Genomic DNA, 57,671 nt, shown 5'->3' with positions numbered 1-57,671 from the left:
CGCGCGCCGAGGCAGAGGCCGCCGCGCTGGCGGCGCTGCTGCAGCGCGAGGCGGCCGGCGAGCAACTGGCCGGCTGGCTGGAACAGCATGGCCTGGCCGACGCGCCGCAACTGTGGCAGTCGCTGCAGATCGACGCGCGCTGGCAGCAGGCGCTGGAAGCGGCGCTGGGCGAACGCCTGTCCGCCCGCGCCGCCGCGCTGCCGGCCGGGCAGCCGCCCGCCGCGCTGGTTCTGGTGGACGGCAAGCGCGCGGCCGCCGCCGGATTGCCGGCGCGAAGCTGGCCGGCTCTATTGGCCGAGGTCAAGGCGCAAGCGCCGTTCGATGCCGCGCTGGGCGACTGGCTGGCCGGCGTGTACCTGGCCGACACGCTGGATGCCGCTTTGGCGCGCCGCGGCGAATTGGCGGCCGGCGAATGCTGGCTGACGCCGGAGGGCCATCGTGTCGATGCCGCCAGCGTGCGCTACCACGCCGAAGCCAGCGGCGACGGCCTGATGGCGCGCAAGCGGCAGCTGGACGAAGCCAGCGCCCGCGCCGAGGCCTGGCGGCCGGAAATCGAAGCGATGCAGAAGAAGCGCGACAGCCTCTTGAGCATGGGCAATATGCTGGCCGAGGCGGTGCGCGGCCAGAAGGGCTCGCTGACCCGGCTGGAGGCGGAGCTGAACGCCGCCACGCTGGAGCACGTCAAGCTGGACCAGGCGGCGCGCCAGGGCGCGGCGCGCTTGTCGGCGATCGAGGCCGAGCGCCAGCGCATCGCGGAAGAGCGCGCGCACGCCGACGACGGCATCGCCGAGGCCGAACTGATGGGCGAGGAAGCGGCGCTGACGCTGGAGGAACTGGCGCTGCAGCTGGAAGAGGTGAGGCTGGACCGGCTGAATGCCGAAACCGGCCTGCAACTGGCGCGCAACAAGGCGCGCGACGCCGAGCGCGTGCTGCACGAGATCAAGCTGGCGCTTCACAGCGCCGAGCAGAAGGTGGCCGAACTGTCGCGCCGCGGCCGCGAGCTGGCCGACCGCGACGAGCAGCTGCAGGAACGGCTGGAGACGCTGGCCGCCGAGTCGGAAACCGTCGACGAGGCGGTGCCGGAAGAGGCGCTGCAGCAGGCGCTGGCCGAGCGCGAGTCCCGCGAAGGCGGCCTCGCGGCCGCGCGCGACCGGCTCAACCAGCTGACCGAGCGGCTGCGCGAGCTGGGCCAGCGCCAGCAGGAAGCCAACGCCGCGCTGCCGGCGCTGCGCCAGGCGCGTTCAGACTGGCTGCTCAAGCACCAGGAGGCCAGGCTGGCGATGGAGCGCTTCGCCGAGGAGCTGGCCCAGGCCGAGGCCGACGAGGCGGCGTTGCTGGCCGATCTCAACGAAGGGGTGAAGCCGAACGCGCTGGCGGCGGAAATCGCCCGCCTGGCGCGGGCGCTGGAGGGGCTGGGGGCGGTCAACCTGGCTGCGCTGCAAGAGCTGGAAGAGGCGAAAAAGCGCGGCGAGTATCTGGCCAGCCAGTCCGACGACCTCAACCAGGCGATGGCGACGCTGGAGGAGGCCATCGCCAAGATCGACGGCGAAACCCGCGAGATGCTGCAAGCCACCTACGAGGCGGTCAACGCCAAGATGCGCGAATTCTTCCCCACGCTGTTCGGCGGCGGCCGCGCCGAGTTGGTGCTGACCGGCGAAGACTTGCTGGACGCCGGCGTGCAGATCATCGCCCAGCCGCCGGGCAAGAAGAACAGCACCATCCACCTGCTGTCAGGCGGCGAAAAGGCGCTGACCGCGATGAGCCTGGTGTTCTCGCTGTTTTCTCTGAACCCGGCGCCGTTCTGCCTGCTGGACGAGGTGGACGCGCCGCTGGACGACGCCAACACCAGCCGCTTCTGCGACCTGGTCAAGCAAATGTCGGAGCGCACCCAGTTCCTCTATATTTCCCATAACCGCCTGACCATGGAAATGGCCGAGCAACTGGTGGGGGTGACCATGCAGGAACAGGGCGTCAGCCGCATCGTCGCGGTGGACATCGTCGAAGCGCTGAAGATGCGCGAGACCGCCTGATTCCACTATTGACGCGGCGCAAAGGGCGCGAGGCGGACGGATGGCATACTGCGCCGCCTTGATAGGCCTGATCGAAACCATTCTGCGGATCCGAACGGAACGCGTCGTCGCTCGCCGCCGGCGCGTTCTCGCCATTGTGGAAGTGTAGCCATGACCGTAAGCATCAAACGCTGGGAGCCGGAAAACGTCATTTTCTGGCTGAGCCGCGGCCGCGGCATCGCCCGGCGCAATCTGTGGCTGTCCACCTTCTCGCTGCATCTGAATTTCAACATCTGGATGATGTGGAGCATGGTGGTGGTCAATCTGCCGGCGGTGGGCTTTCTCATTTCCGACCAACAGCAGTTCCTGCTGGTGTCCATCCCGCCACTGGTGGGGGCGCTGATGCGGCTGATCTATTCCTGGGCCTGGAGCTGGGTCGGCGGCGGATTGTGGCTGGGCCTGTCGACGCTGTTGCTGTTGCTGCCGGCCTGGGGCGTGGGCGCGGTGGTGCAGGACATCGCCGCGCCATTCTGGCAATTGCTGCTGGTGGCCGGCTTGTGCGGCGTCGGCGGCGGCGCCAGCGCTTCGCATTTGTCCAATACCAGCTTCTTTTTCCCCAAGTCGGAAAAGGGGCTGGCGATGGGCATCAACGCGGGGCTGGGCAATCTCGGCGTGTCGGTGGCGCAATTGCTGATTCCGCTGTGCATCCTCTATCCGCTGTTCGGCCTGCATGCCGGCGAGCCGCAGGTATGGGGCCGGGGCGGCGACGTGCATTACGTCTGGCTGCAGAACGCCGCCTATGTCTGGCTGCCGCTGGTGCTGCTGGCGGCGCTGGCCTGTCTGCTGTACGCGCACGATCTGCCCAAGCTGCGCATCACCCCGCGCGACCAGCTGGACGCGATGCGCGACGCCCACACCTGGTACATCTGTTTGCTGTACATGGGCAGCTACGGCACCTTCCTGGGGTTTTCCGCCGCTTTTCCGCTGCTGGCGCGCAGCATGTTTCCGCAAGTGGACGCCAGCCCCTATCTGTTCGTCGGCCCGATGGCCTGCGCGCTGGCGCGGCCGCTGGGCGGCTGGATGGGCGACCGGATCGGCGGCGGCATCGCCACCGTGGCCAGCAATCTCCTGATGGCGCTGGGCACCGTCGGGGTGTATCTCAGCCTGCCGTCGGCCGGCAGCGGCGGCTCGTTCTGGCTGTTTCTCGGCATGTTCCAGCTGATTTTCCTCGCGGCCGGCGTCGGCAACGGCTCGTCCTATCAATTGGCGCCCAAGGTGTTTCTGTTGCTGGCCGGGCGCGAGGCGCAGCGGCGCGGCGAAAGCCTGTTGCAGGCCTATGCCCGCGGCGGCAGGCGCGGCGCGTCGGCGATGAATGTCAGTTCGGTGATGGCGGCGTTCGGCGGTTTCGTCATTCCCAAGGCCTTCGGCTCGTCGCTGAGCTGGTTCGGCGGCTTTTTGCCGGCGTTCGCGATGTTTTTCCTGTTTTACCTGCTGTGCATGGCGCTGGCCTGGTGGCATTACAGCCGGCTGGGCGCTGCCATGCGCTGCTGAGCGCCGCGATGTTCACGTTGAGGCGAGCCTGCCTGTTGTCGCTGGGCCTGCATGCGCTGGCAGTCTGGATTTGGGCAAGCTGGCCGGCGCGCGATGCCGTGCCGGCGCAGCCCGAGCCGCCGCTGGCGGTTCGTCTGGCGGCGGGGAGCGCTGCGGCTGCGCATGCCGCGGGCGCGCTGCGCGGCGGAGGCGGTTTGGCTGGAAGCCGGCCGGCGATGCCAGCCCGGCAGTCGCAGAGGGCTGAACATGCCGGGGCCGGATCGCTTGCCGCCGGCGTCGCGGGGCCCCAGTCTGCGCCGGCTGGCCGTTTTGCAAATGCCGCGGCCGCCGCGACTGATGCGGCGGGAGGCGGGCAGATTTCGGCTACGGGCGGGATGGAGGCAAAGGACGAAGGCCAGAGCGATGGCGACCATGAGGCGCTTTACCGTCCAGCCTATCTGGAGAATCCGCAGCCCCCTTACCCGGAGCGGTCGCTGCAGCTGGGAGAAGAGGGCGAGGTCTTGCTCAGCGTCAGAGTCGGCGTCAATGGCCGGGCTCTGAAGGTGACGCTGGCGCGCAGCAGCGGCTTCCGGCGCCTGGACCAGGCGGCGATGGACGCCGTGGCGCGCTGGCGATTCGCGCCGGCCAGGCGCGGCGGAGCGGCCGCGGAATCGGTGCTGACCATCCCGGTGAGCTTCCGGCAGTGAGGCGGCGCGCCTGAGCGGGAGGAGGCTTGCTTAGGCTTAGGCCGGCTCGTTCTCCTGTTGCTCCAATGCCTGGCTGAAGCTGGCGCGCAGGCGGCCCAGTTCGTTGCAGAAGCCGGATAGGTCTTGCTCGCCGAAATGCAGGAAAGCGTTGTGCATGTAGTCGAGGTGGGCCGGAAAGGCTTGACTGAACAATTGCTGGCCGTGGGGTGTCAAAGCCACGAATACGCTGCGGCGGTCGTTGGGCTGCATGCTGCGGGTGACGATGCCCTTGTCTTCCAGGCGGTCGAGCACGCCGGTCAGGGTGCCTTTGGTGATCAGGGTGTGGTCGGACAGCTCCTTGCAATTCATGCCCTGGCTGTTGCCCAGGGTGGTAACCACGTCGAACTGTGGCGGTGTCAGTCCCAGCCGGCGGATGTTGAAGCTGGCGAACTGTTCAAAGGCCTGGTAAGTGCGCGACAATTCGCGTACGACAGGCAGGAAACTGGCTTGGTCGGATTTTTTCATCGTAAAGAGTCCCCGTGCTGTTCTAAGCAGTGTTGTACAGACTAGTACGGCCCTGTAACAGAGTTATCTCCAATTCTGGCACGCGATCCGGATAAATTCGCCTGTCTGAAATGTCATATTCATCCTGGCGAATTTTCCTGAGCGTTATACAGGGTTGCGGGGAAATGCGTAGCTGGTCTAATGGCTTGGCCCAGCCGTCTTGGCAATGGCATTTTCGCGTCGGGGGTTTGTCAAGCGTTTTTGCAATGCCAAATGGCGCGCTGCGGCGGGCTTTCGTTATAATGAGCCTGAAATGCCCGCTGCAGAACGGGCCGGCCGCCGAATGGCTGCGGCCGAGGCGGTGACAGGATCGAGGGAGGCTGACAGGCCGGATCGCCGACGGGCGCGGCTGGCAGCCTCGATTATTCGCCTTAATGCGGACTGGCTAATGAGCGAATTGCAGATTGGTGTTTTGATTTTGGGCGGCGGCGTGATCGCCCTGGTGCTGGGTTTCAACATGTTTCAGGAATGGCGCTTCCGCAAGCGGACGCACCAGGCCTTCGCGCGCCCGCATGGCGACGTGCTGCTGGATGTGCCGAAGAACAATGTCCGCGACGGCGTGAAAGCCGACCGGATGGAGCCGGTGCTGCTGGATGCGGAACTGGAGCCGGAGAGGGCGCCGGAAGAGGACGACGAGCCGTTGTTCGAGATTCCGCCGGCGGAAGCGCCGGTCCGCGAGCCGCCGCCGGCGCCGCGCCGCGAACCGGCGCTGCAGGAAGTGGAAGTGCCGGTGATGGACGAGGAGGACGAGGCCGAGCTGGCGATGGACTCCGCCGACCACCAGGCGCTGGTGGTGGCGATGCTGGACCCGTCGCTGGATTTCATCGCCGAGGTGATGTTCCATGAGCCGCACGAGCTGGCGGCGATGCCGCGCTTCAATGTCGGCAAGCGCACCCAGCTGATCGGCCGCACCGAGCGCGGCCTGTGGAAAGTGGCCGAGGCGCTGCCCGGCACCCGCTACAAGCAGATCAACGTCAGCATGCAGATGGTGGACCGCTCCGGCGCGGTGGGCGAGCAGGAACTGGCCGCCTTCTGCCAGCAGGTGTCGCGCTTCGCCGAGGACCACGACGCGGCGGTGAGCTTCCCGCAGCGCCAGCAAAAGCTGGTGGCGGCGCGGGAACTGGACCGCTTCTGCGCCGACGTCGACGTGCTGATCGGCATCAACATCGTGCCTCAGGCTTCGATCGAGGGCGCGCGCCTGCGCAGCTTCGCCGAAGCCGCCGGGCTGCAGCTGGAGCCGGACGGCGCCTTCCATTACCTGGCCGACTCCGGCAACACGCTGTATTCGCTGGTGGCGGCCGACCAGATGCCGTTCACTTTCCATACCTTGCTGGACAAGTCGTTCCCGGCGCTGACGCTGCTGTTCGACGTGCCGCGCGTGGCCGGCGGCGTAGACGTGTTCGACCGCGCCGTGCACTTCGCCAAGCACCTGGCCCAGGAATTCGACGCGCAGCTGGTGGACGACAACCGCCGGGTGCTGACCGAAACCGGCCTGGCCCGCATCCGCGACCAACTGCTGCACATTTACGGCAGCATGGACGACAGGGGCATCGCGCCGGGCAGCGTCGCCGCCCTGCGCCTGTTCGCCTGAGCGATGAATTTATGATGACGGGGCCGGCCTTGCCGGCCCTTTTGCCGTTCGAGAGCTTCCCATGACCGCAAACCAACTGCGCGCCGCCGAATTGCGCGAGCTGCTGAACCGCTACGGCCGCGAATACTACGTGCTGGACGCGCCGACCGTGCCGGACGCCGAATACGACCGCCTGTTCCGAGAACTGCAGGCGCTGGAGGAGGCCGATCCGGAACTGGCGCTCTCCGATTCCCCGACCCGCCGCGTCGGCGGCGCGCCGCTGGCCGAATTCGACAGCGTCGTGCACGCGGTGCCGATGCTGTCGCTGGCCAACGCCTTTTCCGACATGCAGCTGGCCGACCCGGCAGAGCGCCATGCCGAGCTGATCCAGTTCGACGAGCGGGTGCGCAAGGGCCTGGACGCGGCCGAGGTTGAGTACGCCACCGAGCCCAAGTTCGACGGTCTGGCCATTTCGCTGCTGTATGAAAACGGCGTGCTGACGCGCGCCGCCACCCGCGGCGACGGCGTGGCCGGAGAGCAGGTGACCGAGAACGTGCGCACGATACGCGCCATTCCCTTGAAGCTGGACGGCGCGGCTCCGCCGGCGCTGCTGGAGGTGCGCGGCGAGGTGCTGATGCTGAAGCGCGACTTCGAGCGCCTGAACGCCGATCAGATCGAGCGCGGCGACAAGACTTTCGCCAATCCGCGCAACGCCGCCGCCGGCAGCCTGCGCCAGCTCGACTCGCGCATCACCGCGCAGCGCCGGCTGTCGTTCTTCGCCTACGCCATCGCCCAGGTGGCGGGCGCGGACTGGCCGGACACCCACGCCGGCGAAATGGCCTGGCTGAAGCAGCTGGGCTTCCCGGTGGTGGAAGAAAGCTTGCGGCCGGTGGTCAAGGGCGTGGCGGGGCTGTCCGCTTACTACGAAGCGGTGCAGGCGCGCCGCGCCGGCCTGCCGTTCGAGATCGACGGGGTGGTGTACAAGGTGAACCGCCGCGACCAGCAGGACGCGCTGGGCTTCGTGTCGCGCGCGCCGCGCTGGGCCATCGCCCATAAATTCCCGGCCGAGGAGGCGCTGACGGTGGTCGAGGCCATCGAGGAGCAGGTGGGCCGCACCGGCGCCATCACCCCGGTGGCGCGGCTGCAGCCGGTCTTCGTCGGCGGCGTCACCGTCACCAACGCCACGCTGCACAATGAGGACGAAGTGCGGCGCAAGGACGTGCGCGTCGGCGACACGGTGATCGTGCGCCGCGCCGGCGACGTGATTCCCGAGGTGGTGTCGGTGGTGCTGGAGCGCCGGCCGATGCAGCCGGCCGAGGGCGGCGATCTGTTCAGCGCCGGCGAGGCGCCGCAATACCCGGCCTACCGTTTGCCGAGCGCCTGCCCGGTGTGCGGCAGCCACGTGGCGCGCGAAGAAGGCGAGGCGATCGCCCGCTGCTCCGGCGGCCTGTCCTGCCGCGCCCAGCGCAGCCAGGCGATCCAGCATTTCGCCGGCCGGCGCATGATGGACATCGACGGCCTGGGCGAGCGCTATATCGACAAGCTGGTCGAATACGATTACGTGAAAGGCGTGGCCGACCTGTACCGGCTGAAGCTGGAAGACTTGCTGGAGATGAAGCGCCGCGCCGACGAGGACGAGGGCGTCACGCCGGAAACGGTGAAGGCCGGCAAGGTGGCCAGCAAGTGGGCGGAAAACCTGATCGCGGCGATAGACGCCAGCCGCGCGCCGCCGCTGGCGCGGCTGCTGTTCGCGCTGGGCATCCGCCATGTCGGCGAATCCACCGCCAAGACGCTGGCGGACTGGCTGGGCGGCATGGCGTTGATCCGCCGCTGCCCGGCGGCGCTGTTCGCCGCCTTGCCCGACATCGGCGCGGTGGTGGCGGAATCGCTGGCGGACTTCTTCGCCGAAGACAACAATGAAAAGGCGCTGGACGCGCTGCTGGCCGAGGTGCGCCCGGCCGACGAGCATGCGCCGTCGCCCAGATTGCGCGAGCGGCTGGACGACGCGGCCTTGCTGGCGCGGCTGGGCATTCCGCGCTTGACCGAAGTGCGCAGCCAGCAACTGGCGGCGCAGCGCAGCCTGGCCTGGCTGGCCGCCAGCGAACGGCGCGCGCTGCTGGAGCTGGATCTGCCGGCCGAGGTGGTGAACGCGTTGGCCGACTGGCTGGACGAGCCGGGCCGGCGCGAGTCGCTGAGCCGTCTGGCCGGCTTGCGCGAAGCCATCCTGGCCGAACTGCCGCAGGCCGCCGAGGCGGCGGCGCTGCCGCTGGACGGCAAGACGCTGGTGCTGACCGGCACCTTGCCGACGCTGAGCCGCGACCAGGCCAAGGCCTTGATCGAGGCGGCCGGCGGCAAGGTGTCGGGCAGCGTATCGAAGAAAACGCATTACGTGGTGGCGGGAGAGGAGGCGGGCAGCAAGCTCGCCAAGGCGCAGGAACTGGGCGTCGCGGTAGTGGACGAAGCCGGCCTGCAGGCGTTGTTGTCGGGCAACTGAGAGAGGGCGGGATGACATCAAGCATGATGGCGACAGCGGATTTCGAGGTAGGCAATCAATGCGCCGCCCATGGCGACTGGGCCGGCGCCATCGCGGCGTTCGACCGCTGCCTGTCGCTGAACCCCCAGGATTGGCAGGCGCTGGCCAACCGCGGCAACGCCAGGCTGCAGCTGGAGGACACGCCCGGCGCGCTGGATGATTATCTGGCGGCCGCCGCGCTGAACCCGACGTCGTGCAACATCAAGAGCAATCTCGCGGTGCTGCTGAAGGAGCTGGGCGAGCTGGACATCTCGGCGGCCTTGCTGCAAGAGGTGCTGGCCGCGGAGCCGGGCCATCTCGACGCCTGGGTCAATCTCGGCATCGTCCGCCAGCACCAGCAGCGCTATCGCGACGCCATCGACTGCCAATTGCGCGCGCTGGTACTGGGCGGGCCGTCGGTGGCGCGCTACAGCAACCTGGGCAACGCCTACAGCTGCGCGCTGCTGCTGGACGAGGCGATCGCGGTGCAGCAAAAAGGGCTGGCGCTGGCGCCGGACGACGCCACCTTGCAGTTCAATCAGTCGATCACGCTGTTGACGGCCGGCCGATACGCCGAGGCCTGGCCCCTGTACGAAGCGCGCTGGCGCTGCGTGCTGCGGCCAAGGCTGACGGCAAGGCGCTGGCAGGGAGACGCGCTGGGCGCGCGCACCCTGCTGTTGTGGACCGAGCAAGGCCTGGGCGACACTTTGCAGATGGCGAGATTCCTGCCGCAGCTGCGGCGCGCCCATCCGCAGGCCAGGCTGCTGTTCGCTTGCCCGCGCTCGTTCCACCGCCTGTTCGCGCAGTTCGAGGGCCTGACCTTGCTGGAGGCGGACGCCGCGCCCGAGCACGATTGCCAGCTGCCGCTGATGTCATTGCCGGGTTTGCTGGGCGTCACGCTGGAGAATTTGCCGACCGCGCCGTACCTGCGTTTGCCGGACGGGGCGCCGCCGGTTTTGCCGGCCGGCAAGCGGCGCCGGGTGGGCGTGGTGTGGGAAAGCGGCCATTGGGGCGTCGGCGTGGCGGATCTCGGACGCCAGCATAAATCGATTCCGCCCGCGCAGTTCGCCGAAATCTGCCAAGCGCCGGATATCGATTTCATCGCCTTGCAGCCCGGCGCGGTGCCGGACGAGCTGCGTGGATGCGTCCGCGCCAGCCGCATCGACGATTTCGCCGATACCGCCGCGCTGCTGGCGCAGGTGGATCTGGTGGTTTGCGTGGATACCGCCATCCTGCATCTGGCCGGCGCGATGGGCAAGCCGGTGTGGGCGCTGCTGCGCGCCGAAAGCGCGCCATTCTTCCTGGCGGAAGCGCCGGTCGCGCCGTGGTATCCCTCGGTGCGCCTATGGCGGCAGGCTCAGCCCGGAAACTGGCAGCCGCTGGTCCGCGAACTGAGCGAGGCCTTGTCGAAGCAATGGGCATTTTGACCTGAAGCCAAGTCGAGCTAGAATGCGGCGCTGTCGTTGTTGAAATCGTCACTGCGTTACGGAATCGAGATGAAAAAGATCACCAAAGCCGTGTTTCCGGTTGCCGGTCTAGGCACCCGCTTCTTGCCGGCCACCAAGGCCAGTCCGAAAGAGATGCTCCCCATCGTGGACAAGCCGCTGATCCAGTATGCGGTGGAGGAGGCGATCGCCGCCGGCATGACCGAGTTGATCTTCATCACCGGCCGCAACAAGCGCTCGATCGAAGATCACTTCGACAAGGCTTACGAGCTGGAAACCGAACTCGAATACAAGAACAAGCACAAGCTGCTGGAGCTGGTGCAGGAAATCATTCCGCCGTCGGTGTCGTGCATCTATATCCGCCAGACCGAGGCGCTGGGCCTGGGGCACGCGGTGCTGTGCGCCCGTCCGGTGGTGGGCGAAGAGCCGTTCGCGGTGATCCTGGCCGACGACCTGATCGAAGGCGCGCCGGGCGCGATGGAGCAGATGGTGCGGCTGTTCGACGAAACCCACTCCTCGGTGCTGGGGGTGGAGACGGTGGCGCCGCAGGACACCAGCTCCTACGGCATCGTCAAGGTCAAGACCGATGCGCATGGCCATCAGGCCGTCGAGCACATCGTCGAGAAGCCGCGTCCGGAAGACGCGCCGTCCAACCTGGCGGTGGTGGGGCGCTACATCCTGACGCCGCGCATTTTCGACAAGTTGGTCAACACCGGCGCCGGCGCCGGCGGCGAAATCCAGCTGACCGACGGCATCGCCGCGCTGCTGAAGAGCGAGCCGGTGCTGGCGCTGCCGTTCAAGGGCACCCGTTACGATTGCGGCTCCAAGCTGGGTTACCTGAAAGCCACCGTCAATTACGGCCTGAAGCACCACGAGGTGGCCGACGAGTTCGCCGCCTTCCTGGACGGCCTGAAGCGCAACTGATTGTTTTTCCATTCGCGCCGCCGCAGCCCGGCGGCGCCGCCTGTTCTGTCAAGGAGTCATCATGCCTAATATTTCCGAAGCCCGCGGGCTGATCAACAGCGCCGACGTGCTGTTCAGCGCCGAGGAAGTCAGCACCGCCGTCGACCGGATGGCGGTGGAAATCACCGAGAAGCTGGGCGAGGAATACCCGCTGGTGTTGTCGGTGATGGGCGGCGCGGTGGTGTTCACCGGCCAACTGCTGCCGCGTCTGGCCTTCCCGCTGGACTTCGACTACGTCCATGTTTCCCGCTACGGCGACAAGACCCACGGCGGCGAATTGGTATGGCGCCAGGCGCCGAAGGAAGACGTGCGCGACCGCGTGGTGCTGGTGCTGGACGACATCCTGGACGAAGGCCACACCATGGCCGCCATCCGCGACAAAGTGATGGAGATGGGCGCCAAGGCCTGCTTCAGCGCGGTGTTCGCCAACAAGCTGATCTCGAAGGAAAAGCCGATGCAGGCGGACTTCGTCGGCCTGGACGTGCCGGACCGCTACGTGTTCGGCTATGGCATGGACGTGCGCGGCGCCTGGCGCAACCTGCCGGCCATCTACGCGCTGAAGTAAGACGCGGGCTCGATGTCCGACAAAGCCGCGCCGGCATCCGGCGCGGCTTTTTTCATGGGCGCGCTCAGGCCGCTTGCGGCGGCGCGTGGTGGCGCAGCCGCACCGGCCAGCGGTACACCGCCAGCAGCCGCTCCGGCGTCAGCGCCTGGGACGGCGCGCCGGCGGCCACCAGCCGGCCGCCCTCCAGCAGCGCCACCCGGTCGGCGTAGTCGGCGGCCAGCGTCAGGTCGTGCAGCACCTGCACCACTGTCCGGCCTTGCCCCGCCAACTGGCGCAGCAGCTGTTGCAGCTGGTGTTGATGGCGCAGGTCCAGGTGGTTGGTCGGCTCGTCCAGCAGGATCACCGGCGCCTGCTGCGCCAGCGCGCGGGCGATGGCCGCCCTTTGCCTTTCTCCGCCGGACAGCTGCTCCAGCCGCTTGCCGGCGTATGGCTCCATTTCCACGGTGGCGAGCGCCGCCGCGACCGCCGCGCGGTCGTCCGCGCCCGGGCGGGCGAAGGCGCCGAGGTGGGGCATGCGCCCTAGCGCGACGAATTCGGCCACCGTCAGCGGAATGTCGGCCGGCAGTTGCTGCGGCACCCAGGCGATGCGGCGCGCGCGCTGTAGCGCGTCCATCCGGCACACGCACTGGCCGGCCAGCCGCACCGCGCCGCGGCTGGGCGCGGCCAGGCCGGCCAGCAGGCGCAGCAGGGTGGTCTTGCCGGCGCCGTTGGGCCCCAGCAGCGCGGATACCTGGCCGGCGGGAAGGTCCAGGCGGATGTCGCTCAGCAGCGCGCGTCCGCCTATCCGGTAATCCAGTTCGCGGACTTTCAGCGTGTAGGTGTCAGGCATCGGAGCGGCTCCCTTGTTGGCGGCGGAAAATCCAGATGAAGAAGGGCGGGCCGGCGAAGGCGGCCATCAGGCCCACCGGCAGGTCCAGCGGCCAGGCGAGGTTGCGCGCCAGGGTGTCCACCGCCAGCAAAAACAGCGCGCCGGCCCAGGCGGACAGCAGGATCAGCCGGCGGCGGCAGCCGCCCACCAGCAGCGCCAGCGCGTTGGGGATCATCATGCCGACGAAGCCGATCACGCCGGACAGCGCCACCGCGCCGCCTGTGGCCAGCGCGGCGCCGATGGCGGCCAGCCGGCGGGTGCGGCGGGTGTCGATGCCCAGCGAGCGGGCGCTTTCCTCGCCCAGCAGCAGGCAGTCTAGGTCGCGGCCTATCGCGCACAACAGCGCGATGCCCAACGCGGATACGGCCAGGCAGAGGCCGAGCCGGCCGGGCAGCGCCGAGCCCAGGTTGCCGGCCAGCCAGCTGCTGGCGGAGCGCAGGGTCAGGTCGTCGGACAGAAACAGGATCAAGCTGGAGAGCGCGCCGCAGAAGGCGCCCACCACCAGCCCCATCAGCAGCAGGCCGGCGATGCCTCCCTTGACCAGCCGCGCCAGCAGCAGGATCAGCCAGGTGGCGAGCAGGCCGCCGCCGAAAGCCGCCAACGGCAGCGTCAGGCCGGACAAGCCCAGCGCCAGCACGGCGATCACCGCCAGCGCGGCGCCGCTGGAGGTGCCGATCAGGCCGGGATCGGCCAGCGGATTGCGGAACAGCGCCTGCAGCGCGGCGCCGCTGGCGGCCAGCGCCGCGCCCACGCCCAGCGCGGCGGCGATGCGCGGCAGCCGCAGCTGGCTGACCAGCGGGTCGGCCAGATCCGGCCAGGCCAACTGGCCGGCGGAGCTGGACAGCGCCAGCAACGGCAGCGCGACGCTGGCCAGTATCAGGCCCGGCCACAACAAGCGGCGGGCGGCGCTCACATCCTCACCATCCGTTCGACCACCGCCGGGCTGTCCAGGCCGATCAGCATCGCCTGCTGCGGCGGCAGCAGATAGATGCGGCCGGTTTTGCCGGCCGGGGTCGCGGCGACTTCCGGCCGCTTGGCGAAAAGGTCCTTGCCGCCGTAAACCGCGGCTGTGTGGCTGCCCAGGATGATCACGTTCGGCCGCAGCGCTTGCCAGGCGTCGCGGCCCAGCGGCTTGAAGCCGCTGATGCCGGCCGCGGCGTTGACGCCGCCGGCGGCGCGGATCAGGGTATCCGGCGCGGTGTCCTTGCCGGCCACCAGGCTGCCGTCGTAGCTGACCAAGTAACGGACGGCGCGCGCCGGCCGCGGCTGCATCCGCTGCTGCCAGTCGGCCGCCAGCCTGGCGGCGGCGTCGGCGCGGCCGAGCAGTTGGCCCACCTTGCGGATGGCGTCGGCGAAGTCGCGGCCGTCCTCGCGGGCGGACACCTCTTCGGCCCGCAGCTTCAGCTGCTTCAATTGCGGCCACAGCGTCGGCGGCTGGGCGGCGGCGCTGCCCAACACCAGGGTGGGCTTGAGGCCGGCGATGGTTTCCGCGTTCAGCGCGCGCGAAAAGCCCACCACCTGAGCATGGGCCAGTTGCGGCTCCTTGCTGCTGCGGTCGCGGCCGACCACGTCGCCGGCGGCGCCCAGCGCGACGACGATCTCGGCGATGTCGGGCGTCACCACCACCAGCCGCTCGGCGGCGTGGCCGGGCAGGGCCAGCATTGCCAGCAGCGCGCCGGCCAGCATGGTCTTACGCGACATCTTCTTGCTCCAGCGGCGGCAGCTCGCCCAGCAGCTTCACCCATTCGGCCCGCTCGGCACGGCCGGGCTTGCGTTCGCCGAAGAAGGTGGCCAGCGACTCTCCCTGCTCGTCGAACAGCTCCAGCGAGGTGACCACGCCGTTGTCGCCGGGCTTGCGGGTGATCCAGGCTTCGGCGATCAGGTCGGTGCGCAGGTGCAGGTTGAAATCGGGGTCCAGCACATTGAGCCAGTCGCCCACCACTTGCACGTTGACTATCGTCCCGGTGTGGATCTGGATCATGCCGCGGTTGCCGGCGAACACCATGATGGGGGTCGCGGTGGCGGCGGCGCGGCGCAACAGCTGTTCCACCGCGTCCTCGCGCACGCGCCAGGCCTGGCCCGGCGGCGCCAGGCGGAAACCCTGGCGCCGCGATACCTGCCAGCGGCGCAGGAAGGGGTGGAAGGCGTGGACGTCGCTCAGGCTTTGCCATTCGTTCTGGAAGGCGTCGCGGTCGATGGCTTCGTCGGGCTGTTCGGCGCCGGCGGCCGCGACCGGCTCAAGCTCCAGCGCGGCGGCGGGCGCGGCGAAGCGCGCGACCAGATCGTCGTAGGCGGCGATGTCGCTGGCTTCGGTCAGGTAGACCTTGTGCACCGCTTCGCCGTGGCGGTCGAAGAACTGCAGGCTGCGCTGGACGCCGCGGGGCGTCTCGCTGCGCAGCGCGAAGCCGTGGCGCCAGTGGAACAGGAAGATGCGCAGGTCTATCACCGGGTTGATGGCCAGGCCGACCTTGCCGTCGATCTCGACGTTGGCGTAGTCGCCCTTGGTCTCATGCACGCAGGCGTGGTTGCGGGTCAGCGCCATCACCCGGCCCAGCGGCGCCAGCGCGGCCAGGATTTCCGGCCATTCGGCCCTGAGCGGGGTGGCGGCCGGATCGGCGGCGGTCAGCTCGCATTCGCTGACCTGCAGCGCGGCGGCGGCGTCGCGCGCGCGCAGTCGGGGTTGGCTGGCTTTGAGCGTCTGGTAGCGGTCCCATAGCTGGCTCATGGTTTTCTCCTGTGGAGGCGCGGGCGGCATCGGCCGCCCGCGGGGCGGGTGGATCAGAACTGGTATTCGACGCTGGCGCTGACGTTGCGGCCAGGCTGGGTGTAGCGGTCCAGCGTGGCGTCGCCTGCGGCCAGGCCGCGCACGTCGGCGGCTTTCCAGTACTTGCGGTCGAACACGTTGAACACGCCGGCGCGCACGGTGGTGCCCTTGGCCGGTTTCCAGTAGGCGGTCAGGTCCAGGGTGGCGTAGCCCGGCGCCTGGAAGCCGGCGGTCTGCGCGGTGGACGGCGGCGGCAGCGCTACCGCCGGCGCGCGGGTGTTGCGCGCGGCGGCGCGCAGCAGCGCCTCGCCGCCGAAACCGGACTGGTCGTAGCGCAGGCCCAGCACCGCCGACAGCGGCGCGATCGAGGCGAGCGGCGCATGGCTGTCCAGGTCCTCGCCGTGGGCGTAGGCGATGGAGGCCTGGGTCTGCCAGCCGGGGGCGAAGCGCCAGGCGGCGCGCGCTTCGGCGCCCTTGATGTCGACGCGGCCGATGTTCTGGTACTGGTAGGTCAGCAAGCCGCCTATCGTGCCCAGGCTTTGCTGTTCGATGAAGTCGCGGTAGCGGTTCTGGTAGGCGGTCAGGCCGAAGTCGAAGCTGTCCCACTGGCCCTTCAGCCCCAGTTCGACGCCGCGGCTGGTTTCCGATTTCAGATTCGGGTTGGCGATCACCTGGTAGCCGTAGGCGCGGTTGACGAAGGCCATGTTGGCGTCGTCGAACGGCGGCGCGCGGAAGCCAGACGACAGCTGGGCGAAGCCGGTGTAGTGGCCGGCGAAGGGGATGCTCAGCCCCAGCTTGGGCGAGAAGGCGCCGTCGCTGAACGACGGCACCGCCTGGCCGCCGCTGTTGGCATAGGCCTGGTCGGGCTGGGTGTTCATCTTGTAGTGGTCCCAGCGCAGCGACGGCGACAGCGCGATGCCGTTGGCGAATTTCATCTCGTCCTGGATGAACAGGCCGACGCGGTCGGAGGTGCTGTCCGGGAAGGTCTTGCTGGGGAAGGTTTCGCCGCCGATGACGTTGCTGGTGCTGCCGTTGGCGTTGTACTGCGTCTTCATCCGCGGCCGGCTGGTGTCGGTGCGGGACAAGTCCACGCCCCACAGCAGCTGGTGCTCGGCCGCCAGCGCGGCAAAGCGCTGCTCGGCGTCCAGGCTCAGGCCAAGGATTTTCTGTTCGAAGCCGTAGTTGGAGGCGACGCTGCTGCCGTCGCCGTAGCGTGCGAAGCTGTCGTCGGCGTTGTCCAGCTTCTGCTGGTAGACCTTGGCGGACAGGCGTTCGAATGGCCCCAGCTGCTTGCCTTCCCAGCCCAATGACACGCGGTCGCGCTGGGTGCGGTCTGCGGCGGTCTGGGCCAGCTGCGCCGGCACCGGGCGGCCCCTGGAGACATAGGCCGGGTAGAGGGTGTTCAGCAGATTGGTGTCGGTGTCGCGGCGATAATGCTCCAGCGTCAGCTCCAGCCGCTGCTGCTCGGTCAGTTTGTAGCCGAGCTTGGCCAGCACGTTGTCGCTGTGCCAGTTCTGCGGGTTCGGCGTGGTGCGGGCGGCGCTGCCGCTGTCGTTGCCGCCCTGATTGTCGGCCTGATGGCCATTGCGGTGGGTGTAGATCAGCATCGCGTCGGCGCGCTCGCCCTTGACGCCGACGCCGGCGGTGCCGCCCCAGCTGTTGTCGGCGCTGGCGCCGAAGCCCTTGAAGCTGCCGCCCACGCCCTTGTCCTCGGGCACGAAATCGTCGACGGTCTTGGTGCGGTAGCCTATCACCCCGCCGATGGCGTCGGAGCCGTACAGGCTGGAGGTGGGGCCTTTGACGATGTCGATCGCGCGCAGGGTTTCCAGTTCGACGAAGTCGCGTCCGGAAATGGCGCCGTTGCCGTTGCCGCCGCCGGCGTAGGCTTCCGGCAGGCGCTCGCCGTCGATCAGCATCAGGATGCGGTTGCCGTCGATGCCGCGTATGGTCCAGCCGGCGTTGCCGCGGCGGTTGGGGTCGGTGGCCACTTCGACGCCGGGCTCGTATTTGGCGGCGTCGGCGATGTCGTTGATCAGGCGGTCGTCCAGCTTGTGGCCCGACACCACGCTGGCGTTGGGCGCGGTTTCGGCCAGCGGCTTCTCGCTGCGGTGGGCGGTCACCTGCACGGCGTCCAGCGTTGGCGCCGCGGGGTCGGCGAAGGCCGGCCAGGCTGCCGCCAGGCTCAGCATCAAGGGGGTGGCGCGGAACAGGGCCATGGAAACTCCGGTATTGTTGTCGTTTCCGCTGGCTGGCGTCGGCTGGCTCGCGGGTATTACTTGATCAGTATCAGCTTGCCGTTGCGGGTGAGCTGCAGACGGTAGATCTCGCCCTGATGCTCGATCAGGATTTCCCGCCCGGCGCCGAACAGCTGCCGGCTGTGCAGCAGCTGCGGCGCGGCCGGCGGGTCCGTTTTGGGCGTGGATTTATTGTGGTTCGAGTTCATTTGTTAATGATAACTATTATCATTTGAATCGGCAAGCAGGAAGTCATGCCGGAAGAATGCCGCGCGCGAAATCGGCCGCGCGGTCCCAGGTGGCAATGCGGAGCGGGTGAGGGCAGCGCATGCGCAACTTCAAGGAAATTGTCCAAGCAGCGCGTCCGCGCGCCGATTTGCCGCCCGCAGCCGGGCGATTTTCAGACATAATCGGAACGACAGCCGCGCTGCTGGCGGGGCTGCGCACAATGACAAGAGGGGAGACGGATATGTTGGCAATCATCGGCGGCAGCGGGCTGGCCCAGCTGTCGGTATTGGAAGTGACGCACCGGCAGGTGGTGCGCACGCCTTACGGCGATCCCTCCTGCGCGCTGACTTTCGGCAAGCTGGCCAAGCAAAACGTGGTGTTCATCGCCAGGCACGGCTACGGCCATTCGCTGGCGCCGCACGAAATCAACTACCGCGCCAACCTGTGGGCGCTGCATAACCAGGGCGTGAAGGGCGTGATCGCCATCGGCACCGTCGGCGGCATCCGTCCCGACATGGCGCCCGGCCGGCTGGTGGTGCCGCACGACATCATCGATTACAGCTGGGGCCGCAAGCACACTTATTTCGAAGGCCCGGAGCGGCCGGTGGTGCATGCGGAGTTCACTTCGCCCTACGACGACAGCCTGCGCCAGCGGCTGCGCGCGGCGATCCAGGCCTCCGGCATCAGCGGCGTGCATGACGGCGTCTATGCCTGCACGCAGGGGCCGCGGCTGGAGAGCGCGGCGGAAATCTCCCGGCTGGAGCGCGACGGCGCCGACATCGTCGGCATGACCGGCATGCCGGAGGCGGCGCTGGCGCGCGAGTTGGACCTGCCGTACGCCCACCTGTGCCTGGTGAGCAACTGGGCGGCGGGCAAGGGAAGCAACGCGCGGGTGGAGTTCGACCCGGCGGTGGCGGCCAAGAGCGTGCAAGATCTGATGCACACCCTGCAGGCGTGTTTCGCCAACTGACGCCGGGCATCCGCCCGCGCGTCGCGCGGGCGGGCGGGGAGAAAATGACGCGGCGGCATGCTAAAGGCGAGCTTTTTTATTTTAAATATGCTTTTGGCGATTTTCAGGCCGCGACGCGCGCTTGCCATCCGCGGCCGACCTGTATACCTTTCAGCGGCGCATCGAGGAGGGCAGCGGAATCGCCGCTTCCTTGCGGCGCGTGGAGCGAGGCAGGCGCGGCGTTCGGCCAGGGACGACATTCCATTTGGGAGATTGCCGGGGCTGTCTCAAGTGCCGCGCGGTTGATGCCGATAATCAGCACAGGGCAGGTTGGCCCGCGCAGGCGCTGGATTAGCTGTGCGGCCGGGGGGAAACAGCGGTTCGCCGGCGTTCGCATGGCGCGCTTTTCCCGACGACGCCGATAACCTAGCTTGCATGGCAATGGATGATCCCATTTGTTTGATATGGTCTGGGTGCAACAAGAGAGAGATGTATGAAAGCCGTGATTTTGGCCGGGGGTCTTGGCACGCGCATCAGTGAAGAGTCGCATTTGCGTCCCAAGCCCATGATTGAGGTCGGCGGCAAACCGATCATCTGGCATATCTTGAAAATCTATTCCGCGCACGGGATCAATGATTTCATCATCTGCCTGGGATATCGTGGCTATGTGATAAAAGAATATTTCGCGAATTACTTTCTCCACAATTCCGATGTCACCCTGGATCTGTGCAATAACCAGATGCTGGTGCATGAGCGCCATGCCGAGCCCTGGCGCGTGACGCTGGTCGACACCGGCGAAGGCACCCAGACCGGCGGTCGCCTGCGGCGGGTGCGCAAGCACCTGGAGAGCGAGCGGGACTTCTGCTTCACCTACGGCGACGGCGTCAGCGACGTCGACATCGGCGCAGCCATCGCCTATCACCGCAGCCAGAACGTGGACGCCACCGTGACGGCGGTGCATCCGCCCGGCCGTTTCGGCGCGCTGGACATCCGCAACGAGCGCGTCGAATGCTTCAAGGAAAAACCGCGCGGCGACGGCGGCATGATCAATGGCGGCTTCTTCGTATTGAACCCCGCGGTGCTGGATCTGATAGACGGCGACGAGTGCGTCTGGGAGACCGAGCCGCTGGAAACGCTGGCCAGCCGCGGCCAACTGGCCGCCTACGAGCACAACGGCTTCTGGCAGCCTATGGACACGCTGCGCGACAAGAACCTGCTCGAGGAGCTGTGGCAGAGCGGGGAGGCACCGTGGAAAAAGTGGTGAACGCCGCGTTCTGGTCCGGCCGCCGCGTCTTCCTGACCGGCCACACCGGCTTCAAGGGCGGCTGGCTCAGCCTGTGGCTGGACAGCCTGGGCGCCCGGGTGCATGGCTATGCCTTGCCGCCGTCGGCGCGGCCGTCGCTGTTCGACGCCGCGCGCGTAGGCGACGCGGCGGCGTCGGAACTGGCGGACATCCGCGACTCCGCCGCGCTATCCGCCGCGCTGGCTCGCGCCGAACCCTCCATCGTCTTCCACCTGGCGGCGCAGCCGCTGGTGCGGCAAAGCTATGACGACCCGCTGGGCACCCTCTCCACCAATGTGATGGGCACCGCCAATCTGCTGGAGGCCGCGCGCCGCTGTCCCGGCGTCGAAGCCGTCGTCGTGGTCACCACCGACAAATGCTATGAAAACCACGAGTGGCCGTGGGCCTACCGCGAGAGCGACGCGCTGGGCGGCCACGACCCGTACAGCAGCAGCAAGGCCTGCGCCGAGCTGGTGTGCGCGGCGTACCGCAGCTCTTATCCGGGCGGCGCGCCGATCGCCACCGCCCGCGCCGGCAACGTGATCGGCGGCGGTGACTGGTCGGCCGACCGGCTGGTGCCAGACTTGCTGCAGGCCTTCGCGGAAGGCCGCTCCCTGGCCATCCGCAGCCCCGACGCGGTGCGTCCCTGGCAGCATGTGCTGGAGTCGCTGGCCGGCTATCTGCGCCTGGCCGAGCGGCTGGCGGCGGGGCAGCCGGACGCCGCCTCCGCCTGGAATTTCGGCCCGGCCGACGACAGCAACCGTCCGGTGTCCTGGGTCGCCGACACGCTGGCCGGATTATGGGGCGGCGGCGGCTGGCACCGCGACGGCGCCGATCATCCGCACGAGGCGGGCATCCTCAGGCTGGACAGCGCCAAGGCGCGCCGGCGCCTGGGCTGGACGCCGCGCTGGAGCCTGGAAGAGGCCTTGTCGGCCACGCTGGACTGGCATCGCGCCTGGCGGCGCGGCGCGGACATGCGGGCCTTCACCATTGAACAAATCGCGGCCTACTCGCGTGTTTAAGCAGAGAGAATCACGATATGACCGATATTAGCCGAGAGGCCGTCCTCGCCCTGGCGCGTCAACACGCCGAAGCGCGCCTGGCCCAGGCTGACTTCCTGCCGGGGCAGACCGCGGTGCCGCCCTCGGGCAAGGTGATAGGCGCCGATGAAATCGTCAATATGGTGGATGCCGCGCTGGATGGCTGGCTGACTACCGGGCGCTTCAACGCGGCTTTCGAGGCTCGCCTGGCCGAGTTCATCGGCCTGCCGCACGTGCTGACCGTCAACTCCGGCTCGTCGGCCAATCTGGTGGCCTTCACCGCGCTGACCTCGCCCAAGCTCGGCGCGCGCGCGATCCAGCCGGGCGACGAAGTGATCACCGTGGCGGCCGGCTTCCCCACCACAGTCAATCCCATCATCCAGAATGGCGCGGTGCCGGTGTTCGTCGACGTGCAACTGCCGACCTACAATATCGACGCCGAGCTGCTGGAAGCGGCGCTGTCGCCGCGCACCAAGGCCATCATGATCGCCCACACGCTGGGCAACCCGTTCGATCTGGAAAAAGTAGCCGCCTTCGCCCGCAAGCACGGCTTGTGGCTGGTGGAGGACTGCTGCGACGCGCTCGGCTCCACCTTCAACGGCCAGAAGGTCGGCACCTTCGGCGACATCGGCACGCTCAGCTTCTACCCGGCCCACCACATCACCATGGGAGAGGGCGGCGCGGTGTTCACCGCCGATCCGCTGCTCAGGCAGATCATGGAATCGGTGCGCGACTGGGGCCGCGACTGCTATTGCGCGCCGGGCAAGGACAACACCTGCGGCAAGCGCTTCGACTGGCAGCTGGGACAGCTGCCCTGCGGCTATGATCACAAGTACACCTATTCCCATATGGGGTACAACCTGAAGATCAGCGACATGCAGGCCGCTTGCGGCCTGGCGCAGATGGACCGGCTGGAAGGCTTCATCGCCGCGCGCAAGCGCAATTTCGCCTACCTGTCGGAGCGGCTGCAAAGCTGCGCCGAATTCCTGACGCTGCCGCAGGCGACGCCGGGTTCGGAGCCATCCTGGTTCGGTTTTCCGCTGACGCTGAAGCCGGAGGCGCAGGTCAGCCGCGTGGAGTTGCTGCATTACCTGGATCAGCACCGGATCGGCACCCGTCTCTTGTTCGCCGGCAACCTGACCCGGCAACCTTATATGCAAGGCCGCAATTACCGCTGCGCCACGCCGTTGCCGGTGACCGACCGCATCATGAACGACACCTTCTGGATCGGCCTGTATCCGGGCCTGAGCCAGCAGATGCTGGATTTCGCCGCCGGGAAGCTGGAAACCTTCCTCGGCGCCAATTTTGATTGAAAGAGAGGCCCATCATGCGAAAGCCGTTATTCATCTTCGAGATGGCCAACAACCACATGGGCGACGTCGAGCACGGCATCGCGCTGATCCGCGCCATCCGCGAATCCTGCCAGGGCTTCGATTTCGACTTCGGCTTCAAGCTGCAGTACCGCAATCTGGACACCTTCATCCACCCCAGCTTCAAGGGCCGCGACGACGTCAAATACATCAAGCGCTTCGAGGAAACCCGGCTGGCGCCGGAGCAGATGCTGCGGCTGGTGCGGGAGATGAAGGCCAATGGCTTCAAGACCATCTGCACGCCGTTCGATGAGGAGTCGGTGGACCTGATCGAAGCGCATGGCATCGAGATCATCAAGGTGGCCAGCTGCTCGTTCACCGACTGGCCGCTGCTGGAGCGCATCGCTCGCAGCGACAAGCCGGTGGTGGCCTCCACCGCCGGCGCGCGGCGCGAGGACATCGACAACGTGGTCAGCTTCATGCTGCACCGGGACAAGGACCTGACCATCATGCACTGCGTGGCCGAGTACCCGACCCCGAACGAGAATCTGCACCTGGCGCGGATACGCCAGCTGCGCGACCAGTACGCCGGCGTGCGCATCGGCTATTCCACCCACGAAGACCCGGAGCTGATGGAGCCGGTGATGCTGGCCATCGCCCAGGGCGCCACGGTGTTCGAAAAGCACGTCGGCCTGCCGACCGGCGCATACGGCGTCAACAATTACTCGGCCACGCCGGAGCAGATCCGGCGCTGGATCCAGGCCGCCGCGCGCGCCTTCGCCATGCTGGGCGACGGCGGCTGCGACCCGGCGTCGACGGTGGAGCAGGCCAGCCTGCGCTCGCTGCGCCGCGGCGTGTTCGCCACCCGGCCGATCAAGGCGGGGGAGAGCCTGACCGAAGACAACGTCACCTTCGCCTTCCCGCCGGTGGAAGGGCAACTGACCGCCAATGAATGGTCGAAGTACACCCATTACACCGCCGCGGCCGACATCGCCGCCGACGCGCCGGTGCTGAGCGCGCAATTGCAGCCGCAGCACCTGCGCGACAGGGTGATGAAGACGGTGGATGCCGTGAAGGCGCTGTTCAAGACCGCCAACATCGTGGTGCCCGGGCGTTCCGACCTGGAGATTTCCCATCATTACGGCATGGAGCGTTTCAGCGAGTTCGGCCTGACCATGGTGACGGTGATCAACCGCGAGTACTGCAAGAAACTGATCGTGATGCTGCCGGAGCAGACCCATCCGGAGCAGTACCACCTGAAGAAGGAAGAAACCTTCATCGTGCTGTACGGCGACATCACCATCTGGCTGGACGACGAGGAGCGCCAGGCGCAGGCCGGCGACGTGATCACCGTGCAGCGCGGCGTGCGCCACCGCTTCCATACCCGGGGCGGGGTGGTGTTCGAGGAGATCTCGTCCACCCACTACGTCGACGATTCCTACTATACCGACGAGCGGATCAGCGCCAACAAGGACCGCAAGACCCGCCTGACCTACTGGATGTAAGCATGAGCGCAAAACTTGTCCGCCTGGCGGACTACGTGATGGATTTTCTGGCCGCGCGCGGCGTGCGCCACGTGTTTTTGCTGCCCGGCGGCGGCGCGATGCATCTGAACGACGCGCTGGCGCTGCAGCCGGATCTGACCGCCGTGCATTGCCACCACGAGCAGGCCTGCGGCATCGCCGCCGAGGCCTACGGCCGGTTGGCCGAGCGCACCGGCGTCGCCATGGTGACCACCGGCCCCGGCGCCACCAACATCCTGACGCCGGTGGCCGGCGCCTGGATCGAATCGCTGCCGCTGCTGGTGATCTCCGGCCAGGTGAAGCGCGCCGACCTGCTGCAAGGCAGCGGCCTGCGCCAGAAGGGCGTGCAGGAAGTGGACGTGGTGTCCATGGCGCGCCCGGTGACCAAGCACGCGGTCACAGTCACCGACCCGCAGGCCATCCGCCAGCACCTGGAGCAGGCGCTGCACCTGGCGCACAGCGACCGTCCCGGCCCGGTGTGGCTGGACATCCCGCTGGACGTGCAGGCGGCGCGCATCGACCCGGACAGCCTGCCTGGCTGGCAGCCGGAAGCGGACGCCGCGCCGGCCGCCCAGAACTATGTTGCCGCCATCGCCGATTTGCTGAAGCAGGCCGAGCGGCCGCTGATCCTGGCCGGCCACGGCGTGCGCATTTCCGGCGGCGCCGACGCGCTGCGCCGGTTGAGCGAAGCGCTGCAGGTGCCGGTGGCCGCCACCTGGAACGCGATGGACCTGATCCCGTGGGACAGCCCGCTGTGCGCCGGCCGCCCCGGCGTGGTGGCGCTGCGGCCCGGCAACTTCGCGGTGCAGAACTGCGACCTGTTGATCGCCATCGGCAGCCGGCTGGACAACATTCTCACCGCCTACAACCCCAAAGGCTTCGCCCGCGCCGCGCGCAAGGTGGTGGTGGACGTCGACGCCGCCGAGATCGCCAAGCTGGAGATGGAAATCGACCTGCCGCTGGCGATGGACGCCAAAGCCTGTCTGGAGGGCCTGCTGGCGGCCGCAGACCATCTGCCCAAGTCCAGGTGGCAGCCGTGGCTGGACCGCTGCGCCGGCTGGAAGCGCCGCTACCCGGTGCAGGACGGCGCGCCGTTCCCGGCGAGCGGCCAGATCAGCCACTACCATTTCGTCGACGCGCTGTCCGACGCCGCACCGGAAAACACGCTGATTTCCACCGGCAGCTCCGGCCTGGCGGTCGAGGTGTTCTATACCGTGTTCCGCAACAAGCCGGGCCAGCGGGTGTTCCTGACTTCCGGCCTCGGTTCGATGGGCTATGGCCTGCCGGCGGCGATAGGCGCCTGCCTGGGCAATGGCTCCCAGCCGATGATCGCGCTGGAAAGCGACGGCAGCCTGCAGCTGAACCTGCAGGAGCTGGCCACGCTGAAGGCCCTGCGACTGCCGATCCGCCTGTTCATCATGAACAACAACGGCTACGCGTCGATCCGCAACACCCAGCGCAATTATTTCGATAGCCGCTACATCGGCACCGGCCCGGAGGCCGGGGTGGCGATTCCGGACCTGCTGGCGCTGGCCGAGGCTTATGGCCTGCCGGCGGTGCGCATCGAGCGCGTCGAGGAGCTGGCCGAAGGCCTGGCCAAGGTGCTGGCCCACCCAGGCCCGATACTGTGCGACGTGCGGCTGAACGAGAACGAGACGCTGCAGCCCAAAGCCGCCGCGCTGCCGCAGCCGGACGGCTCGATGCTGTCGATGCCGCTGGAGGACATGTCGCCGCTGCTGCCGCTGGAGCAACTGCGCGCGGAAATGCTGATTCCTTTGCTGCCGGCGTCCGAAGCCGCCCAGCGGGGCGGCTGAGCGATGGCTGCCATCACGCATTGCCGCATCTGCGCGCAGCGGCTGTTCGATGAGCCGCTGCTGGTGCAGCGCGACATGCCGGCCGCCGCCCAGGGCCTGCCGGCGGCTGAGCGGCTGGCCGACGACCGCGGCGTCGAGCTGGCACTGCGCCAGTGCGGCGGCTGCGGGCTGCTGCAACTGGACGCCGAGCCGGTGCCGTACTGGCGCGACGTGATCCGCGCCGCCGGCATCTCGCCGGAAATGCGCGCCTTCCGGCTGGCGCAGTTCGGCGCTTGGCTGGCCGGGCACGGCCTGGCCGGGCGCAAGGTGCTGGAGGTGGGCTGCGGCCGCGGCGAATACCTGTCGCTGCTGGCCGAGGCCGGCGCGGACGCTTATGGCGTCGAGCATCTGCCGGCCTCGGTGGAAGCCTGCGGCCAGGCCGGCCTGCGGGTGGAGCGGGGCTTCGTGGACAGTCCGGAAACGAGGCTGGCGGACGGTCCATTCGACGGCTTCATGATCCTGAACTTCCTCGAACACATCCCGGCCGCGCACCTGACGCTGCAGGGCATCGCCGCCAATCTGGCCGACGGCGCCGTCGGCATGGTGGAAGTGCCGAATTTCGACATGATCGTCGAAAAGGGCTTGTTCGCCGAATTCATCCCGGACCACCTGTTCTACTTCACCGAGCGCACGCTGACCGGCCTGCTGGAGGCCAACGGCTTCGAAGTGCTGGACTGCCGAGCCGCCTGGCACGACTACGTGTTGTCGGCCACGGTCCGCAAACGCGCGCCGCAGCGGCTGTCGGCGCTGGTCGCCTGCGAGACGGCGCTGCGCGCGTCGTTCGACGAATTCCTGGGCCGCTTCGCGCCGGGCCGGGTGGCGATCTGGGGCGCGGGCCACCAGGCGCTGGCCTTGATCAGCCTGATGGGCGTCGCCGGCCGCATCCGCTATGTGCTGGATTCGGCGCCGTTCAAGCAGGGCCGCTACACGCCGGCCACCCATCTGCCCATCGTCGCGCCGGAGCGGCTGCAGGACGGAGAGGTGGACGCGGTGATCGTGCTGGCGGCCAGCTATTCCGCCGAGGTGGTGCGCCAGATCCAGGCCCGCCACGGCGCGCGCTTCGCCGTCGCCTTCCTGGCCGACAACCGCCTGCAAACCGTTGACCCGGAGGCTGGCGATGCATAAACACCCGGCAGACCGGCAACAGGCGATACTCGACGCGATAGACACGCTGCGGCAGGCGGTCGGCTCGGCGCGCGAAGGGCTGCCTGAGGAGATTTTCCTATTCGTCAGCAGCCTGACGCCGATGATCAATGTCGACCTGCTGATCCGCGACGAACAGGGGCGGACGCTGCTGACCTGGCGCGACGACCGCTTCTGCGGCCCCGGCTGGCATATCCCGGGCGGCATCATCCGCTTCAAGGAAAGCTCGGCCGACCGCATCGCCGCCGTCGCCGCGCACGAGCTGGGCGCCGAGGTCAGCTTCGACCCGCATCCCTTGTGCCGGCACGAGATGCTGATTCCCAAGCGCGACGTCCGCGGCCATTTCATCTCGCTGCTGCACGCCTGCCGGCTGACCACGCCGCCCGACTCCGCGCGCCGCTTCGACCCGGCGGCGCCGCGCGCCGGCGATTGGGCGTGGCACGCGCGTTGTCCGGACGACCTGCTGCCGGTGCAGCAGGTCTACCGCGGCTATATCGACGACGACCCCGCCATGCGGCAAAGCCCGCCGATTCAAGTTTTGGCCGAAAATGCCGAAGACCATCAGTAGAAATGCGCAAACAGATAAATAGGCAGAAGCGCCATTCTGCATAGCCTCTCTGATACACTCGAAACAGCTGACTGCCATCGCGAAAGGCTCGCGGCCGCTGCGCCGCCGCGATGGTTAGGAGACACCATATGAACGCTCCTCTGGACACCACCAACCTGGCGCTGAGCCAGGCAGAGCAGGCGAAACGAAACGACCTCGCCCGGCGCAAGCCTTATGTCGCGGCCAAGTTGGCGCGCATCGCCGAAATGGAAGAACGCGGCGAGATCAGCCCGATCATCCGCCTGGAAAAGAGCTATCTGTGCAATTTCAAGTGCACGCACTGCTCGGCTGAATACTATATGGACCGCCACCTGAAGAATGTGATCAAGGTGGTGGATACCCGCAGCAAGATGGATTACGACGACATTCGCAATCTGTCGCGCCAGGCCGACGAACTGGGGCTGGCCCGTTTCGTGATCACCGGCGGCGAGCCGCTGGTGATGAAGGATTTCGATCAGGTGATCGAAGCCCTCGATCCGGAAAAGCATTACATCATCACCGACAGCAACGGCTGGTTCCTAGATCTGGAGCGCGCCAAGCATCTGAAGGCGATCGGCGTCGAGAAAGTGCAGATCTCGCTGGACAGCTTCGTCGAGAAGGACCACGACAACTTCCGCAACAAGCCCGGCTCGTACAAGCGGGTGATGCGCGCCGTCGACGCCTGTCTGGACGCCGGGCTGAACCTGATCCTGTCGACCGTGCTGGTCAAGGGCCGCGCCAAGACCGAAGAATTCCGCCGGATGTGCGAATACGTCACCCAGCGCGGCATCGGCCTCTACGTGTCCTACGCCAAGCCGACCGGCTCGTGCACCGAGCACCCGGAATTCGTCATCGAGAAAGAGGACGCCGACATCCTGCGGCAGCTGGAGAAGGAGTACAACGTCTTCTCGCACATGACGCCGTCTTATGGTTCGCACAAGGGCTGCATCACGGTCAAGGGCATCATCACCGTCACTTCGACGATGGAAGTGACGCCGTGCCCATACATCGATTTCTCCATCGGCAACCTGCGCGAGACATCGCTGAAGGAAGTGCTGGCGCGCGGCATGCGCAACCCGTGGCTGGGGCCGCACCGGCCCGATTGCCTGATCGGCGAAGATCCCAAGTTCATCAAGATCCACACGGAAAAGACCGCGGGCGCCAAGTTCCTGCCGCTGCCGTGGGGGCAGGGTTTCTCCGACCAGGACTCCCTGTACGATTGATGACGGCACGACCTACAGAATCACGGTAAAGGCTTTTCCGAATGAACGCACCAGTCATGACCCCGGCCGTCGAGAGCGCGCCGCGCTTCGACGACAACGGCCGCTGCCTGCCGCATACGGCCACCCAGGCCGCCTGCCACCGCCAGACCCGGCGCTATTTCCTGCCGCACCAGCCGCGGATAGACTACGCGGCCATCCACCAGCGCATCAGCCGCCATCTGGGCGCGGCGGAAGGCCTGGACGCCGCGGCTTTCGAGCAGCGCGCCCGCGCGATCTTGGCCAAGCTGGAGAGCGACGCCGACGGCCGCCGGCTGCTGAACGGCGCGCATGTGCCGTTCTTCCTGCCGCAGGCGGCGCACGACGATATCGGCCAGGCGCTGGACGAGCGTTACCTGCCGGCGGTGAAAAGCGTGTACGACGCCGAGCTGCCGCAGTACAGCTTCGTCAACCATCACAAGCCCAGCCTCTCCGGCCTGTTGACGCCGGCGGAAGGGGCGCGCCATGACCGCCTGATAGAGGCGATGCGCCAAGGCCCGGTGGTCGGTTTCTATTTCCCCTGCCTGCTGGAATATTCGGTGCCGGCCGCGATCGAGCAGCTGGAAACGCTGCCCGCGCCATTCCTGCTGGCAGGCGGCTACGATAGCTGCGCCGCCTTCATCGGCTCGCCGGACCTGCTGCTGCGCAAGGCAGGCTATCCGCCGCTATTGTGGCTGTCTGGCCTGGAGGCGGAGCGCGACGGCGTCGGCTATCACTTCGAAGCCTATGGCTACGACCTGACCTTCAACCGCCGCGTCCACAACGACCAGGCGGCGGAATACTGGGCCAGCGCGCTGGTCGTGCTGGGTTAGTCGCCAGGCGCATGGCTTTGCACCGCCTCATGCCGCCGCGCACGTTGGAGCAGGATCTCGACGCCATTCTGGGCCGCAAACCCGAGCTCTGGGACAGCCTGCGCGGCGCGTCGCTGTTCATCAGCGGCGGGACCGGCTGGTTCGGCCGCTGGATCCTGGAGTCCATCGCCCATGCCAACGCCAGGCTGGACGCCGGCATCCGGGTGCTGGCGCTCAGCCGCAATCCGGAGGCCTTCACCCGGCAGGCGCCGCATCTGGCGGCGAATCCGGCCATCCGTTTCCATGTCGGCGACGTGCGCGACTTCTCCTTTCCCAGGGAGCGTTTCAGCCACTTCATTCATGCCGCCACCACCTCGGCGCATGAAACCTTCCGCGGCGAGACTTCGCTGAACAAATTCGACACGCTGGTCAGCGGCACCCGCCGCGTGCTCGACTTTGCCGCCGAGGCCCAGCCCGAGCATTTTCTGTTCACCAGCTCCGGCGCGGCCTACGGGCCGTCGCTCGCCGGCCGGCCGCTGCGCGAGGACGACCCGTTCGCGCCGGACACGATGGACCCGATCACCGCGCTGGGCCAGGCCAAGCGCGCGGCCGAGTTTCTTTGCGCCGCCTATGCGCAGCAGCATGGCTGGCATTTGAGCGTCGCGCGCTGCTTCGCCTTCGTCGGCCCCTTCATGCCGCTGGACATCCATTACGCGATAGGCAATTTCATCCAGTGTGCGATGCGCGGTCATCCTATCATCATAACGGGGGACGGCAGTCCGTCGCGCTCCTATCTGTACATGGGAGATCTGGTGGTCTGGATGCTGGCGCTGTTGCAGCGCGAGGGGGGGGCCAGGGTCTTCAATGTGGGATCGGATGCCGCGATCACGATCGCCGAATTGGCGCGCGAGGTCAGGGACCGGGTGTGTCCCGCCGCCGAAGTCCGTATTCTGGGGCAATCCGACGCCAGCGTCGGCAATCCGGCGCGCAACCTGTACCTGCCGGATATCGGCCGCGCCCGCGCGGAGCTGGGCCTCGCGCCCTGGACGCCGCTGGGCGACGCGATACGGTTTTCCGTCGATGCGTTTGCCGGAGCCTGAACGGCGGCTGCGCGCGATGCCCATCCGCGGCGCCGCCGCTGATTCGGAAACCCGGCCGCGCCGCGGCGGCTGGCCCTGGTTTCCATGCTTGGAATTCATGAAAGCAAGCGAATATGCAGATCGAAAAAAAATTCTACAATGAGCGTCACCAGCCCTACTACATATGCGCGCCAGGCTATACCCGGGTCTCCAATGGCGTGCGCGCCATGCACCTGCTGTGCCATTACCTGAACAAGCTGGGGGAGGAGGCCTATGTCTTCTCCCCCGAAACCGATCCCAAGCTCAGAACGCCGTATCTGACCCAGGACATCGTCGATCGCCATAAAGCCAGCGGGCGTTCCCCCATCGTCGTCTACCCTGAAGTGGTGCATGGCAATCCGCTCAACGGCAAGGCGGTGGCGCGCTACATTCTCAACCACCCCGGCCTGTTGGGCGGCCCCAAGGATTACGATCCGTCGGACCTGCTGGTGTTCTGGCACCAGGATTATGTCGATTACGCCAAGTATCCCGACCCGTCCTTCATTTTCATCCCATCGATCGACACCGCCATCTTCAACAACGACGACAACCCGCACGACGACAGCCGCCACCGGGTGCTGGTTTACCCGGGACGCTACAAGCACGCGGAGCGGGATTTCCCGGCGTTGTTCCAGAACACCGACGTCATCACCTACGAGTGGCCGCAAAGCCATGAGGAGCTGGCCGCGCTGTTGAGGCAGGGCAAGGTGCTGTACACCTTCGCCAATTCGGCGATCATCTCCGAGGCGCTGCTGTGCGGCTGCCCGGTGGTGGTGATGGAAACGGTGTTTTCCAAAAAACCGGAAGAGCGGGCGGGGCTGGCGCTGGGGCTGGCGCTGCCGGGCGTGACCTTCGAGGACACGCCGCAGGCGATCGCCGCCGCCCATGGCAAGGTGGTGGACTATCAGCAGGTTTATCACCAATACCAGCTCGAGCTGCTGCAGCAGCTCGAGGGCTTCATCGCCGCGTCGCAAAAGATGCCGCAGGGCGGTCCGAACGAGATTGTCTTCCCTTCGCTGAAGCCCGCGCAGGCCAGCCCGGAGCAGGCCCGCTACGACGCCTGGATCGCGCGCAATGAGTTGCGGCCGTGGCAGGCCGAAATCCACGCCGAAAGAATGGTGCGCAGCTGGGGCAGCCAGCCCCGCTTCATCGTTCTGATGCCGCTGACCGCCGATCGCCAGCAGGAGGCGTTGAAGTCCATCGGCTCGATGGGGCAGCAGCTGTACAAGCATTGGCAACTGATCTTCATCGCCGACTTCGACTGGCCGCACGCGGCTTTCCAGGGCTCCGACGTGCTGGGTTGGCTGCGCATAGACGACGCCCGCGATCCCAGCCAGCTGACCCAGGCTTTCGCCGCGGTGATAGGGGCGTTGCCGTGCGACTGGATCACGGTGCTGCCGGCAGGCGCCGAATTGGCGGTCAACGCGCTGCTGTCGCTGGGCGATCACGCCTCGCTGCATCCGGAATGGCAAGCCATCTACAGCGACTGCGACGAGTTGGGCGCGGACGGCAAGCGCTGCCGGCCGGTGTTCAAGCCGGACTTCAATCTCGACCTGCAGCGCGGTGCCGACTACATCAGCCCAAGCGTCTGGTTCCGCCGCGAGGCGCTGCAGGAGACCGGGGCTTTCGCCGAAGCGCCGGCGGCCGATGGCTGCGACGCCTTGTGGCGGCTGCATGACGCCTACGGCGGCCGGGTCATCGGCCATATCGCCGACATGCTGGTGCATTTGCCAGCGGCGGCGGCCGAGCCGGCCGACGCCGCCGCCGCGCGCGAGCGGGCATTGGCCGCGCACCTGGAGCGGCAGGGCGGCGCGGCCGTCATCCAGCCGGGGGCGGCAGTCGGCAGCTTCCATATCCGCTATCTGGCGGCCGGCCAGTGCAAGGTTTCCGTCATCATCGCCGACGCCGGCGACGGCGTCAGCCTGTCGTCCAGCATCGACGCCGTGTTGGCGGCGGACTGGGAGCAGGTTTGCGAGATTCTGGCGGTGACGCCGGCGGCGGCCGAGCTGCCTGCCGCGGCGCGGCGGGTGGCGTGCGCCTCCGAGTTGTCGCTGGCCGGACGCTATCAATTGGGCGCCGAGGCGGCGAGCGGCGATTACCTGCTGTTCCTCGACAGCCGGGTGGAAGTGGGCCGGAGCGACTGGTTGCCGGACCTGCTTGGCCTGGCCTCGCGCCAAGGCGTCGGCGCCGCGGCGCCGCGCCTGCTGCGAGCCGACGGCAAAACGGTCTGGCGCGGTCCGCTGCTGCTGGGCGCGGACGCCGGCGCCGCATCGGTGTTCGACGGCGCCGACGCGGCGGCGCCCGGCGATCTGGGCCGCCAGCTGATCGAGCACAATCCGGGAGCCGTGCCGCTGGACTGCCTGCTGATGTCCAGCGCGCTGTATGAGGAAATCGGCGGGCTCGACGCCTCGCTGGAGGATGCCGACAGCGCCGCCGTCGATCTATGCCTGAAGATCCGCGCCGCCGACAAGCTGCTGGTCTGGACGCCGTTCGTGTCCGCGCTGCGGCAGCCCGATGCGGCCCCTCTCGCGGCGAGGCTGGACGAGGAGGCGTTGTCCCGGCGCTGGTATGGCTGGCTGCGGCATGACGCGGCGTACAACCGGCACTTGAGTCTGGACAGCCGGCAGGCTTTCCAGGTGGAGAACGTCTACTCCGCCGAGTGGGACCCCGATTTCTACGAGCGCGCCCGCGTGCTGATGCTGCCGGGCACGTCGCCGGCCGGCGCCGCCCGCTTGCGGGCGCCGCTGCTGCGCTTGATGGATGACGGCAAGCTGCTGGCCACCATGCTTCCGGCCGGGCAGCGCCTGCCCAGCGCCGGCGAGCTCGAACGCCTGGCGCCCGATGTCCTGGTGCAAGCCGCGCGCTTCGAGCCTGGCTTCCTCGATTGGCTGCGTCTGAGCCGCCGCAGCCGGCCGGACATGCTGTCCATCCTGGTGTTGGACGATCTGGACGCCGGCGGCGCTGTCAGCGACCGTTACGCCAGAACGATGTTGCGGGCGCTGGCGCGGGAGGCGGACAGGATCATCGTGCCGACCGAAGCGCTGCGGGCGCTGGCCGGCGCGTTCTGCGAGGATGTGCGCCTGGTGCCGGAGGCGCTGGACGAGGCGCGCTGGGAAGGGTTGATTTCGCTGCGCGGCATGGGCAAGAAGCCGCGCGTGGCTTGGAGCGGCACGGAGGCCGAGGTGGAGGACCTGATGCTGCTCACTGGGATCATCCTCGCCACCGGCGGCGAGATCGACTGGATCGTATTCGGCCACTGTCCGGATGCGCTGCATCCCTACCTGGCGGAATACCATCCCTTCGACCTGGCAAGCGAGGATTACCCGCGCAAGCTGGCCAGCCTGGGAATAGACTTGGCGGTGATGCCCAAGCACGCCGATGGCCGCCGCGAGGCGGCGGGGCGGCGACGGCTGCTCGAATACGGCGCTTTGGGCATCCCGGTGGCGTGCAGCGCGCTGGATGACTGGCCGGGACTGGCGCAAGCGCCGGTGGCGCGGGCGGACAACGAGGCCGCGGCGTGGAGCCAGGTCTTGCTCGAACGCGCGCGCGATCTGGAGCGGGCCGGCCGCGAAGGCGAGCGGTTGAAGGCCTGGGTCAAGGAAAATTGCATGCTCGGCCCGCATTTGCCCTCATGGCTGGAGGCGCTTGGCCGATAAAGCAGAGTAAGGGGTGGTCGCCGCGCGCGGCGCCTGCCGCTTTGCAGGATGAAGCAGGTTTGACGTCGATGCGGCCCGCCGCGCCGACAGCGGGGTATGCCGGCCGCGCGTTGGGGATGGGCGCCGGTTTTTTTCTTGTAATCTTAAGGGATGAGGATGAACGCCTGCCTGGCGGGACGCGCCCGCGGCGCGGCAGGACGTTGATCGAGGAGGGTGGGATGAAAAAACTGTTGTTTGTCGTGCCCATGCACATTTCCTGGGACTCGTTCACCAAGCCCGAGTTCTACAATGTGCAGCTGGCCAAGGCCGATGGGAAGGTCTACAACATCCCGCGCACGGATTTGCCCCTGGGGCCCTTGTCCATCTCGGCGTACTTGAAGAAGTTCCTGCCGCTGGATGTGAAGCTGATCGACTTCAACGCCGAGGTCAACGCGCTGGACGCGGTGCCCTTCGATTCGTTCGAAGCGCTGTGCCGCCATTTCTTCCGGCAGATCGAGGATTTCGCGCCGGACTTCGTCGGCGTCTCCTCGCTGTTCAGCCCCTCGTTCGCCAACTTCATGGATTGCGGCCGGATGGCGCGCGAGGTATGGCCGGACAGCATCGTGGTCGGCGGCGGCAATATCCCCACCAACAGCTACGAGCAGATCTACCGCGACATGGGTTGCACCTTCTTCGACGGCCTGTGCTTCGGCGAAGGCGAAAAGCCGATGCTGAACCTGTTGCAGGCGGAAGATCCGCTGGCCTTCCTGGCCAGCTCGTCGGCATGGATCACGCGCAGCAATGTGATGGATGAGGCGCTGCTGGTTCCCAAGCACGACTTCATCGACGACCTGGATGAAATCCCGTTCTTCGATTATGACTTGTGCGACATCGACAAGCATGAAATCAACCAGGTGGTGGCCTCCTACCACAATCTGGACAAGACGCGCGGCTTCCATGTGATGACATCGCGCGGCTGTCCCTTCCTGTGCACCTTCTGCGCCTCGCACCGCACCCACGGCAGGTCGATGCGCTATCACTCGCTGGAGCGGGTCAAGGAGGACTTTACCCGGCTGGTCAAGCATTACGGCGCCGAAACCGTCATCTTCCAGGACGACCACCTGATGGCCGATTCCGACCGGGTGTACAAGATACTGGACATCGTGAAGTCGCTGAACCTGCAGTCGGTGTATCAGAACGGCCTGACGCTTTACGCGCTGGACCGTCCGATGCTGCAGGCCTTCTGGGACGCCGGCGTGCGGCACCTGGTGCTGCCGGTGGAAAGCGGCAGCGAGAAGGTGCTGAAGAAGCAGATGAAGAAGCCGCTGAAGATGAAGATCTCGGAGAGGGTGGCCAGGGATTGCCGCGAGCTGGGCATCTACACCAATACCAATATTTTGATCGGCATGCCGGGCGAGACCAAGGAAGATCTGGAAGAAGCGCGCCGCAATCTGCGCGAGATCGCCTCCAACTGGTTCAACATCGCTTGCGCCAGCCCCATCGTCGGCAGCGAGATCCACGAAATCTCGAAAGAGAAGGGCTATATCAAGATCAATAGCCTGGGGTCGGACTACCGCACCGCGGTCATCAATACCGAGGACTTCTCGGCCGAGTTCATCCAGGAATACCAGTACTTCATGAACCTGGATCTGAATTTCGTCCATAACTACGATCTGCGCTGCGGCAATTACGAATGGGCGGAACGGGGGCTCAAGAACGTTCTTCGCCTGAAGAGCGACCACGCCTTCGCCCACTATTACCTGGCGGAGTGTTACCGCGGGCTGGGCCGGCTTGACCTGGCCCAACACCACCGCGATTGCTACCTGCAGTCGGTGCAGAGCTCGTTCTGGGGACGCTGGGCCTGGATCTTCGGCCTGGATGGCGTCAATCCCGACGACTGGTCGGAGGAGAACTACGGCTTGCTGGCCGAAATCCTGCTGCCGCGCGCCGCGCCGGAAGGCGACGCGCCGATCGCGCTGGCCGCCCAGGCTTGAGGCGGAACGGCGACGCGGACCGATGGGCGGCATTGCCCGGCATGGCGTCGCCACGGCGCGGGCTGCTATAGTGGCGCTGATCGGCCTGACGGCCGCGGCGGCTCCGCTCCGATGGGAGCGCGGGGCTTCGCCGCGGCGCGGTTTTCGCTCAAGGGCCGGCAGGCCCTTTTCTTTCGTTCGCTTCGAGTGCGTTCTTGCTGTATTGCCGTCCGGGGTGTCCGGCTGCGGACCCGATTCAATTCATGACCTGGCGAGCTGCCGCCATGGAATCTCAGGAAAATAACGTGGAACCATCCCAAATCCGTAAACCGCGCGTCGGCGTTCTGACGCGAGATCTGCAGGATGCCGCCTGCTACAAACTGAGACTTGGCGATCCGCTCTGCCTGATGTCGCCGGTGCTGGAAGCCTACCATTTCAAGAACCAGGCCGATCACAGCTACGAGGGCGTGTACCCGTTCAAGGAGGACCGCGATTTCGTCGACGCGATGGACATGTTCATCGTCCAGCGCCTGTTTCCCTATCCGGAGTTCCGGCCCTTGCTGGAAATGATCGTCGCGTCGGGCAAGCCCATCGTCTACGAAGTGGATGACTGGCTGCTGGACATGTCCGAGCAGCATGTGATGTACAGCATCTGCGAGCCGTCGTTCAAGGGGATCGAGTGGCTGCTGCCGCAGTGCTCGCTGGTGACGGTGTCGACCGAAGCGCTGGTTGAGAAGGTCAAGCCTTACAACGACAAGGTCTTCGTGTTCCATAACCATCTGGCGACCGAACGGGTGGTGGAGCCGCTGCCGCATAGCGGCCAGGTCACCATCGGCTTCGCCGGCACCAGCACTCACGCCAAAGACGTTGAAATGATTTCGTCGGCGCTGCTGCGGATCTACCACGAGTATGCCGGCCAGGTGAAGTTCGTGTTTTGGGGAGATGTGCCTCCCGATTTCGTCGGCATCAAGGATGTGCGCAAGGTGCCGGAATTCGTCACCTACAACGAATACCTGTCCGAACTGGCCAAGCTCAAGATCGACATCGGCATCGCGCCGCTGGTGCAGAGCGAATTCAATGATTACAAATCGGACATCAAGTGGCTGGAGTACGCGCTGGTCGGCGCGGCCGCGGTGGTGTCCGATGTCACCGCCTACGCCGGTTTGAAGGACAGCGGGCTGGCGATGGTGGCGGACAATACCGAAGAAGGCTGGGTGGCCGGGATCAGCAAGCTGATCGACGATGCCGCGCTGCGCGCCGAGCAAGCCGCCGCCGCGCGCCGCCATGTGCTGGAGAACCGGCTGCTGGAGCCGCGGGTGGGCGATTTGCTGGCCCAGTACGCGGCGCTGCTGCCCGAAGCGCTCAAGCCGCAGCCGCTGGCGCAGCCGGGCCGCATCGTCACGCACGCATTGGCCGAAAACGACGTGGATGGCCTGAAGGCCTACCGCAAGTGGGTGAAACGCCGCCAGATCCGCGAAGTGCACGCCGAACAGCTGGCGGAGCGGATGATGATGGCCTGGAAGCAGGTGCCGGTGTTCAACCTGATTCTGCTGGCGCCGAGCAACCGCCTGACGCGCTTGTCGGAAAGCTTCACCGCGATGGAAAACCTGCTGTACCGCCATTGGCGGCTGATCGTGGTGTCCGACGCGCCGGAGCCGGACCCGGTGTTCAGCAGCAGCCCGAACCTGGGCTGGGTGCAACTGGCGAGCATGGACGACGAGCAACAGGTTTCCGAGGTGATCAACAGCATCATCGCCGACGTGCCGGCAGACTGGGTGATGCTGCTGCCGGCCGGCGCGCGCCTGCAGCCGAACGCGCTGGCGCGGCTGGGCGAGGAGATCCACGCGCATCCGGAATACGGCGCGATCTATACCGACCATGACGTGGTGTCGCCGATGGGCAAGCGCTTCCGCCCGTCCTTCCTGCCGGATTTCTCGCCGGAGTACCTGCGGTCGATGGATTACACCAGCTACGCGGTGGCGTTCCAGCGCGAGACCCTGGCCAAGATCGGCGGCATGCAGCCGTATCCGCGCGCGCATTGCTACGACGCGCTGCTGCGGATATACGAAAATTGGGACCGCGGCGCCATCGGCCATGTCGACGATGTGCTGGTGTCGCTGCCGTGGGTGGATCCCAAGATGGACAGCCTGGGCAATGCCTCGCGCCGGGTGGCGCTGGAAAGCCATATCGGCCGCTGCGGCCTGCCGGCGTCGGTGGACGAGGGCCTGGTGGCGGGAACCTTCTACTACGAATACCAGCTGCTGGCCTCGCCGCTGGTGTCGGTGATCATCCCGAGCAAGGACAAGCTCGAATGCCTGGAGCCTTGCCTGAGCAGCCTGTTCGGCATCACCGGCTACCAGAATTTCGAAGTGCTGATCGTCGACAACGCCTCGCAGGATCCGGAAACCTTCGAGTTCTACGAAAAGGTCCAGGCGCGCTATCCGGGGCGGATCCGCATCCTCAGCTACGACGCGCCGTTCAACTTCTCCGCGCAATGCAACCTCGGCGCGCGCGAGGCGCGCGGCGAATATCTGCTGCTGCTGAACAACGACACCGAAGTGGTGTTCCCGCACTGGCTGGAGCGCATGCTGGCTACCGCCCAGCAGCCGGGCGTCGGCGCGGTGGGCGCGCGCCTGCTCTATCCGGAGATCGGCCGCGTGCAGCATGCGGGCATCGTGCTGGGCATGCCCGGCGGCATGTATTCGGTGGCGGACCACGTATTCGAGGATATGGACTACCTGTACCCGGGCTATCTGAATCGCAGCCTGACCATGCAGAACTATTCCGCGGTGACCGCGGCGTGCCTGATGGTGGAGAAGCAGATCTACGAAGCGGTGGGCGGCATGGACGAAGAGGTGTTCCAGGTCTGCTTCAACGACGTCGACTTCTGCCTCAAGATCCAGGCCGGCGGCCTGCGCAACGTCTACACTCCTTACGCGGTGCTGTACCACCACCACGCCAAGAGCATAGGCCGGGTCACCACCGATCCCCGCCCCGCGCTGAAGGCGGCGGTGCGCGAGCGCGAGGAGATGGAGGCGATGCTGGCGCGCTGGCTGCCGGTGATGGGCAACGATCCGGGCTTCAACCGGCACTTGTCGCTGCGCACCAAGCGAGTGGCGATCGAGTCCGACCGCATCGTCGCCTGGGACGCCAAGCTGCCTGGGCGCAAAAAGGTGCTGGGCATCCCGGTGCCGGGCGGCAGCGGCGAATACCGCTTGAGCCAGCCTTTGCAGGTGCTGCAGGAGAAAGGCAAGCTGGACGGCGAAATCCACCAGCCCTCTGCCGGCATTCCCACCGTGGTGGAGCTGGTGCGCCAGGGACCGGACGCGCTGTTGCTGCATACCGGCATCAGCGACTACATCTATGAAACCATGGAGGCTTATCGCCGCTATATCCCCGATCTGCGCATCGTGTTCGGCCTGGACGACCTGGTCGGCGGCGTGCCGGAGAAAAGCAGCCTGTATGACCACTGGTCGCGCCACTATCCGGACGCCAAGCAGCGTTTGCGCCGCGTGCTGAAGCTGTGCGACGCGGCGGTGGTGTCCACCCAGCCGCTGGCCGATCTCATCCAGAAGATGGTGGGTGAGGTGGCGGTGGTGCCCAACCGGCTGCGCCGCTCGATCTGGGGCGATCTGAAGTCGGAACGCCGCGTCGGCGACAAGCCGCGCGTGGGTTGGGTCGGCGCCGGCCAGCACCGTGGCGACCTGGAGTTGATCCACGAGGTGATCCGCGCCACGCACAAGGAAGTGGACTGGGTCTTCATGGGCATGTGCCTGCCGCAGTTCCGTCCTTACGTCGCCGAAGTGCATCATGCGGTCACCTTCGCCGACTACGCCGCCAAGGTGGCCAGTCTGAACCTGGATCTGGCGGTGGCGCCGCTGGAGATCAACCCGTTCAACGAGGCCAAGAGCAATCTGCGGCTGCTGGAGTATGGGGTGCTGGGCTGGCCGGTGGTGTGTTCCGACATTTATCCCTACCAGACCAACGACGCGCCGGTCTGCCGGGTGCCCAACCAGGCCGAAGCCTGGATCGAGGCCATCCGCGCCCGCGCCCACGATATGGACGCCACCGCGCGCGAGGGCGACGCGCTGCGCGACTGGTTCAACCGCCATTACTGGCTGGAAGACCATTACGAAGACTGGTTCCGCATCTTGCACGGCTAGGCGTGCCGCGGCGCGTTTTTTCCCATGGCCCTTCGGGGCCATTTTTCATGCCTTGCCGCGAAATCGCGGCATTTGTTGGTAAAATTACCATTTTCGTCAGCATTCTCCGAAGTCGGCCGATCTTTCTTGCAACAGGCAAGAACTTTCGATGGTCCTCTGGGCCGATAAGGGGAATGAAATGGCAATCACCGTCAATACCAACCTGGCCTCGCTGCAGGCCCAGATCAACCTGAACAACTCCAGCACCTCGCTGAATCAGTCGCTGCAGCGCCTGTCTTCCGGTCTGCGCGTGAACAGCGCCAAGGATGACGCCGCCGGTCTGGCCATTTCCCAGACCCTGACTTCGGCCATCCGCGGCAACAACCAGGCGATGAAGAACGCCAACGACGGCATCTCCGTCGGCCAGACTGCCGAAGGCGCGCTGGGCCAGATCGCCAACAATATGCAGCGCATCCGCGAAATCGCGGTACAGGCGTCCAACGGCTCGGTCAGCAACACCAACCGTTCGCAGCTGCAGAACGAAGTGGACCAGCTGACCCAGGAAATCTCGCGCATCGTGCAGACCACCGAGTTCAACGGCACCAAGCTGTTGTCCGGCGGCGCCACGCTGACTTTCCAGGTGGGTTCGTCCGGCTCGTCGGACAACCAGGTTTCGGTATCCGCCACCGACCTGACCTCCGGCGGCACGCTGCATTCGTACAACACCTCCTTGAGCGCGGTGAAGACCATCGACGTGACCACCCAGGGCGGCGCCTCCGCGGTGCTGTCCTCGCTGGACGCCGACATCTCGCAGATCTCCAACGTGCGTTCCACTTTCGGCGCGGTGCAGAACCGCTTCGACGCGGTGGTGGCCAACCTGCAGAACTACACCGCCAACCTGACTGCCGCCAACAGCCGCATCATGGACGTGGACTTCGCGTCGGAAACCGCCAACCTGACCAAGAACCAGATTCTGCAGCAGGCCGGCGGCTCCATCCTGAAGCAGGCCAACTCGCTGCCGCAAGCCGCGCTGACCCTGCTGCAATAAGGGTTTGAATGAAGGTTTCGCCGCCTCCCCGGGGAGGCGGCGAAGGCGCTGGAAGCCAGGGAGAATGCGAACAGGACAGCGATAAAGACAAAGCGGGAGCAGACGGCAGCGGGAATGAAAGTGTGAAAATTCACATTTTCACCGTAAAGTTCGGAATGTGCCGGCCGATATGCAGTGTAAGCAAGCCTCTTTGCCCACACTGAGTATCAGGAGAGTCATCATGGCCATTACCGTCAACACTAATATAGCGTCGCTGCAAGCCCAGCTGAACCTTAACAATTCCCAGATGTCGCTGACCACGTCGCTGCAACGTCTGTCCTCCGGCCTGCGCATCAACAGCGCCAAGGACGACGCCGCAGGTCTGGCCATTTCGCAGACTCTGACTTCCGCCATCAACGGCAACAACCAGGCGATCAACAACGCCAACGACGGTATTTCCGTCGGGCAGACCGCTGAAGGCGCGTTGGGACAGATCGCCAACAACCTGCAGCGTATCCGCGAAATCGCGGTGCAGGCGTCCAACGGCGCCGTCAGCAACACTAACCGTTCGCAGCTGCAAAGCGAAGTGGACCAGCTGACCCAGGAAATTTCGCGTATCGTGCAAACCACCCAGTTCAACGGCACCCAGCTGTTGTCGGGCAGCGCGATTCTGACCTTCCAGGTGGGTTCGTCCGGCGCCAGCAGCAACCAGGTTTCGATTTCCTCGGTGGACATGACGTCTGCCGGCGTGCTGTGCAGCTACAACTCGTCGCTGACCGCCACCGGCACCATCAACATCACCTCGCAGTCCGGCGCGTCGGCCATCCTGTCGACGCTGGACAGCGACATCGCGGAAATCTCTACCGTGCGTTCGACCTGGGGTTCGGTGCAGAACCGGTTTGACGCTGTTGTGGCCAACCTGCACAACTACGTACAAAACCTGACCGCAGCCAACAGCCGTATCGTGGATGTGGACTTCGCCTCGGAAACGGCTAACCTGACTAAGAACCAGATTCTGCAACAGGCCGGCGCATCGATTCTGAAACAAGCCAATACCCTGCCCCAGTCCGCGCTGACGCTGCTGCAGTAAGTGTAAACTGATGGTATAAGCCAGTCTGCAGCTCCGGTCGGGCAACCGGAGCTGCGGTCATGAGGAGCGTGATCATGCAAATCCCTTCTGTTTTGTCGCCTTCCATCAACACGGCGAACGCCCCGGCGCCACGTCAACAACTGGTAGAGTTGGCGCAGGCGCCTTCCTCCGACCCGAACCAATCGGTTCTGGCGGATTCCGCGCAGGCTGTCGCTGCGGCTGGGCAGAGCCAGCAGCAACAGTCGTCCGCCGATGCGCAGAAGCAGCAGACCGATCCCAAGCAACTGCAGGATTCGGTCAACCAGCTGAACACTGCGGCATCGTTGTACAATAGCTCCCTGCAGTTCTCCGTCGACAAGGACACCGGCGCGACCGTGGTCAAGGTCGTCGACAAGGCGAACAACCAGGTGATTCGTCAGATTCCGTCCGAGGAAGCGCTGCGCATCGCGAAGGCGATCGGTGACTTCAAAGGACTTTTGCTGAAGGACAAAGCCTGATTTCACTGTCCCGATGCGGCTATAACATGGATATAACATGACAGCCATTACCAGTTCCGTGGGTGCATTGGATGTTCAGGGCATCGTCAGCCAGCTGATGATGATTGAAAGACAGCCGTTGACGGCAAGCCAGGGCCGGGCGGACCAATACAACACCCAGCTCAGCACCGTCGGCAAGCTCAGTTCGTCGTTGTCGGCCCTGCAGACCGCCATGACGAGCCTGTCGTCCGGCCGTTTTCTGCAAGTGTTCAAGGCGTCGGTCAGCGATGCGTCGATGGCGGCGGTTTCCACCACCAGCGGCGGCAATGCCGGCACCTACCAGATTTCGGTAAGCAATCTGGCGACCAACCGGCAACTGGTGTTCGACCAGTCCGGCGGGAAGAATATTACCGATCCGAAAGCGACGATAGCCGGCGCGCCGGACCAGCTGACCTTCCAGATCAATGGCAAGACGCAGACCGTGAAGCTGCGCGACAAGCCGGACGAAGCGGTGTCGCTGCAGACGATCAACGACAAGATCAACGCGGCCGGCATCGGTTTGAACGCCACCATCGTGCAGAACGGCAGCCAGTACAAGCTGGTGCTGGCTTCGTCGGAATCGGGCAACGACAACAAGTTCACCATCACCGGCGGCGGCACAGATAGCGGCAAGACCGGCGGTTCGACGCTGGCGGGGCTGTCGCAAAGCGACAATGGCGCCAAGGAATCGCAGGATGCCCAGGATGCCAGCCTGACGGTGAATGGCGTGGCCATCACCGCCGGCAGCAACAAGGTGTCCAACGCGGTTCCCGGCGCGGAAGTCGACTTGTACAAGGCCGGCACGTTCACGGTGTCGCTGGCGCCGGACAGCGCCGGGGTCGGCAAGAACCTCCAGGCTTTTGTCGACGCGTACAACCAGGTGGTCGGCGACGTCAAGGCCGCCCGTTCCGGCGCGATGAAAGGCAATGCGTCGATACTGGACATCCAGACCCGGCTGCAGCAGGTATTGTCCACGCCGGTGGCGGGCGCGGATCCGGTCAATTCGGTGGCGTTCCTGTCGCAGGCGGGCATCTCGTTGCAGAAGGACGGCACCCTGAAGCTGGACCAGACCGCGTTCAACGACGCGCTGAAAAAAGACAAGCAAGCGGTGACCAATCTGTTCGGCAACCCGGCCAACACCGGCTTCGCCCAGCGTTTCAATACCGAGATCAACGGCATGCTGGGGCCGACAGGGTTGATTGAAACCAGCCGGGCCACGATCAAGAGCAAGGTCAGCACCGAAACCCAGCTGCAGAGTTCGCTTCAGGCCAGGCTGGACTCCAAGCAAACCCAGCTGATTCAGCAATACACGGCGCTGAACAAGACTTTGGCCCAGATGCAGTCGGGTTCGAACAGCCTGTTCAACCTGATTTCCAAGTAAGATCACGCCGGGCGGCATAAGCCGTCCGGTAGCTTTAGAAATGATGGTGACCCATGCTGAATTCGCGAATGCTCAAGCAGTTCAATCAGGCTTACGCCAATGACGCCTTGAAAACTGCGGTATACGGAGCGAGCCCGGTTGGCATAGTTGTGATGCTGTATGAAGGGGCCATCAAGGCGCTGGGCGCGGCGAGCATCGCGATGGATGCCGGCCGTTTCGACGAGAAGGCGCGGATGATCTCCAAGACCGTGGATATCCTGGAAGGGCTGCGGATCGCCCTGGACCTGGATCAGGCGTCCGAGGCCGCGGCCAACCTCAACGATCTCTACCTGTACATGAAGCTTCGCCTGGCCAAGGCCAGCCTGAAGAACGACAAGGAAATCATCGCCGAAGTCCGCGGCCTGCTGGAAACCATCCTGCCGGCATGGCAGCAGGTGGATAAGGCCAACGCGGCGAAGCAGCACGACGCTAGCGCGCAATCGGGAGCGTGACGGCAGCCATGGAGCAGCAATTCGCGATGAGCGCCGAGGGGCTGGCAGATTTGATCGACGCGCTGGAGCCGCTGGCGGCGCAAACGCTGGAGGTGGCGCGCAGCCATGATCGGCCCCGATTCGTGGAGTTGTACCGCAGCCAGGAAGCCTACACCCAGCAATTGCTGAAGCGGCTCGAGGCCGGCGAATCGCAGCAATTGAGCGGCGCACAACGCGATACCTTGCGCCGGGTGCTTGGCTTGCGGGTGCAAACCCAGCAGCAAATCGCTTCCTGGGCCGAGCAGGTCAAGCATGAGCTGAGGGCGTTGAGCCAGAGTTCCAAGCTAAGCCGGCAATACAAGGCGTGAGCGATGCCGGCTCTGCCGGCCGGATGCGCGGCCTGGCCGTAAAAGCGCCGCAACTGCTTGTCGGGTGATGGGGTTTTGACTTGGGTTGTGCCGTATTTCGCCATACACTTAAAGTCAATGCGGATGTTCACCCGAGGGGAATTTTCCATGTCCGGCGCCTTCTTCCCATATCTGATGGTCGTGCTCTGGCTGACGCTGGCGGTTGCCATGGTCTACCTTTTCGGCAGGCTGCAGCGGCTGGAAAGCAAGCGCGACAGCCTCACTTCGCTGTACCTGGATCAGCAGCAGCAGCAGATCAGCTCGCTGCAGCGCGAGGTGGCCCGGCTGCAATCGCGGAGCGAGCACCAGGCGCAGGCGGAGCCGGGACTCAGCCCGTACAATCAGGCGATCGAAATGATACGCCAGGGGCTCACCGCGTCCGAAGTGGCGTCGCGTTGCGGCATTTCCCGCAGCGAAGCGGAGTTGATCGTCTCACTTTATCGTAACAGTCCCACTTCATGATTCCTTCACTGCCCAATGCGATCGCCATCACCACGCAAGGCGCGCAAACCCTGAACCAGCTGAGGGCCCCGGTAGACGGCGCCCGCTTGCTGGAGGCGCTGGTTCAGCCTTCCCGCCTGCCATCGCTGATGATAGGCGAGTTGCTGACTGCCAAAGTGGCCGATCAACTGGGCAATAACCAGCTGGCGGTGCTGATCAAGAATGGGCTGTTCACCCTCAGCCTGCCGCCGGGCGTCAATCCATCCGGCGATACGCTGAATCTGAAAGTGGTTTCGCTGGAGCCGGCTCTCACCTTCGCCCTGCAAGAGGGCGGCAAGGATGCGCCGCCGGCGCAGGACGGCTCGGTGGCGGTCAAGCTCAGCCAGGCGTCGCGCTACCTCACCACCCTGCTTGGCGCTTCCGACGAATCCGCCGCGCCCAGCAAGCCGTTGCAACTGGATGCCGCCGAGCATCCGCCCGCGGTGCTGGCCAAGCAGCTGCAGCAGGACGTCAAGCAAAGCGGTTTGTTTTACGAGTCGCATCTGAAGGATTTCAGCAACGGCCTGCATCCGATCGAGCAGCTCAAGCAGGAGCCGCAAGCCAAGTTGACGCTGACCTTGCATGCGCTGGCGCTGGACGATGGCTCGAAGACCAGCCAGTCGCAGACCCGGCCCCAGCTGCAGGAGCTGGGCGGCCTGGTGCAGCGGCAACTGGATGGTTTGGAGAACCGCGCGGTGCAGTTCCAGGGCATGGCCTGGCCTGGGCAGCCGATGCAGCTGCAAATCGAGCAGGAGGCGCTGCAGAACGAGCGCCGCGGCGATGGCCAGGAAGATATCCCGGTCTGGAACACCAGCCTGGCGCTGGAGCTGCCGGCCTTGGGCGGCATGGCGGTGCGGGTGCGGATGGTCGGCCAGTCGGTCCAGGTTTCATTCAGCGCCGACGAAGGCGAAACCGGACAGAGAATTCAGCAGAACGCGGCCCGGCTGCAAAACGGCATGGCGGCCGCCGGTTTGACGCTGGCCAGCTTGGTGGTGAATCAGAATGAACCCGCAGAATGACGACAAGCGCCGCTCGGCGGTGGCGCTTTCCTATCAAGATGGCCAGCGCTCGCCGCGCGTGGTGGCGAAAGGCTACGGCCAGATGGCGCAGCGCATCATCGAATGCGCGCAGGAGGCCGGCGTGTTCGTTCACGATTCGCCGGAACTGGTGTCCTTGCTGATGCAGGTCGACATGGACAAGCACATTCCCCCCGAACTCTACCGCGCGGTGGCTGAAATCCTGGCCTTCGTCTATTACCTGGAACGGCAGGCCGGCGATGGCCAGGCCGAGTTCGAAGACTGGCTGGCGGGCCGCAAAACCCCGGTCAGCAATCCCTGATCTGATTCCCGCATCCCCTGCTGGCGCAGCTTTGCGCAATCGCCTATGCTCTGCCGATCAAGGACGATCAATCGGAGACTGGCATGCATATCGGATACATCGGCTTGGGCATCATGGGCCGCCCTTGCGTCATCAACCTGCTGAAAGCCGGCCATCAGGTCAGCGTATGGGCGCGGCGCAAGGAGAGCGCCGCCGAGGCGCTGGCGGCCGGCGCATCCTGGGCCGATAGCCCGGCGGAGCTGGCTGGGCAGGTGGAAGTGCTGGTGACCAATGTGTCGGATACCGCTGACGTCGAGTCCGTATTGTTGGGCGAGGGCGGCGCGGCGCAAGGCGCGCGGCCCGGCTTGGTATGCGTGGACATGAGCACCATCGCCCCCAACGGCGCGCGCCGGATCGCCGCGCGGCTAGCCGAACATGGCGTCGAATTTCTCGACTGCCCGGTATCCGGTGGCGAAGTCGGCGCGATCAACGGCACGCTCACCATCATGGCGGGCGGCAACGCTCAGGCGCTGGAGAAAGCCAGGCCGGCGCTGCAGGCGATGGGGCAGACCATCACCCACATCGGCGCCAGCGGCGCCGGCCAGGTGGCGAAAGCGTGCAATCAGATCGCGGTGGCGGTGGGGGTGGCGGCGGTGGCGGAAATCGTCAAGCTGGCGCGGGCCTGCGACGTTGACCCGGCGCCGGTGCGCGCGGCGCTGTTGGGCGGTTTCGCCCAGAGCCGGGTGCTGGACGTGCATGGCCAGCGGATGATAGACGACAATTACGCGCCGGGCTTCAAAGCCAAGCTGCACGCCAAGGACATGCACATCGTGATGGATACCGCGCGCGAGCAGGGCATCAGCCTGCCGGCGGCGGAACGGACGATGCAACTGATAGACCAACTGGTGGGGCAAGGCGAGGGGGAGTTGGACTCTTCCGCTATCGCCCGCCTGATCTGGCAGCAGAACTGAGCGGCGCCCACACGCAAAACGGGCCGGTGAAACCGGCCCGTTTTTCATATCTGCCGATCGCGCAAAGCTTAGGCGATGCGGTCTTTCAGCTGCTTGCTGGCAACAAACGCCACTTTGCGCTTGGCGGCGATTTGAATGGTTTCGCCGGTTTTCGGATTGCGGCCGGTGCGGGCGGCGCTTTCCTTCACCTTGAACTTGCCGGCAACGATGCTCAGCTCGCCGTTGTTGGCCAGGGTGTCCAGCAGCACTTCGTCGAAGGCGCCCAGAACACGCAGTACATCGGCCTTGTTGAGGCCGGACTTGTCGGAGAGAAGGGCAATCAGTTCGGCTTTGGTCATGGTGTGCGTCTTTCGCGAAGGGTAAAGCCTTATTTTCCGTGATTTTCCGGCAGCAAGAAAGCTAAATAAGCACCTTTTTGTCCCGATCCTGGCGCTGACGTGGTGCGACAGCCTCAGCTTTGCCGATATGGGGATTTTTTTGTGCGAATGTCATTCTCTTGCTGGGCTGCGGCCGGTCCAAACCGCGCGGGTGCGCGCTGCGGCGCGTGGCGGATGCCGCGGCCGGGCGGTGAGTGGTGCGGATGCGCAGGCGGGGTCGGCGATGTTCTCGGCGCCGCCCGGCGCTCGCGCGCGCTATCGATTTCTGCATTGACGGCTTGATTTTTACGCGCATCTCAGCGCATATATTGATAGACGCGGCGCTAGCCTAGGGCGTGCTGTTTGCAATGTTTTTTTAAAGCAGGCTCAGTGATTGGTTGAGTTGTGCATTTTATGTCTTGGAATGAGCATTTTGTATTGCTTTTTCCCATTCTTGTCCGGCGGCTCTCTCAAGGCGGGGCGAGTGGAAGAAATGGCTGTCTCAAGGTATATCCCTATTGTCCGATAGAAGTGGAGAGCAGGATAAGGGCTGTGGCGCCGGCTGCTTGGCGCTATCATGTCGATGTTTGAAAGGCGATGCATCCTGGATTGATTACATGTTCGCGAGGTCAACAATGTCTTCCAAGTGTTTATTGATTATCCCGCCTAACATTACCTTTGAGGCTTTTGTCAATCCATCCGCCAATAGCAAGTATTGGACTCACGCGAACGGCAAGAGATATGGCGTGCTGATTACCGACGTCCCGCTTGGCGTGTTGACCATCAGCGCATGGCTGAAGGAAAAATGCGATGCTGAAGTCAAGGTAATCGATTTCAACACGGAAATACACCAGACTTGGGATGATCCTGACGCCACTTCCTTTCATGACTGGTTTGAAAGAGTGCTGTCCTCTGTGAAGAAGTCTGGTTTTGAGCCGGATCTGATAGGTTTTTCCTCCTTGTTCATCACCGGGTATGAAAATCTTTTGAGCTTGGCGGATATTTCGAAGCAGATTTTCCCTCAGGCATTCCGGATTTGCGGTGGCAACCTCCCCACAACCATGTATCGCGAAGTGTTTGCGGATAGTCCAGAGGCTTTTGACGCGCTTTGTTTCGGAGAAGGGGAGTTGCCCCTGTCGGAGCTGATGGCGGCGGAAAACAAGCAGGATTACTGCAATGCCTCCGCCCAGTGGGTGACTCGGGAGAGCGTGAAGGCCGGCGCCCTCTACCAGCATAACTTCATCTCCAATCTCGATGAAATTCCCGATCTTGATTACGATTGCATCGATCTGGAGGCGTATCATCTTAACCCTACCATCAAAGCCTATACCTCGATTGGGGATAGAACAAACTATATAACCTATATGGGTAGCCGCGGCTGCCCATTCCATTGCACCTTCTGCGCCGCGCATACCGTGCATGGTCGCAAGATGCGCAGCTTTTCCATCGAGAGAATCGAGCGCGAACTTTTCGATTTATGCGAACGGTATTCGCCCAATACCTTGGTGATAGAGGACGATATGTTCCTGTGGGACAAGGACTGGGCGAAAAGCGTGCTGAAGATCGCGCAAAAGCTGAACCTGGTTTGCTTTTTCCCCAATGCCTTGGCCTTGTACGCTTTGGATCGGCCGATGCTGGAGGAGCTGTACCGAACCGGCGTGCGTCAATTGACGCTGGCGGTCGAGTCTGGCAGCGCGCGGGTGTTGAAAGAGGTAATGAAAAAACCGCTGAAGCTGTCGATTACCAATCGGGTGGTCGAGGATTGCCGGGATTTGGGCATTTATACCGACTGCAACATCATTATCGGCATGCCGGGCGAAACGCTGCGCGATATCGACGATACCAGGGAGTTTTTGCGCTCTTTGGATGCGAATTGGTATCGAATCAATGTCGCCACGCCGTTGGCCGGCAGCGAGATGTATATCAATGCGGTGAAGAATGGCCAGATCAAGGGCGATATCCGGATGGCAGGCTACAAGAAATGCGTCGTCGAAACCAAGGACTTCACGCCGGCGCAGATAGAGGCCGTCGCCTACGATATCAATCTGGAGATGAACTTCCTGCGCAACTCCGATTTGAAGTACGGCAATTACGAGCGGGCGCTGGAAACCTTCAGCAATGTCTTGCTGCTGCGCAATGACCATGCTTTGGCGATGTACAAGGTGATCGAGTGCAAAAACCTGATGGGCAAGTTTGACGAAAGCGAGGCGCTAGCGCGGCGGCTGGATGAAATGATCCAGGCCAGCCCGTTCTGGACCCGCTACTTCCAGGAGCATGGCCTGGAAGTCGCTTCCTGTTGAGCTGCCGCGGCGCATCTCCGCGCCCAAAGCAAGACCGCCTTTCCTATTGGAAGGGCGGTTTTGTTTTGCGGGCAGGCCGGAATGTTCTAGAGGCGGCGAAAGCGGATGGATATATCTCAGTGCTGCAGCAGGACACCGATAGGCTGGCCATCGCCGCCGGCTTGGCAAAGCAAAACGCCCGCGTGGGGCGGGCGTTTTGCTGGCGGTATCAAGCAGTGGTGTCGAGCAGCGAGCCGACAGTGCCGCCGCTATTGCTGGAAGCGCTGGTGGAGGTCGAAGCGTCGGCGCCGCTCGATTCGCCGCCGCCGCCGCCATGGCGATGGTGGTGGCCGGAGTGGTGGCTTTGCAGCGTCTGGAAGGCTTGCTGCGCGCTTTGCAGATTGCCGCTTTGCAGCGCCTGGCCAAGCTGGGCGAACGGGCTGTTGCTCTGCGAGCCGGAGCCGTTGCCGCCATTCGGCAGGTTGGCGGTCAGGCTGGAGTAGGCCGATTGCGCCTGGCCGAGGTTGCCGGACTGCAGCGCGGAAGCCAGCTGCTGGAAGTTTTGCTGGTTCTGCTGCCAAGTGGCGGAACCGCTGTTCTGGACGGGCCAGTTGGATGCGCCGCCACCGATGCTGCTTACGCTCATGATGTTTCCTTTTCCATTCAAACCGGCGGGGGCCGGTGTCATTGCTGTCCAACGTCGTCTTTGCCCGGCTTGCCACTGTGATCGAGCGTGGCTTGCGGTGCGGATGCATCACGGCATAAACCCGTTATCGTCGCCGGCCAGCCTGGCTTGAGTCACAAACCTTGCCGCCATTGTTAAGAGTTATTTAAATAATTTGATGTCATTAAATGGTATTTCAGGCGGAGGGGGCCGCGGTGTGGCGGTGGCTGCTGAGGACGCAGGCGCAGGAAAAGGCCAGGGGATACAGAAAAGCCCCGGCTGGAGGGGCTTCTGTGGTTTTGCTGATGCGCAGTGACGCGTTGTGAAAGCTTTTGAATCTGATTATTGAGTAGATGGCTCAAAGCCTTGCCTGTAAAGGATCAAGCCATTCGCGTTTTTCTTATGAGTACACCCATGGGTACACGATAAAACGGAATGCTCCAGGCTTCTATCATGCACGGCGATAGGGAATGTTCAGCCTGTCGAGCTCTGCCAGGAACTCTTCTGGTACTCCAAACGTACAATCAACGACCGTATTTCCAACAACGGTCGGTCCTACGGCCTCAACGGCGAGCGATGTGATGGATGCGTCAGTGATTGTCTTCAACCACGGGATGTAGGCTTTTTTAACTTTCGCATAGTGCTCTTTGAGCACATAGATAATGACCATGCTGGATACCCCTTTGAAGAGTCTTGGTGGTTGAAATTGAATGTTAGCCGGGTCAAGCGGGATGGCCGGAATAAAGCCGGCCTGCCATTGGCAGGCAGCTTGACAGCGTCCTTCATGGGGTTTGTTTTCGCCACGGAGCCATTACCTCGTGTCGAGCCGCCCGGGGCGCAAAAAAGCCCGCGCGCGGCGGACTAAGCGGTAACACGGCCGGGTGGCCTTACTTTATCGCTTGGCGCGCCGCGGCGGGCCGCCTTATCCTCGAGCGCTGCGGTGCCGAGGGCGATGGCCTCCTGCCAAGCGGCGGCCAAGTCCTCGTTATCTTTGCGCAGCCGGTACATGTGGCGGCGGGAGATCCTGGCTTTCTTTGCCGTCGCGCTGACGTTGGCTGTCAAACGACTCCGCGAAAGTGCTGTGTGGACCTCATCGGATGCACGGCGAGCCTGCGTTTTGTTGGCACTCCATGACACGGTTTGAAATGAATAAAGCCCCGGCTGGCGGGGCTTTTGTTGTTTCAATGACACGCCGTGACGCGTCGTGAAAGCTTACTCGATGTTTTGAATCTGCTCGCGCATTTGCTCGATCAGCACCTTCAGTTCCACCGAGGCCTGGGTGGTGTCGGTGGAGACCGATTTGGAGCCCAGGGTGTTGGCTTCGCGGTTCAGTTCCTGCATCAAAAAGTCCAGGCGCTTGCCGGATTGGCCGCCGGATTTCAGGATGCGGCGCACTTCGGACAGGTGGGTGGTGAGGCGCGACAGCTCCTCGTCCACGTCTATCTTCTGCGCGAACAGCGCGAACTCCTGCTTCAGCCGGTCTTCGTCGACGCTGCCCAGGGCTTCCTGCAGACGGCCGGACAGCTTGGCCATGTAGTTGTCCAGGATTTGCGGCAGCTTCGGTTTGATGGCGGCGACGATGGCCTCCATCGACTCGATGCGCTCGATCAGCACCGCCTTCAGTTTTTCGCCTTCGCGGCCGCGCGAGGCGTTGAAGTCGGCCAGCGCGGTTTGCAGCGCCGCCAGGCACAGCTGTTGCAGCACTTCGGGCGCCAGTTCGTTGCTTTTCAATACGCCGGGCCAGCGCATCAGTTCGCCGACGGACAAGCCTTTGTTCTCGCCGCTTTGCTGCTGCACTTCGCGGGAGACCTCGAGCAGGCGGCTCAGGAAGGCCTGGTTCAGTTCCAGCGTGGGGGCGGCGCTGTCCACCTGGTTGAGGCCGACGCGGCACTCCAGTTTGCCGCGGGTGACGCGGGCGGCGATCTGCTCGCGCAGTTGCGGTTCGATGATGCGCAGCTCTTCCGGCAGGCGCATCTGCACGTCCAGGTAACGGTGATTGACGGCGCGAACTTCGAGGCTCAACATGCCGCCAGGGAATTCCCGGGTAGCGGCGGCAAAGCCGGTCATGCTCAGAATCATGCGGGGCTCCTGTATCTGTCCAATTTCCAAATGCCGGGCCCGAATTGCTTTGCTAAGCTCAATTCAGGGCCAGTGGACACTATAACAACTGCCATCCGATGACTCAATCCAGCAAGCAAACCGCGCTGCCGGCAGGCTACCGCCTCGCTGAGTACACCATAGTGCGCCAACTTTCGGTTGGCGGCTTCAGCGTGGTCTATCTGGCTTTGGATGATGACGACCACAAGTTCGCCATCAAGGAATATCTGCCGCGCAACCTGGCCGACCGCAACCGCGAGGGCGAGGTGACGGTGCCGCACGAAATGGACCGGGACGCCTTCAACCTGGGCTTGAAGTGTTTCTTCGAGGAAGGGCGGGTGTTGTCGGGCATCGCGCATCCGACCGTGGTGCGGGTGAGCAATTTTTTCCGCGCCAACCAGACGGTGTACATGGTGATGGAGTACGCCGACGGCCGCTCGTTGGGGCGCGAGCTGGAGCTGGCGGGGGGGCGGATGGAGGAAAGGCTGATCCGCAAGTGGTTCACCGCGCTGCTGTCCGGCCTGCGCGAGGTGCATAGCCAGCGCCTGCTGCATCTGGACATCAAGCCGGCCAATATCTATTTGCGGCGCAACGGCGTGCCGCTGCTGCTGGACTTCGGCGCGGCGCGGCAGACGCTGTCGCGCCGCGACAAGCATTTCGCCGCGATGTACACGCCGGGTTTCGCCGCCCCGGAGCAGTATGAGAAAGACCAGCCGCTGGGGCCGTGGACCGATATCTACGCGATCGGCGCCTGTCTGTACGTTTGCATGGGCGGCGCCACGCCGCCGAATGCCAGGGAGAGGCTGGAGCGGGATGGGCTGGAGCCGGCCGGCAAGGCGTTCCGGCACTTGTATTCGCGCGAGCTGACCGAATTGTGCGACCGCTGCCTGGCGCTGGCGCCGGATCTGCGGCCGGCCACGGTGATGGAGGTGCAAAAGCGGCTGCAGGAGACGGAATACAGCCAGCCGGAGCCGCCGCCCGGCGACGGCAACAAGCTGGTCGGCTGGATCCGCGGCCTGACCGGCGGGCGCCATCGAGAGGGGACCGAATGAAACTGTCGATTTTCCAGGAGAGCAGGATAGGAGGGCGCAGCTACAACCAGGACAGGCTGGCGCTGGCGCATTCGCGCGATACGGTGATGCTGGTGGTGGCGGACGGCATGGGCGGGCATATGCGCGGCGAAGTGGCCGCGCAGATCACGGTGGACCTGCTCAGCGAGCTGTTCTACCAGCAGGCCGCGCCGACGCTCAGCCATCCCAACCGCTTCCTGGTCAACGCCATCAGTTCGGTGCATCAGGTGATCCTGGAATACGCCGCCGACCACCGGCTGCCCGACGTGCCCAGCACCACCGTGGTGGTGGCCATCATCCAGCAGGGCCAGCTGTATTGGTGCCATGTCGGCGACTCCAGGCTCTACTTGCTGGACGGGCAGGGCATGCGGCTGCGCTCGCGCGACCATTCGCAGGTGCAGCGCCTGATCGACCAAGGCCTGCTCAGCGAGGAGGGCGCCAAAACCCACCCGGACCGCAACAAGATCTACAACTGCCTGGGGGCGACCAGCGACCCGGACATCGACATCGGCGAGCGCCAGGAAGTGGGGCCGGGCTGTTCCATCGTGTTGTGCACCGACGGCCTGTGGTCGCAGGTGCAGGACGGCGAGATGGAAAAGGTGTTCGCCGGCCGCCACGTCAACCAGGTGTTGCCGGCGCTGATCAATGTGGCGGAGCGGCGCGCCGGCGCCGGCGGCGACAATCTGTCCGCGCTGGCGGTCACGCTGCTGGACGATTCGGTGGAGCTTGGCGATCGCGACGATGTGCTGGATACCGAGAAGACGCCGCCGCAGAAGGGCGGGCGGCTGATTCTGGAGTCCAATCTGGAAACCATGCATCAGGAAATCCTGGCCAGCCAGGTGGGCAAGGGCAGCTGAGCCCGGCCGCCCGGCGGAGGCTGGTATAATCGCCGCCGTTTCCACTTTCTTTGACAAGGCCATCATGCGACCTTCCCAACGTAGTGCCGACGCGATGCGCGTCGTGCGGCTGACCCGAGGCTACACCAAGCACGCCGAAGGCTCGGTGCTGGTGGAGTTTGGCGACACCAAGGTGATCTGCACCGCCAGCGTGGAGGAGACGGTGCCGTCCTTCCTCAAGGGCAAGGGCCAGGGCTGGGTGACGGCGGAATACGGCATGCTGCCGCGCTCCACCGGCAGCCGCATGCGGCGCGAATCCGCCGCCGGCAAGCAATCCGGCCGCACCCAGGAAATCCAGCGCCTGATCGGCCGCTCGCTGCGCGCGGTGATCGATCTGGCCAGGTTGGGCGAGCGCCAGATCGTCATCGACTGCGACGTGATCCAGGCCGACGGCGGCACCCGCACCGCCAGCATCACCGGCGCCTACGTGGCGCTGGCCGACGCGATCCAGGGGCTGATCCGGGCAGGCAAGCTGGACGCCAGCCCGCTGCGCGACCAGGTGGCGGCCATCTCGGTGGGCGTCTATCAGGGACAGCCGGTGCTGGATCTCGATTATCCGGAAGATTCGTCCTGCGAAACGGACATGAACGTGGTGATGACCGGCAGCGGCCGCTTCGTCGAAGTGCAGGGCACCGCCGAAGGCGAGCCGTTCAGCGAAGAGGAGATGCTGGCGATGCTGGCGCTGGCGCGCAAGGGCATAGGCGAATTGCTGGCGCTGCAGCGCCAGGCGCTGGCCGGCTGAGCGCGTTCGCGCCGCAGATGCGACAAGCCGCCCATCGGGCGGCTTTTTTCATGGGCGGGCCGATTTTGCCGGCTTGGCGGGCTTGGCCGATTTGGCGATGAAGGCCTGCAGCGCCTGGCGGAACATCGGAGCGGAGACGCTCATATTGTCCTCCAGCTTGCGGCGGGAGGCCGGCGGCGCCGAGCTTTGCACCGCGACGATGGTGGCCTGGCCCTTGGCGTCGATGACGAAGATGGGCGAGCCGCTATTGCCTTCCAGCGTGTCGCAGCGATGGGTGAGGCGGCCGTCGTCGCGCAGTTTGGTGGCCTTGCAGCCGTGGTGCACGCGCAGGTGGCGCTGGTCGTCCACCGGGTAGCCGCCCTGGGTGATGGTCCAGTTTTGCTTGGCCAACAGCGTCTTCAGCGCCTGGGCGTCGCCGGAGAATACCGGCACGGTGCCCTGGCTGTGGCCCAGCGGCGTGGCGAGCCGGACGAAGGCGAAATCGCGCGGCGCGATGCGCGGCGGGATGTAGAGGCCATCGCGTTTGTGGATCAATCCTTTCAGGAAGGCCTTGTCCACCTGCACTTCCTTGATGCGGCTGAGCGCCTGGTATTCATTGCCCCACAGGCCCACGGTGAAGCTGACGGCGGGGTCGAAGCGTCCCTTTTCGTCGACGAAGCAGTGGCCGGCGGTCAATACCACGTCGGGCGCCACCAGGGTGCCAGTGCAGATGGTGCGGGAGCGGGTTTCCAGCTGGCCCACGGTTTGCCAGGGCATGTGGTCGGGATGTTCGAGCACGCGGTCGTCCTTGCCGAAAAACAGGATGCGGTGCTCCTTGCTGAGCGGAGCGGCATGGGCGAGCGTGGATAGCAGGGACAGGCAGAGGGCAAGGCGTGGCAGCTTCATCGGATGGCACCTGGCAATGAAAACGGGGCGCAGAGCGCCCCGTGCAATACAGCGCCGCAACTGAAAAGCCGCGGCGTTCGCGCGTCAATTACTTGGCGGCGGAAGCAGCGGCTTTCTTGCCAGCGTGCTTTTTAGCAGCGGCTTTTTTGGCCGGAGCGGAAGCTTCTTTCTTGGCTGCTTGAGCTTTCTGAGCAGCGGAAGCTTCTTTCTTGGCTACGTGCTTTTTAGCGTGCTTGTGGGCAGCTTTTTTAGCCGGAGCGGAAGCGTCTGCCTTGGCAGCTTGTGCTTTTTGAGCAGCGGAAGCTTCTTTCTTGGCAGCGTGCTTTTTAGCGTGGTGCTTGTGAGCCTTCTTGGCTACCGGAGCGGAAGCGTCGGCCTTGGCGGCTTGGGCTTTCTGAGCGGAAGCTTCTTTCTTGGCTACGTGCTTCTTGGCCTTCTTGGCTTTCGGAGCGGAAGCGTCGGCCTTGGCGGCTTGGGCTTTT

At 65.3% G+C, this 57,671-nt stretch carries 49 protein-coding genes (1 of these 49 running past the window's edge); 36 read left to right on the top strand and 13 right to left on the bottom strand.

What is annotated here, in order from left to right:
- The 3 genes from smc to MY55_RS23875 form a co-directional block, all read left to right on the top strand.
- On the top strand, window positions 1-2,030 hold the 3' portion of the coding sequence (gene smc / locus MY55_RS19195; protein WP_043579744.1) for a chromosome segregation protein SMC. Its footprint begins 1,459 nt before the window's first position; 2,030 of the gene's 3,489 nt are visible here — the last part of the coding sequence; its start codon lies off the left edge, out of view; it ends in the stop codon at window positions 2,028-2,030.
- A gap of 150 nt (window positions 2,031-2,180) precedes the next feature.
- Window positions 2,181-3,560 (top strand): MFS transporter, encoded by a 1,380-nt coding sequence (locus MY55_RS19190; protein ID WP_043579746.1) that lies wholly within the window; start codon window positions 2,181-2,183, stop codon window positions 3,558-3,560.
- Between the two features lie 374 nt (window positions 3,561-3,934).
- Window positions 3,935-4,246, top strand: a complete 312-nt coding sequence (locus MY55_RS23875) for an energy transducer TonB (RefSeq protein WP_047238186.1) — start codon at window positions 3,935-3,937, stop codon at window positions 4,244-4,246.
- Between the two features lie 36 nt (window positions 4,247-4,282).
- Here the strand turns inward: MY55_RS23875 and MY55_RS19180 are convergent, their stop codons facing one another.
- Window positions 4,283-4,750 carry a MarR family winged helix-turn-helix transcriptional regulator gene (locus tag MY55_RS19180; protein WP_043579750.1) on the bottom strand — a complete coding sequence of 156 codons (468 nt, stop codon included), beginning with the start codon at window positions 4,748-4,750 and terminating at the stop codon, window positions 4,283-4,285.
- A 427-nt stretch (window positions 4,751-5,177) separates the two neighbouring features.
- Here MY55_RS19180 and MY55_RS19175 point away from each other — a divergent pair, with 427 nt between their 5' ends.
- From MY55_RS19175 to MY55_RS19155, 5 genes are all read left to right on the top strand, one after another.
- Entirely contained in the window at window positions 5,178-6,380 is a 1,203-nt protein-coding gene (locus MY55_RS19175) for a cell division protein ZipA C-terminal FtsZ-binding domain-containing protein (protein ID WP_047238187.1), read from the top strand.
- Window positions 6,381-6,441: 61 nt separating this feature from the next.
- Window positions 6,442-8,853, top strand: coding sequence for an NAD-dependent DNA ligase LigA (ligA, locus tag MY55_RS19170; protein ID WP_047244507.1), 2,412 nt, complete (start codon window positions 6,442-6,444; stop codon window positions 8,851-8,853).
- Window positions 8,854-8,876: 23 nt separating this feature from the next.
- The gene (locus tag MY55_RS19165; RefSeq protein WP_230623431.1) at window positions 8,877-10,298 is read left to right on the top strand and encodes a tetratricopeptide repeat protein; all 1,422 of its coding nucleotides are present in this window, start codon (window positions 8,877-8,879) and stop codon (window positions 10,296-10,298) included.
- A 69-nt stretch (window positions 10,299-10,367) separates the two neighbouring features.
- Window positions 10,368-11,240, top strand: coding sequence for a UTP--glucose-1-phosphate uridylyltransferase GalU (gene galU / locus MY55_RS19160; RefSeq protein ID WP_043579758.1), 873 nt, complete (start codon window positions 10,368-10,370; stop codon window positions 11,238-11,240).
- Window positions 11,241-11,301: 61 nt separating this feature from the next.
- A complete protein-coding gene (locus MY55_RS19155) occupies window positions 11,302-11,844 on the top strand; it encodes a hypoxanthine-guanine phosphoribosyltransferase (RefSeq protein WP_043579760.1) in 543 nt (180 codons plus the stop codon).
- Between the two features lie 64 nt (window positions 11,845-11,908).
- Here the strand turns inward: MY55_RS19155 and MY55_RS19150 are convergent, their stop codons facing one another.
- Genes MY55_RS19150 through hemP form a run of 6 tightly spaced genes read right to left on the bottom strand, consistent with a single transcriptional unit; the run spans window position 11,909 to window position 17,919 of the window.
- Window positions 11,909-12,673, bottom strand: a complete 765-nt coding sequence (locus MY55_RS19150) for an ABC transporter ATP-binding protein (protein WP_047237591.1) — start codon at window positions 12,671-12,673, stop codon at window positions 11,909-11,911.
- Window positions 12,666-13,625, bottom strand: coding sequence for a FecCD family ABC transporter permease (locus MY55_RS19145; protein WP_244270700.1), 960 nt, complete (start codon window positions 13,623-13,625; stop codon window positions 12,666-12,668). The genes MY55_RS19150 and MY55_RS19145 overlap by 8 nt, the downstream gene beginning before the upstream one ends.
- On the bottom strand, window positions 13,622-14,413 hold the full coding sequence (locus tag MY55_RS19140) for a heme/hemin ABC transporter substrate-binding protein (RefSeq protein WP_065202890.1): 792 nt from the start codon (window positions 14,411-14,413) through the stop codon (window positions 13,622-13,624). The genes MY55_RS19145 and MY55_RS19140 overlap by 4 nt, the downstream gene beginning before the upstream one ends.
- Window positions 14,403-15,437: a hemin-degrading factor gene (locus tag MY55_RS19135; protein ID WP_047244508.1), complete on the bottom strand. Its 1,035-nt coding sequence runs from the start codon at window positions 15,435-15,437 to the stop codon at window positions 14,403-14,405. Before MY55_RS19135 ends, MY55_RS19140 begins: the two co-directional genes overlap by 11 nt.
- A 53-nt stretch (window positions 15,438-15,490) precedes the next feature.
- Entirely contained in the window at window positions 15,491-17,692 is a 2,202-nt protein-coding gene (locus tag MY55_RS19130; RefSeq protein ID WP_065202889.1) for a TonB-dependent hemoglobin/transferrin/lactoferrin family receptor, read from the bottom strand.
- Between the two features lie 56 nt (window positions 17,693-17,748).
- Window positions 17,749-17,919 (bottom strand): hemin uptake protein HemP, encoded by a 171-nt coding sequence (gene hemP / locus MY55_RS19125; protein ID WP_043579770.1) that lies wholly within the window; start codon window positions 17,917-17,919, stop codon window positions 17,749-17,751.
- Between the two features lie 260 nt (window positions 17,920-18,179).
- Here hemP and MY55_RS19120 point away from each other — a divergent pair, with 260 nt between their 5' ends.
- From MY55_RS19120 to MY55_RS19005, 24 genes are all read left to right on the top strand, one after another.
- A complete protein-coding gene (locus MY55_RS19120) occupies window positions 18,180-18,908 on the top strand; it encodes an S-methyl-5'-thioinosine phosphorylase (protein WP_043579772.1) in 729 nt (242 codons plus the stop codon).
- Window positions 18,909-19,380: 472 nt separating this feature from the next.
- Window positions 19,381-20,151, top strand: coding sequence for a glucose-1-phosphate cytidylyltransferase (gene rfbF / locus MY55_RS19115; RefSeq protein WP_047237594.1), 771 nt, complete (start codon window positions 19,381-19,383; stop codon window positions 20,149-20,151).
- Window positions 20,115-21,191 (top strand): CDP-glucose 4,6-dehydratase, encoded by a 1,077-nt coding sequence (rfbG, locus tag MY55_RS19110; RefSeq protein WP_236686511.1) that lies wholly within the window; start codon window positions 20,115-20,117, stop codon window positions 21,189-21,191. The genes rfbF and rfbG overlap by 37 nt, the downstream gene beginning before the upstream one ends.
- Before the next feature lie 17 nt (window positions 21,192-21,208).
- On the top strand, window positions 21,209-22,522 hold the full coding sequence (rfbH, locus tag MY55_RS19105) for a lipopolysaccharide biosynthesis protein RfbH (protein ID WP_043579778.1): 1,314 nt from the start codon (window positions 21,209-21,211) through the stop codon (window positions 22,520-22,522).
- 14 nt (window positions 22,523-22,536) lie between these two features.
- Window positions 22,537-24,024, top strand: a complete 1,488-nt coding sequence (locus MY55_RS19100; protein ID WP_047237596.1) for an N-acetylneuraminate synthase family protein — start codon at window positions 22,537-22,539, stop codon at window positions 24,022-24,024.
- Window positions 24,025-24,026: 2 nt separating this feature from the next.
- A complete protein-coding gene (locus tag MY55_RS19095; RefSeq protein ID WP_047237597.1) occupies window positions 24,027-25,856 on the top strand; it encodes a thiamine pyrophosphate-binding protein in 1,830 nt (609 codons plus the stop codon).
- A 3-nt stretch (window positions 25,857-25,859) separates the two neighbouring features.
- Complete coding sequence (locus MY55_RS19090) at window positions 25,860-27,020, top strand: class I SAM-dependent methyltransferase (RefSeq protein ID WP_047244512.1); 1,161 nt, start codon at window positions 25,860-25,862, stop codon at window positions 27,018-27,020.
- Window positions 27,013-27,606, top strand: a complete 594-nt coding sequence (locus MY55_RS19085) for an NUDIX hydrolase (protein ID WP_047237598.1) — start codon at window positions 27,013-27,015, stop codon at window positions 27,604-27,606. Before MY55_RS19090 ends, MY55_RS19085 begins: the two co-directional genes overlap by 8 nt.
- A gap of 128 nt (window positions 27,607-27,734) precedes the next feature.
- The gene (locus MY55_RS19080; RefSeq protein WP_043579785.1) at window positions 27,735-28,847 is read left to right on the top strand and encodes a radical SAM/SPASM domain-containing protein; all 1,113 of its coding nucleotides are present in this window, start codon (window positions 27,735-27,737) and stop codon (window positions 28,845-28,847) included.
- Window positions 28,848-28,888: 41 nt separating this feature from the next.
- A complete protein-coding gene (locus MY55_RS19075) occupies window positions 28,889-29,695 on the top strand; it encodes a hypothetical protein (RefSeq protein ID WP_080509470.1) in 807 nt (268 codons plus the stop codon).
- A gap of 29 nt (window positions 29,696-29,724) precedes the next feature.
- Complete coding sequence (locus MY55_RS19070; protein WP_043579790.1) at window positions 29,725-30,774, top strand: NAD-dependent epimerase/dehydratase family protein; 1,050 nt, start codon at window positions 29,725-29,727, stop codon at window positions 30,772-30,774.
- 113 nt (window positions 30,775-30,887) lie between these two features.
- Complete coding sequence (locus MY55_RS19065; protein ID WP_047258526.1) at window positions 30,888-34,448, top strand: hypothetical protein; 3,561 nt, start codon at window positions 30,888-30,890, stop codon at window positions 34,446-34,448.
- Between the two features lie 218 nt (window positions 34,449-34,666).
- Window positions 34,667-36,421 (top strand): B12-binding domain-containing radical SAM protein, encoded by a 1,755-nt coding sequence (locus tag MY55_RS19060; protein ID WP_230623432.1) that lies wholly within the window; start codon window positions 34,667-34,669, stop codon window positions 36,419-36,421.
- Window positions 36,422-36,705: 284 nt separating this feature from the next.
- Window positions 36,706-40,563, top strand: a complete 3,858-nt coding sequence (locus MY55_RS19055; RefSeq protein ID WP_230623433.1) for a glycosyltransferase — start codon at window positions 36,706-36,708, stop codon at window positions 40,561-40,563.
- A gap of 178 nt (window positions 40,564-40,741) precedes the next feature.
- Window positions 40,742-41,590: a flagellin N-terminal helical domain-containing protein gene (locus tag MY55_RS19050; RefSeq protein WP_047237696.1), complete on the top strand. Its 849-nt coding sequence runs from the start codon at window positions 40,742-40,744 to the stop codon at window positions 41,588-41,590.
- A gap of 220 nt (window positions 41,591-41,810) precedes the next feature.
- Window positions 41,811-42,659 (top strand): flagellin N-terminal helical domain-containing protein, encoded by an 849-nt coding sequence (locus tag MY55_RS19045; RefSeq protein WP_065202888.1) that lies wholly within the window; start codon window positions 41,811-41,813, stop codon window positions 42,657-42,659.
- Window positions 42,660-42,733: 74 nt separating this feature from the next.
- Window positions 42,734-43,156, top strand: a complete 423-nt coding sequence (locus tag MY55_RS19040) for a flagellar protein FlaG (RefSeq protein WP_043579796.1) — start codon at window positions 42,734-42,736, stop codon at window positions 43,154-43,156.
- A gap of 37 nt (window positions 43,157-43,193) precedes the next feature.
- A complete protein-coding gene (gene fliD / locus MY55_RS19035; RefSeq protein WP_043579798.1) occupies window positions 43,194-44,555 on the top strand; it encodes a flagellar filament capping protein FliD in 1,362 nt (453 codons plus the stop codon).
- A 53-nt stretch (window positions 44,556-44,608) separates the two neighbouring features.
- The gene (fliS, locus tag MY55_RS19030; protein ID WP_043579800.1) at window positions 44,609-45,046 is read left to right on the top strand and encodes a flagellar export chaperone FliS; all 438 of its coding nucleotides are present in this window, start codon (window positions 44,609-44,611) and stop codon (window positions 45,044-45,046) included.
- An 8-nt stretch (window positions 45,047-45,054) separates the two neighbouring features.
- Window positions 45,055-45,393, top strand: a complete 339-nt coding sequence (fliT, locus tag MY55_RS19025; protein WP_043579802.1) for a flagellar protein FliT — start codon at window positions 45,055-45,057, stop codon at window positions 45,391-45,393.
- Between the two features lie 147 nt (window positions 45,394-45,540).
- The gene (locus tag MY55_RS19020) at window positions 45,541-45,894 is read left to right on the top strand and encodes a DUF2802 domain-containing protein (protein ID WP_047237697.1); all 354 of its coding nucleotides are present in this window, start codon (window positions 45,541-45,543) and stop codon (window positions 45,892-45,894) included.
- Complete coding sequence (fliK, locus tag MY55_RS19015; RefSeq protein WP_081284760.1) at window positions 45,891-46,931, top strand: flagellar hook-length control protein FliK; 1,041 nt, start codon at window positions 45,891-45,893, stop codon at window positions 46,929-46,931. Before MY55_RS19020 ends, fliK begins: the two co-directional genes overlap by 4 nt.
- Window positions 46,915-47,250, top strand: coding sequence for an EscU/YscU/HrcU family type III secretion system export apparatus switch protein (locus MY55_RS19010; protein WP_043579807.1), 336 nt, complete (start codon window positions 46,915-46,917; stop codon window positions 47,248-47,250). The genes fliK and MY55_RS19010 overlap by 17 nt, the downstream gene beginning before the upstream one ends.
- Before the next feature lie 83 nt (window positions 47,251-47,333).
- The gene (locus MY55_RS19005) at window positions 47,334-48,200 is read left to right on the top strand and encodes an NAD(P)-dependent oxidoreductase (protein ID WP_043579809.1); all 867 of its coding nucleotides are present in this window, start codon (window positions 47,334-47,336) and stop codon (window positions 48,198-48,200) included.
- Between the two features lie 68 nt (window positions 48,201-48,268).
- On the opposite strand, the gene MY55_RS19000 is transcribed toward MY55_RS19005, so the two are convergent.
- Window positions 48,269-48,538, bottom strand: coding sequence for an HU family DNA-binding protein (locus MY55_RS19000; RefSeq protein WP_043579811.1), 270 nt, complete (start codon window positions 48,536-48,538; stop codon window positions 48,269-48,271).
- A gap of 764 nt (window positions 48,539-49,302) precedes the next feature.
- Between MY55_RS19000 and MY55_RS18995 the strand changes: the two genes are divergently transcribed.
- A complete protein-coding gene (locus MY55_RS18995) occupies window positions 49,303-50,856 on the top strand; it encodes a B12-binding domain-containing radical SAM protein (protein ID WP_160309861.1) in 1,554 nt (517 codons plus the stop codon).
- A gap of 208 nt (window positions 50,857-51,064) precedes the next feature.
- Here the strand turns inward: MY55_RS18995 and MY55_RS18990 are convergent, their stop codons facing one another.
- The 3 genes from MY55_RS18990 to MY55_RS18980 all read right to left on the bottom strand — a co-directional run bounded on the left by MY55_RS18990 (window position 51,065) and on the right by MY55_RS18980 (window position 53,578).
- Entirely contained in the window at window positions 51,065-51,481 is a 417-nt protein-coding gene (locus MY55_RS18990) for a hypothetical protein (protein ID WP_047237698.1), read from the bottom strand.
- Window positions 51,482-51,950: 469 nt separating this feature from the next.
- Window positions 51,951-52,169: a hypothetical protein gene (locus tag MY55_RS23870; RefSeq protein ID WP_047239061.1), complete on the bottom strand. Its 219-nt coding sequence runs from the start codon at window positions 52,167-52,169 to the stop codon at window positions 51,951-51,953.
- Between the two features lie 542 nt (window positions 52,170-52,711).
- Window positions 52,712-53,578, bottom strand: a complete 867-nt coding sequence (locus MY55_RS18980; protein WP_043581297.1) for a YicC/YloC family endoribonuclease — start codon at window positions 53,576-53,578, stop codon at window positions 52,712-52,714.
- Between the two features lie 98 nt (window positions 53,579-53,676).
- Between MY55_RS18980 and MY55_RS18975 the strand changes: the two genes are divergently transcribed.
- From MY55_RS18975 to rph, 3 genes are all read left to right on the top strand, one after another.
- Window positions 53,677-54,648, top strand: a complete 972-nt coding sequence (locus tag MY55_RS18975) for a serine/threonine protein kinase (protein WP_065202887.1) — start codon at window positions 53,677-53,679, stop codon at window positions 54,646-54,648.
- The gene (locus MY55_RS18970; RefSeq protein WP_047238635.1) at window positions 54,645-55,523 is read left to right on the top strand and encodes a PP2C family protein-serine/threonine phosphatase; all 879 of its coding nucleotides are present in this window, start codon (window positions 54,645-54,647) and stop codon (window positions 55,521-55,523) included. The genes MY55_RS18975 and MY55_RS18970 overlap by 4 nt, the downstream gene beginning before the upstream one ends.
- 64 nt (window positions 55,524-55,587) lie before the next feature.
- Window positions 55,588-56,304: a ribonuclease PH gene (gene rph, locus MY55_RS18965; RefSeq protein WP_043581304.1), complete on the top strand. Its 717-nt coding sequence runs from the start codon at window positions 55,588-55,590 to the stop codon at window positions 56,302-56,304.
- A gap of 48 nt (window positions 56,305-56,352) precedes the next feature.
- On the opposite strand, the gene MY55_RS18960 is transcribed toward rph, so the two are convergent.
- A complete protein-coding gene (locus tag MY55_RS18960; RefSeq protein ID WP_047238636.1) occupies window positions 56,353-57,189 on the bottom strand; it encodes a trypsin-like serine peptidase in 837 nt (278 codons plus the stop codon).
- A gap of 88 nt (window positions 57,190-57,277) precedes the next feature.
- Window positions 57,278-57,671 (bottom strand): hypothetical protein (locus MY55_RS23865; RefSeq protein WP_425266121.1); only part of this gene is annotated, 394 nt, incomplete at its 5' end.

The sequence above is a fragment of the Chromobacterium subtsugae genome (assembly GCF_001676875.1).
GTDB lineage: Bacteria > Pseudomonadota > Gammaproteobacteria > Burkholderiales > Chromobacteriaceae > Chromobacterium > Chromobacterium subtsugae.
This window is presented reverse-complemented; position numbering and strand designations above follow the sequence as displayed.

Excerpts from the sequence above, each read along its gene's own strand:
- MY55_RS19060 (WP_230623432.1), top strand. The coding sequence starts at position 34,667 with ATGAAAAAACTGTTGTTTGTCGTGCCCATGCACATTTCCTGGGACTCG.
- MY55_RS19150 (WP_047237591.1), bottom strand. The coding sequence starts at position 12,673 with ATGCCTGACACCTACACGCTGAAAGTCCGCGAACTGGATTACCGGATA.
- MY55_RS19130 (WP_065202889.1), bottom strand. The coding sequence starts at position 17,692 with ATGGCCCTGTTCCGCGCCACCCCCTTGATGCTGAGCCTGGCGGCAGCC.
- MY55_RS19010 (WP_043579807.1), top strand. The coding sequence starts at position 46,915 with ATGAACCCGCAGAATGACGACAAGCGCCGCTCGGCGGTGGCGCTTTCC.
- ligA (WP_047244507.1), top strand. The coding sequence starts at position 6,442 with ATGACCGCAAACCAACTGCGCGCCGCCGAATTGCGCGAGCTGCTGAAC.
- MY55_RS18990 (WP_047237698.1), bottom strand. The coding sequence starts at position 51,481 with ATGAGCGTAAGCAGCATCGGTGGCGGCGCATCCAACTGGCCCGTCCAG.
- rph (WP_043581304.1), top strand. The coding sequence starts at position 55,588 with ATGCGACCTTCCCAACGTAGTGCCGACGCGATGCGCGTCGTGCGGCTG.
- MY55_RS19085 (WP_047237598.1), top strand. The coding sequence starts at position 27,013 with ATGCATAAACACCCGGCAGACCGGCAACAGGCGATACTCGACGCGATA.
- MY55_RS18980 (WP_043581297.1), bottom strand. The coding sequence starts at position 53,578 with ATGATTCTGAGCATGACCGGCTTTGCCGCCGCTACCCGGGAATTCCCT.
- MY55_RS19000 (WP_043579811.1), bottom strand. The coding sequence starts at position 48,538 with ATGACCAAAGCCGAACTGATTGCCCTTCTCTCCGACAAGTCCGGCCTC.
- MY55_RS19175 (WP_047238187.1), top strand. The coding sequence starts at position 5,178 with ATGAGCGAATTGCAGATTGGTGTTTTGATTTTGGGCGGCGGCGTGATC.
- MY55_RS19190 (WP_043579746.1), top strand. The coding sequence starts at position 2,181 with ATGACCGTAAGCATCAAACGCTGGGAGCCGGAAAACGTCATTTTCTGG.
- MY55_RS19065 (WP_047258526.1), top strand. The coding sequence starts at position 30,888 with ATGCAGATCGAAAAAAAATTCTACAATGAGCGTCACCAGCCCTACTAC.
- fliK (WP_081284760.1), top strand. The coding sequence starts at position 45,891 with ATGATTCCTTCACTGCCCAATGCGATCGCCATCACCACGCAAGGCGCG.
- MY55_RS19005 (WP_043579809.1), top strand. The coding sequence starts at position 47,334 with ATGCATATCGGATACATCGGCTTGGGCATCATGGGCCGCCCTTGCGTC.
- MY55_RS18960 (WP_047238636.1), bottom strand. The coding sequence starts at position 57,189 with ATGAAGCTGCCACGCCTTGCCCTCTGCCTGTCCCTGCTATCCACGCTC.
- MY55_RS19090 (WP_047244512.1), top strand. The coding sequence starts at position 25,860 with ATGGCTGCCATCACGCATTGCCGCATCTGCGCGCAGCGGCTGTTCGAT.
- MY55_RS19045 (WP_065202888.1), top strand. The coding sequence starts at position 41,811 with ATGGCCATTACCGTCAACACTAATATAGCGTCGCTGCAAGCCCAGCTG.
- MY55_RS19100 (WP_047237596.1), top strand. The coding sequence starts at position 22,537 with ATGCGAAAGCCGTTATTCATCTTCGAGATGGCCAACAACCACATGGGC.
- MY55_RS19040 (WP_043579796.1), top strand. The coding sequence starts at position 42,734 with ATGCAAATCCCTTCTGTTTTGTCGCCTTCCATCAACACGGCGAACGCC.
- fliT (WP_043579802.1), top strand. The coding sequence starts at position 45,055 with ATGGAGCAGCAATTCGCGATGAGCGCCGAGGGGCTGGCAGATTTGATC.
- galU (WP_043579758.1), top strand. The coding sequence starts at position 10,368 with ATGAAAAAGATCACCAAAGCCGTGTTTCCGGTTGCCGGTCTAGGCACC.
- MY55_RS19120 (WP_043579772.1), top strand. The coding sequence starts at position 18,180 with ATGTTGGCAATCATCGGCGGCAGCGGGCTGGCCCAGCTGTCGGTATTG.
- fliD (WP_043579798.1), top strand. The coding sequence starts at position 43,194 with ATGACAGCCATTACCAGTTCCGTGGGTGCATTGGATGTTCAGGGCATC.
- fliS (WP_043579800.1), top strand. The coding sequence starts at position 44,609 with ATGCTGAATTCGCGAATGCTCAAGCAGTTCAATCAGGCTTACGCCAAT.
- MY55_RS19135 (WP_047244508.1), bottom strand. The coding sequence starts at position 15,437 with ATGAGCCAGCTATGGGACCGCTACCAGACGCTCAAAGCCAGCCAACCC.
- MY55_RS23870 (WP_047239061.1), bottom strand. The coding sequence starts at position 52,169 with ATGGTCATTATCTATGTGCTCAAAGAGCACTATGCGAAAGTTAAAAAA.
- MY55_RS18970 (WP_047238635.1), top strand. The coding sequence starts at position 54,645 with ATGAAACTGTCGATTTTCCAGGAGAGCAGGATAGGAGGGCGCAGCTAC.
- MY55_RS23875 (WP_047238186.1), top strand. The coding sequence starts at position 3,935 with ATGGAGGCAAAGGACGAAGGCCAGAGCGATGGCGACCATGAGGCGCTT.
- MY55_RS19155 (WP_043579760.1), top strand. The coding sequence starts at position 11,302 with ATGCCTAATATTTCCGAAGCCCGCGGGCTGATCAACAGCGCCGACGTG.
- MY55_RS19080 (WP_043579785.1), top strand. The coding sequence starts at position 27,735 with ATGAACGCTCCTCTGGACACCACCAACCTGGCGCTGAGCCAGGCAGAG.
- MY55_RS19140 (WP_065202890.1), bottom strand. The coding sequence starts at position 14,413 with ATGTCGCGTAAGACCATGCTGGCCGGCGCGCTGCTGGCAATGCTGGCC.
- MY55_RS19070 (WP_043579790.1), top strand. The coding sequence starts at position 29,725 with ATGCCGCCGCGCACGTTGGAGCAGGATCTCGACGCCATTCTGGGCCGC.
- rfbF (WP_047237594.1), top strand. The coding sequence starts at position 19,381 with ATGAAAGCCGTGATTTTGGCCGGGGGTCTTGGCACGCGCATCAGTGAA.
- MY55_RS18975 (WP_065202887.1), top strand. The coding sequence starts at position 53,677 with ATGACTCAATCCAGCAAGCAAACCGCGCTGCCGGCAGGCTACCGCCTC.
- MY55_RS19050 (WP_047237696.1), top strand. The coding sequence starts at position 40,742 with ATGGCAATCACCGTCAATACCAACCTGGCCTCGCTGCAGGCCCAGATC.
- rfbH (WP_043579778.1), top strand. The coding sequence starts at position 21,209 with ATGACCGATATTAGCCGAGAGGCCGTCCTCGCCCTGGCGCGTCAACAC.
- MY55_RS19075 (WP_080509470.1), top strand. The coding sequence starts at position 28,889 with ATGAACGCACCAGTCATGACCCCGGCCGTCGAGAGCGCGCCGCGCTTC.
- MY55_RS19180 (WP_043579750.1), bottom strand. The coding sequence starts at position 4,750 with ATGAAAAAATCCGACCAAGCCAGTTTCCTGCCTGTCGTACGCGAATTG.
- hemP (WP_043579770.1), bottom strand. The coding sequence starts at position 17,919 with ATGAACTCGAACCACAATAAATCCACGCCCAAAACGGACCCGCCGGCC.
- MY55_RS19020 (WP_047237697.1), top strand. The coding sequence starts at position 45,541 with ATGTCCGGCGCCTTCTTCCCATATCTGATGGTCGTGCTCTGGCTGACG.
- MY55_RS19095 (WP_047237597.1), top strand. The coding sequence starts at position 24,027 with ATGAGCGCAAAACTTGTCCGCCTGGCGGACTACGTGATGGATTTTCTG.
- MY55_RS19165 (WP_230623431.1), top strand. The coding sequence starts at position 8,877 with ATGATGGCGACAGCGGATTTCGAGGTAGGCAATCAATGCGCCGCCCAT.